This window comes from Methylobacterium sp. 37f, assembly GCF_023093475.1.
Classification (GTDB): Bacteria; Pseudomonadota; Alphaproteobacteria; order Rhizobiales; family Beijerinckiaceae; genus Methylobacterium.
Window position 1 is genome coordinate 1 of the sequence record NZ_JAGHKN010000029.1, and the last position, 55,232, is coordinate 55,232.

Genomic DNA, 55,232 nt, shown 5'->3' on the forward strand with positions numbered 1-55,232 from the left:
GAAATAGGGGGCGCCCGGCCCATCCTCCCATCCCTGGATCATCGGATCAGAGGAAAATGCGCGCCTTTAATCCTTTGAGCACGGGTTGTTAACGAAGCGGTAACCATACCGGGCATCAATGGTCTGGTAAGGAATCGCGAGAGCCCGTGACTGACACAAGCCCTCCCCGCAGACCCGTTCAGCTTCGTGGCCGTGCCTTCAAGTCCTTGGTGCTGGCTCCGGAAACTCCGCTTCCGGATTGGTTCGCCGATCTGGACGAGGCGCTGAAACGCTCGCCGACGCTGTTCGACGGGCGCGCCCTGATCCTCGACGTGGCGGCTCTGGAGCCCGCCGCGTCGGACCTCGACACCCTGCTGGCCGAACTCGGCAGCCGGCAGATCCGCATCCTCGGCATCGAGGGAACGCAGGTCTCCCTCCTCGGACCGGGGCGCCCGCCGCTGCTGGTCCAGGGGCGGCCCCTGAGCTCGATCGAGGTTCCGGTTCAGGCCGAGCCGGAGGTGCCCGAGGCACCCCCGGAGCCGGCCACGACCTCCCTCACCATCGAGGGCTCGGTCCGGTCCGGGCAATCCATCGTCCACCCCACCGGCGACGTCACCGTGATGGGGTCGGTCTCTTCCGGCGCGGAGATCCTCGCCGGCGGCTCCATCCATGTCTACGGCGCGCTGCGCGGCCGGGCCATCGCCGGTGCCGCCCGCAACCCCCGCGCCCGCATCTGCTGCCGCAAGTTCGAGCCCGAGCTTCTCGGCATCGACCGCCTCGTCCGCACGGCCGAGGAGATGGGCAACCACCTGCGCGGCAAGCCCGTGCAAATCTGGCTCGATGGCGGCGCCATCAAATTCGCATCCTTGGATTGAGGGAGACAGCTCATATGGCCAAAGTTCTGGTCGTGACATCAGGCAAGGGCGGCGTCGGCAAGACGACGACGACGGCGGCCCTCGGCGCGGCGCTCGCGCAGGCCGGCAAGAGCGTGGCGGTGGTCGATTTCGACGTCGGCCTGCGCAACCTCGATCTCGTGATGGGCGCCGAGCGCCGGGTCGTCTACGACCTCATCAACGTGGTCAACGGCGACGCCAAGCTCAACCAGGCGCTCATCCGCGACAAGCGGCTGGAGAAGCTTCACCTCCTCCCCGCCTCGCAGACCCGCGACAAGGATGCGCTCACCGACGAGGGCGTCGCCCGCGTCATGGACGAGCTGCGCGAAAAGTTCGACTGGGTGATCTGCGACTCCCCGGCCGGCATCGAGCGCGGCGCCACGCTGGCCATGCGCCACGCCGACGTCGCCGTGGTGGTGACCAACCCCGAGGTCTCCTCGGTGCGCGATTCCGACCGGATCATCGGCCTGCTCGACTCCAAGACCCTCAAGGCCGAGCGCGGCGAGACCATGGAGAAGCATCTGATCCTCACCCGCTACGACCCTGCCCGGGCCGATCGCGGCGACATGCTCAAGATCGAGGACGTGCTCGAGATCCTCTCGATCCCGCTGCTGGCCATCATCCCGGAGAGCATGGAAGTGCTGCGCGCCTCCAATGTCGGCTGCCCGGTGACCCTGAACAACCCGCTCTGCGCCCCGGCCCGCGCCTACACCGACGCCGTGCGCCGCCTCAACGGCGATGCGGTCCCGATGTCGGTCCCCACCGACAAGAAGTCCTTCCTCGACAAACTCTTCACCCGGAGGGCAGCATGAGCCTCCTCAACATGTTCAACCGGCGCGGCTCGGCGCCGGTCGCCCGCGACCGCCTGCAACTCATCCTCGCCCATGAACGGGCGGGGGTCGGCGGCTCCGATCTCGTGATGGTGCTGCGCGAGGAAATCCTCGCGGTCATCGCCAAGCACGTCGAGGTCAACAGCGACAAGGTCCAGATCCGCCTCGACCGCGGCCAGGACATGTCGACCCTCGACATCGACATCGAGCTGCCGCTCACGGCCGTCGCCAAGGCCGGTCCCGCAAAGGTCAAGGCGGCGAAACTCGCCGCCGCATGACCCTCTACGCAAGCATCCCGGCCGGCACAGCCGTCAGGCCCCGATGAACAACCCGGCGAGCGTCGCGCTCGTCAGGTTGGACAGGGTGCCGGCCAGGATCGCGCGCAGGCCGAAGCGGGCGATTTCCGCTCTGCGCTCCGGCGCGAGGCTGGCCAGGCTCGCGAGCTGGATCGCCACCGAGGTCAGGTTGGCGAAGCCGCACAGCGCGAAGCACAGGATCGCGGCCGTGCGCGGATCGAGGGTGCCGCCCTTGAGCACCGGCGAGAGCTGCGCGTAGGCCAGGAACTCGTTGAAGGCGATCTTCTGACCCAGCGCCCCGCCGACGAGGCCGGCTTGATCCCACGGCACGCCCATCAACCAGGCCAGCGGCGCGAACACCGCGCCGAGAAGGCCCTCGAGGCTCAAGGCGGGATAGCCGAGCAGGCCCCCCGTCCAGCCCATGAAGCCGTTCAGCAGGGCGATCAGCCCCGTGAACGCGATCAGCATCGCCCCCACCGAGACCGCCACGGCCAGCCCCTTCTGGGTGCCGTCGGCCGCCGCCTCGATCACGTTGACCGCCCGCGTCTCGCCGAAGGTCACCCGCGTGGTCGTCACCCGCGTGGGCTCCGTCGTCGGAACCAGGATCTTGGCGTAGAGCAGGCCCCCCGGGATCGCCATGACGCTCGCCGCCAGCAGATAGTCCATCGGAACGCCGAGGGCCGCGTAGCCGGCCAGGATCGTGCCCGCCGTGGAGGCGGCCCCGCTCGACATCACGGCGAACAGCTCGGCCGAGGTCAGCGCCATCAGGAACGGCCGCAGCGCGATGGCGATCTCGCTCTGGCCGATGGCGATGGTGATCACCGCCGAGAAGGTCTCGATCGGCGAGGTTCCGATCAGCCGCCGCAGCACGGCGCCGATCCCGCGCGCGGCCGCCTGCATCACCCCGAAATGATAGAGCACCGCGATCAGCGCCGAGACGTAGAGGATCTGCGGCAGGATGCGCAGGGCGAGGATGAAGCCGCTGCCACCGAACAGCTCGAACATCCGCGGTTCGACGAGGCCGCCGAACAGGAAGGCGGTGCCCCGGTCGCCGTAATTCAGAACGGTCTGGACGAAGCCCGCCGCCGCCGCGAGGCCGGCCCGGCCGGCCGGCACGAACAGCACCAGCGCGCCGAGCGCCACCTGCAGCGCCAGGGCCGACAGCACCACCCGGGGCGAGATCGCCCGGCGGTTGGTGGAGAACAGCACCGCGACGGCGAGCAGCAGAGCCAGGCTCGCGCCCGCGTGAAAAAGCTTCTCGACCATGCCGCCCCGCTGTTTTGACGGCGCAGAGCAAGCCCGATGCCGCGGCGTTTGTCGCGGGCGAAGTCGGGGCATCCACCGAGAGCTGATCGCGGGGCGATCGGATGCCGTCGCCCCTTCGTCTCTGGACGCAGAGCGTGTTGCGCTCGTCCTCGTGGAGCGAGGCTCGCAGTCCGGTCCCGGCGATGGATTCCGCTGCGGAAAATAACGGTGGTCGTCGTTCAATCCGGACGAGGCCGCGCACGCTTCTTCGGCTTGGCCTTTTCGAGGCGCTCGATAACTGCCTTTGTCGATGCCGACGCCAGCAACGTTTGCCAGTCGTCGGGAGGGTTGCCTTTGGCGAGCATTCCCTTGAACACAAGATACGCGTCGGTCTTCGAGCCGTAGGTCCGCAACGTGTTCTCATCGTTCACCCAGGCATAAATGACGACCTTTGCCTTGCTGTCATAACGGAAGAACAGGCGGAATCGGCCGTTGCCGAACTTGGCCCGAAACCAATGCTTTCGGGACCGCCCGAGTGTGTCGCCCTGGCGATATTCCTGCCGTGTCGGATCGGACGGAATCGTCTCGAAGATCAATTTGGCGATCATGGCGAGGAGCTTCGCCTGCGCCGTGGCCTGATAGCCTTTCGGATCGGCCGCCTTGGCTGCTTCGACAGCCGCCGTCGCCCTCTCGAGCTGATCGAGGAACAGTGGATGGGCGAAGATCGTCCAGCCATCGGTCATCAGGGCTCAGAGCGTCACGGCTCCGTCGATATCTTCATTGAGATCGACGTTCATCCCGTCCGTGAGCGCCGTCATGCGTTCCGCGAGGCCAGCGGGGAAAGCCGCGATGTTCGCCGGGTTGCGGACCATGTCCTGCGCGAGGAACGCCAGGAATCCCTCGATCACCGGGTCCGTCTCCTCCTCCGCCTTGAGCAGGCTCACGCGACCGAACTCGTCGACGACGTAGGCGATCTCACCGCCATAGCTCACGCCAAGTGCCCGACGCACGGCCTTGGGTACCGTCGTCTGACCCTTCGTGGTGATCTTGCTCCGCTCGCGAACCAGGATCGCCATCATAGCCTCCACCGTTTGTAAGGAAAATTCCTTACTTCGCGGATGGGTAACTGGCAAGAGGCGAAGTTCGCTGACGGTTCAGGATCGCGCTTTGCGATCGGGCGCCGAGCGTCCAGATTCGCTCGTGAGGCGTGACGGTGTCCGATGATCCTGGACCATCGGCGGGGGGTGGAACGCCCCAGATCTCAAGGCATCCCTGAAGAACGGGTTGTCATGACAGTGTCGCCCGCGCCTGCGATCCAGCCGCGACCGGCGGCGGTTTGCCGGCAACGGGGCTGCCCGCGATGCCGCGCCTTCTCACCGACGTCACCGACCTGCCGTGCCTGCTCTTCGCCATGGTGTTCGACGCCGAGGGCTGCGGGCGGCTTCTGGAGACCGGCGGCGGCCTGCCCGAGCCCGTCGCCGACGGCTTCCTCTGGCTGCATCTCGACCTTGTCGATGCGCGCCTCGACGAGCTGATCGCCGCCGGGCGCTTCGGGCCTCCGGCGCTCGCCGCTGCCACCTTCGCCCGCGACGGTCACCAGCGCGTGGTCATCGAAGGCAGCGATCTCGGCCTCGTGATCGCGGACCGGGAGCGCGAATTCGGCGGCCGCACCGCGGACGAGCCGGCCGGGCGTCTGCATTGCGTCCTGGGCGAACGCCTGCTGGTCAGCGGGCGCCGGCATGCCACCGCCGCCGCCGAGGCCGCCCGCGATGCGGTGCTGGCCGGGCGCTGCGTTCCGGCTCCGGCGGGGCTGCTGGAGCTGTTCGTCACCAGCGTCGCCGCCGCCCTCGATGCCTGCGCCCGGCGCTTCTCCGACGACCTCGATGCCATCGAGGACCGGATGCTCGACGAGGACCAGCCCGACGACCCGAAACCGCTGGCGCCGATCCGCCGGCAGGCCGTGCGCCAGCATCGCCAGCTCGCGGGCCTCAGCGCGGTGTTCCACCGCCTCGAATCCGAGACCGAGGAGGCCGACGACGCCCTGCCGGTGGCGGTGGTGAGCATGGCCGCCCGCGTGGTCCAGCGGCTCGATTCGCTCCACCGCGACATGCTGGTCCTGTCCGAACGCAGCCGCCTGCTGCAGGACGAGATCGCCGGCCGCACGGCCGCCGAGACCAACCGCCAGCTCTTCACCCTGTCGATCCTCACCGCCTTGTTCCTGCCGCCGACCCTGGTGACGGGCGTGTTCGGCATGAACACCAAGGGGCTGTTCCTCGGCGATTTCGAGAACGGCTCGCTCGTCGCCCTGGTCCTCTGCGGCCTCGCGGCGCTGGCCGTCTACGGCATGATCCGCCGCCTCGGGCTCGTCAAACGGCGTGCCGGATCGTAAGCCGGCTTTCTGTCGCACGGCCCGGAGCCTGAAAACACCGCCGCCGCCGCAGGATCGTCATCGAAGCGTCACGTCCCGTCGCGAACGGTGCGCCAACAGCCTTCTGGAGCCTTTCCCCGCATGGACTTCTTTCGCCGCTTCACCGTCCTGATGTGCGCGCCGAACTTCGATCCGGACGACCTCGAGGGTGTGCGCGTCCAGCAGATCATCGGTTCGGTCGAAAAGCTCGGCTTCGAGGTGGTACGGGCGCGCCGCGTCGAGGACGCGGCCATCGCGGTCCAGACCGATTCGGCCATCGGCTGCATGGTGGTGGATTGGGGCAAGCGCGGCCTCGACGGCAAGGCGGCCGCCCTCATCAACCTCATGCGCAAGCGCGGGCTGGAAATGCCCATCGTGATCATGGTCCGCCGCAAGCGCCTGGAGGACATTCCGGTCGAGGTGCTGGACTTCATCGACGGCTACATCTTCCTCGCCGAGGAAACCCCGGACTACATCGCCCGCGGCCTGGTGAGCCGGGTCAAGCAATATGCCGAGACCCTGAAGACGCCGTTCTTCGGCGCGCTGGTCGACTACGCCGAGCAGGGCAACCAGCTCTGGACCTGCCCCGGCCACAACGGCGGCATCTTCTACAACCGCTCGCCGATCGGGCGCATCTTCGTCGAGCATCTCGGCGAGGCGGTGTTTCGCGACGACCTCGACAACTCGGTGCTCGATCTCGGCGACCTCCTCGTCCACGAGGGGCCGGCCCTGAAGGCGCAGAAGGAGGCGGCCGTCATCTTCGGGGCCGAGAAGACCTACTTCGTCCTCAACGGCACCTCGGCCTCCAACAAGATCGTGCTCTCGGCCCTGGTGGCGGAGGGCGACCTCGTGCTGTTCGACCGCAACAACCACAAGGCCGCGCATCACGGCGCCCTGTTCCTCGGCGGCGCGATCCCGGTCTTCCTGGAGACCGACCGCAACGCCTACGGGCTGATCGGCCCGATGTACCACGAAGCCCTTGACGAGACGCGCATCCGCGAAAAGATCCGCGACAACCCGCTGATCACCGACCCGGAGGCCTGGCGACGCGAGCGGCCGTTCCGCGTGGCCGTGGTCGAGCAATGCACCTACGACGGCACGATCTACAACGCGCAGATGATCCTCGATAAGATCGGGCATCTCTGCGACTACATCCTCTTCGACGAGGCCTGGGCGGGCTTCATGAAGTTCCACCCGCTCTTCGCCGGACGCTTCGCCATGGGCCTGAAGGGCCTCGACGAGACCTCGCCCGGCATCATCGCCACCCAGTCGACCCACAAGCAGCTGGCGAGCTTCTCCCAGGCCTCGCAGATCCACACCAAGGACAGCCACATCCGCGGCCAGACCCGGCGGATCGAACACCGGCGCTTCAACGAGACCTTCCTGGTCCACGCCTCGACCTCGCCGTTCTATCCCCTGTTCGCCTCCCTCGATGTCGGCGCGCAGATGATGAAGGGCCGCTCCGGCGTCGTCCTGTGGGACGATACCATCCGGCTCGGCATCGAGTGGCGCAAGAAGGTGCGCGCTATCCGCCGCGAGTTCGAGGAGAAGGAGGGCGATCCGCTCAAGCGCTGGTTCTTCGACCCCTTCGTGCCGGACACGGTCAAGGGACCGGACGGCCGGGTGCCGTGGGAAAGCCTCTCGACGGACGAGCTCGCCAGCAACGTGAAATATTGGGAGCTGACGCCGGGCGCCGACTGGCACGGCTTCACCCACGTGGCGCCCGACTACGCCATGACCGACCCCAACAAGCTCACCGTGCTGACGCCGGGCTTCAACCGGCACACCGGGGAATATGCCGAGCATGGGGTTCCGGCGCCGATCGTTGCCCAGTACCTGCGGGAAAACCGCATCGTGCCGGAAAAGAACGACCTCAACTCGCTGCTCTTCCTGCTGACGCCGGGCGTCGAATCCTCCAAGGCCGGCACGCTGATCTCGGGGCTGGTCGCCTTCAAGCGCCTGCACGACGACAACGTGCCCCTCGAGGAGGCGATGCCCGAGTTCGTGCGGCGGCGGCCCAACCGCTACAAGGGCGTGCGCCTGCGCGACCTCTGCGCCGACTTCCACGCCTTCCACCGCGAGCACGGCACCAGCACGCTCCAGCGCAAGCAGTTCGAGCCGGGCCACCTGCCCGAGATGGTGATGACGCCGAAGGAGGCGGTCCAGCAGCTCACCCGCAACAACGTCGATTACGTTCCGATCGCGGAGGCGGAGGGTCGTGTGGCGACGACCTTGCTTCTGGTCTACCCGCCGGGCATCGGCACGGTGCTGCCGGGCGAGCGATTGGACGAGCGGGCCAAACCCATGCTGGACTACTTCAAGATGTTCGAGCGCTCCGCGAACCTGTTCCCGGGCTTCGAGGCCGAGATCCAGGGCGTGTTCCGCGACGTCGATCCGGATGGGACGATCCGGTTCCACACCTACGTCATGCGAGAGCCCCGCGTCATGCGCGAGAGCCGCTGATGGCGGGCGCGGCCGAGAGTGATCCCGACCTCGTCATCCGGCCCTCGTCGGATGCCGACGTGCCCGACATGGTGGACATCTACGCCCATCACATCCGGCGCGGCGTCGGCGATGTCGGGGATTTCGAGGCGGACCCGCTCCACCCGGACGACCTGAAGAAGCGCCGGAAGGCCATGCGCAAGAAGCGCCTGCCGCACCTCGTGGCCGACCGCGACGGGATCGTGGCCGGCTACGCCTACGCGGTTCCGTTCCGCAAGCGCCCGGCCTACCGCTACACCCTGAAGCACTCGATCTATGTCCACCACGAGCACCTGAACGCCGGGATCGGCCGGCGCCTGCTGCCGGCGCTGATCGAGGCCTGCGCGGCGGGTGGATACCGCCAGATGATCGGCTACATCGACGCGCAGAACGAGGCGTCCCTGCGCCTCCACGAGGCCTGCGGCTTCGTCCGCGTCGGGCTGCTGCCGGCGGTGGGCTACAAGTACGGGCGCTGGAGCGACAGCGTCATGGTCCAGTGCGCGCTCGGCACGGGGTCTTCCGACCAGCCCGGCACCTGGACGCGCCCGGTGGAAGCCGTCGTCGCCGAGCACGACTGGATCGGCAAGTAGGGGGCGGATGCGGACGCGCCGAGGCGCGTCGCAGGTTCGCCGCCCCGGCCTATTGCTGCGTCCGGTTGATCAGCGCCTGAAGCGCCCGGGCGACCGCCTCGCTGACGTTCTTGCGGTACTTGCGGTGGACGAGCTGACCGTTGTGATAGATGTCGTGCTCGACATAGAGCTTCTCGCCGTCCCAGCGGACGATGTTGTCGGTCTCGGTGGTCTCCTCGACGCCGAGATCCTCGCGAAAGGTAACGCCCCCGGCTTGCGCAAACATGGCTCGTCCCTGGTGATCGAAGCGGCTTTCCGGCTTCCTGGGCTGGCATTGTAGGCAGGCGCCGCGCGGTGCGCTACCCGAAACGGGTTTCAGCGCACCGTGACCTGATCCTTGATCCGCTCGTACACCGCGCGGCTGAGGACGCGCTTCGACAGCAACTCGCCGACGGAGGCATAGGGGCGCTTCTGCGCGATCGCGCGTCCGATCATGCCGCCGCCCCTGAGGGCGTTCAGCTCCGAGACGCTGCCCGTATTGAGGTCGATCACCGCCACGCCGCGCGGTCCCGCCGTTTCGGCGGCGTTGTCGATGGCCTGCTCGCCGGTGATCGGCGACGCCGGGCGGGCAGCGTCCCCGTTGCTGCGGCCGGGCGAGGGTGAGGCGGGCGGCGAGGAAGGCGGAAAGGCAGGCATCCGCGCGTCGGCGGTTGGAGTGGGAGCCGGGGCGGCCATCGGCGCCGTGGTCGGGGCTGGTGGTGATGGCGCGGCGGGCAAGGGCGATGCCTGCGGCGCGGGGGCCGGCACGACAGGGCTTACCGGCCGCGTCACCGCCGGCGGGACCACCGCCTGGGTTCCGGCCTTCCCGACGGAGGGCGGAGGAGTCACGGTCCGCGTCTCGGCCGAAGACTCGGTCGCTGTTTCGGTCGCGCCGTCCCCATGCGGCCGGAGAAACTGGATGATCCCGGCAAGGACAGCCGCCACCACGATCAGGATGCCGACCCGCAGGATCGCTGAACCGCTGAGCATCGTGGGCGGCCTCGCCTTGGTGAACATTCGGTGACGACTACCATAGGGCGCAAAGCCACGTCTCGCCGTCGAACCCTCTGTCCTCAAGAGCTTAGGGCCTCCGGCTGCGACACGGACGCGGCCTGGACGCGACGCGAACGGGATCGACGGGGGCACTGGTCCCGGTCATGGTCCCGCTCGATGCTCGAACGTCTTGCCCTTCCCTCCGCGTGGACCGCGCGCCTCGGCGCCCTGCGCCACGTGCCGGCCCTGTTCCGCCTGGTCTACGCCGCCAGTCCCCGCCTGCTCATGGCGAGCCTCGGCCTTCGCCTCGCGCGGGCGAGCCTGCCCGTCGCCATGCTCTACCTTGCCAAGCTCATCCTCGACGCGATCGTGGCCGAGCATGCCCGGCCCCACCCGGGCGGCCTCGGCCCGGAAGCCTGGCTGGCCGATCCGGCCCTCCGGCACCTCGCCCTTCTGGTAGCGGCGGAGTTCGGGCTCGCCATCCTGGCCGACCTCCTGGGGCGGGCCAGCACCCTCGTCGACGGGCTGGTGGCCGACCTCTACGGCAATGCCGCGACCCTGAAGCTGATGCGCCACGCCGCCGATCTCGACCTCGAGCAGTTCGAGGACAGCACGCAGCAGGACCAGCTGGAGCGGGCGCGCCGTCAGGTCACGGGCCGCTCGAACCTTCTGTTCCAGCTCTTCGGCCAGGGCCAGGATCTCATCACCCTGGTGGCCTTCGCCCTCGGCCTCGTGGCCTTCGCGCCCTGGCTGATCCTGCTGCTCGTGGTTGCCCTGGTGCCGGCCTTCCTCAACGAGACCTACTTCAACCGCGAGGGCTACCGCCTGGCCTGGACGCGCACGCCGGAGCGGCGCGAGATCGACTACCTGCGCTTCCTCGGGGCCAGCGTCGAATCCGCCAAGGAGGTGAAGCTGTTCGGCCTGAACGGCTACATCGCCGAGCGCTACCGGGGACTCGCCACCAAGCTCGTGGCCGACAACCGCGCCCTGGCCCTGCGCCGGGCCGGCTGGGGCGGGGCCTTCGCCGCCCTGGGGACGCTGGCCTACTATCTCGCCTACGCCACCATCGTCTGGCGCACGGCGGCGGGACAGTTCTCGATCGGCGATCTCGCCTTCCTGGCCGGCTCGTTTCAGCGCCTGCGCAGCCTGATCGAGGGCCTGCTGCTGGGCTTCTCGCAGATCGCCGCGCAGGCGCAGTACCTCGACGACCTGTTCTCGTTCTTCGGGGTGGTGCCGGCGATCCGCTCGCCCGCGATCCCCGCGCCCCTGCCGCGCCCGATCCGGAGCGGGATCGTCTTCGAGGCGGTCGGCTTCCGCTATCCCGGCACCGAAACCTGGGCGGTGCGCAACCTGAGCTTCCATCTCGCGGCCGGCGAGGTGCTGGCCCTGGTGGGCGAGAACGGCGCCGGCAAGACCACCATCGTGAAGCTGCTCACCCGGCTCTACGACCCGACGGAAGGCCGCGTGCTCCTCGACGGCCTGCCCCTCTCCGCCTACGATCTCGACGACCTGCGCAGCCGGATCGGGGTCATCTTCCAGGACTTCGTGCGCTTCAGCTTCACCGCCCGCGAGAACGTCGCGGTGGGCCGCATCGATGCGCGCGATGATGACGAGCGGGTCACCCGGGCCGCCGGCCGCAGCCTGGCCGACGGGGTCATCGGGCGGCTGCCGCTCCAGTACGACCAGCCCCTGGGCAAGCGCTTCGCCGAGGGCGTCGACCTCTCGGGAGGCGAGTGGCAGAAGATCGCCATCGCCCGCGCCTACATGCGTGAGGCCGAGATCCTGATCCTCGACGAGCCCACGGCCGCCCTCGATGCCAGGGCCGAGTTCGAGGTGTTCCAGCGCTTTCGCGAACTGAGCCACGGGCGCACGGCGGTGCTGATCTCGCACCGCTTCTCCACCGTCCGCATGGCCGACCGCATCCTCGTCCTCAATGGCGGAACGGTCATCGAATCGGGAAGCCACGCCGAGCTACAGGCCCTCGGCGGCCGCTATGCCGAATTGTTCGAGCTCCAGGCGGCCGGCTACCGCTGAAGCGATGTGACCGGCGTGCGGACATTCGGCCACCCGCCCGCCGGCCGCGGGGGCGAACGGGTGGGCAAACTCTGAACGCCTGGGACCGTCTGCCGCCGGCCCCGTGCAGACGGTCGGACGGTCTGCTTTCAGACTTGATGAAACGGCGCCGTATGACCGAACGAGGGGAAAAATCCGGCGCCATTGAGGGTAATAAGGTTCGCGGTGAAGGGCTGGAGTCCCCAAGGCACTCCTCCCGCACCTTCGGTGCGGGGTCGGAACGTCAGATGTCGCTCACGCGCCGCCGAGGCTCGCCAGATAGGCCGGTGCGAGGGAGAGGCCGAGGGGTTGCGGGGCGCGGGGCGGCGGGCTGCGCACGCATTCGCTGAAATATGCGATCGTGTCGAAGATCGCGGCTTCGGTGAAGGGCTTCGGGATGGCGCCGGCCGCACCCTCGAAATGATCCGGGATGTGCTGGGCGTTGGCCGTGACGAAGATCAGGACCATCGCGTCTTCGCTGCGCAGGGCCCGGACGATGTCGATGCCGGACGAACCGCCCCGCAACTGGAGATCGACGAAGACGAGGTCCGGCCGCGTCTCCCGGGCGACCCGGATCGCCTCGTCGGAGGTCGCGGCGGTGCCGACCACGATGTGGCCGGCATCTTCCACGAGAAACTCCAGCTGCATCAGGATGAGCGCTTCGTCTTCCGCGATCAGGACCCGCAGGGGCTCGCTCACGTGCTGTCCTTTGCGCCCGGCGTTTCGCGGGGCAGGCGGATCTCGATCAGGGTCCCGGGATGGCCCGGCTGCCAGGTCAGGCTGGCATTCAACTGGCGCGCCAGGCTCTCCACCAGGCGCTTCCCGAAGGAGCGCGCCCCCACGACGTCCGGGGGCATGCCGATGCCGTCATCGACGATCCGGATGCCGAAGAAGCGACCGTCGGGATGGACTCGGATCGAGAGGCGACCCGGCCGGTCGCCCGGGAAGGCATGCTTGAGCGCATTGGTGATGAGTTCGTTCATCATCAGGGCGACGGGCGGCGCCTTCTCGACCGGAACCTCCACGGGCTCCAGGTCCAGGTGCAGGGTGATGCCGGCATGGCCCGAGCCGCGCACGAGGTCCGTGGCGAGTTCCCGGGTGAATTCCGCGACGTCGAAGCGCTCCACGTCGCGCGACTGGTACAGGCGCTTGTGCACCGTGCCCAACGCCTCGACGCGCGTGAGCATCGACTTCATCGCGTCGCGGGCCGTCGGATCGGTGATACTGCGGGTCTGCATGGTGAGGAGTGAGGCCACCATCTGCAGGTTGTTCTTCACCCGGTGGTCGACCTCGTGGACCAGCATGGTCTTGGCCGCCAGGGCATCGGACAGTTCCCGCGTCCGCCGCGCGACCTCGCGCTCGAAATGCTCCTTCTCGTTCTGCGTCCGCATCTGCGCGTCTACCCGGTCGGTGACGTCGAGCTGCGAGGCGAAGAAGAAATGCAGGTCCCCGCCTTCGGTGATCACCGGGCTCATGTACAGCGCGTTCCAGAACGGGCTGCCGTCCTTGCGGTAGTTCAGGATGTCGATGGCGATGTCGCGCCGGGCATCGACCGCGGCCCGGATCTGCCCGATGGCGTTCGGGTCGGTGTCCTGTCCCTGCAGGAAACGGCAGTTCTGCCCCATGATCTCGGAGCGCTCATAGCCCGAGAGACGCAGGAAGGCGTCGTTGACGAAGACGATCGGGTTGTCGTCGAGGCGCGGGTTGGTGACGATCATCGCCATACGGGTGGCACGGATCGCGGCGGCGAAGGGATCGCCCTTGCCGCCCTCGACCCTGAGGTCGCTCGTGAGGTGCCACGCGTCGTCTCGTTCCATCGTCTCTCGCCTCGTCCTCGTCCCGCTGACCCGTGGGGCCTTCCCGCCCGCGCCGACCTCGTCACGACCGTCGACGGCATGCGGGCGACACGGCTGACCCGCGCGGGGCGATCAGTCGGCGTGGGCAGGCTTCACGATGGTAATAGGGACGTCGGATCACCACGGCGGCGGACAACCGCTGCCGTACGGTGCTCCAACGGCTTCGCCCCTTGGAAGTTCATTTGACATCCCCGCGCGCCGGGATCGCGGTTTTCCGCACGCGCGCGTGGCGAATGTCGGCGGACGCGCTCGGATTGCTGCGCGAATGCCACACCCCGCATCTGTCGCGAGGCTTGGCCGCAAGACGACAACTGCCAAGCTGCTTTTCCCGTGCTAGGATTACCCCGGGGTTGGGCCTCCGGAATTCTGGCAGTGGACATCTCGAACATGCGTCGTCTCCGATGGGCTCGGGCGGGCTTTGCCCTGCTCCTGGCCGGACAGCTCGCAGCCTGTGGCTCCACGCCGCGCATTCCCTATACGGCCGATGAGGCCGCCGCCGCCGTGCTGCCGGGGCTCGATCCGAATGTCCGCGCCTACGCGGATGCCTCGGAAAAGACCTTCACCGAGATGTCGGCGCGGCCCGAGAACAGCCGGGTTCCGTTCGCGTACCTGGCGCTCTCGGGCGGCGGCGGCGACGGGGCCTACGGGGCCGGCCTGCTGAACGGCTGGACCGAATCCGGCAAGCGTCCCGAGTTCTCCCTGGTCTCCGGCGTCTCCACGGGCGCGCTGATCGCGCCCTTCGCGTTCGTCGGGCCGGAATACGACGCCATTCTGAAGGACATCTACACCAGCGGCATCGCCTCGACCCTGGTGCAGTCGCCGAGCTTCGCCAACGTGCTGTTCGGCTCCGGCCTGTTCGGGGACGGGCGCCTGCGCGACCTCGTGCGCCGCTACGTCACGCCGGACCTGCTCACGGCCATCGCCGCGCAGCACGCCAAGGGCCGGCGCCTCCTCGTGGTGACGACGAATCTCGACGCCCAGCGCGCCGTGATCTGGAACATGGGCGCCATCGCGGCCAGCGGCGGACCGGCCGCCCTCGACCTGTTCACGGACGTGCTCACCGCCTCGGCCAGCATCCCGGCGGTGTTCCCACCCCAGCTCATCGACGTCCAGGCGGCGCAGCGCACCTTCCAGGAGATGCATGTCGACGGCTCGGTGGTGACGCCGGTGTTCACCCTGCCGCAATCGTTCCTGCTGCGCGATGCCCGCTTCAAGGCGGGCGCCAAGTCGGACATCTACGTCATCATCAACGGGCGCCTGGAGCCGGAATTCGATCTCGCTCAGAACAACACGCTCTCCATCGTCGAGCGTTCGTTCACCACCGCCAGCCGCGCCCGCAGCCGCGCCACCCTGGCCTCGACCTACGCCTTCACCCGCGGCAACGGCATCGGCTTCAACCTCGCCTATATCGATGAATCGGCGCCCAACACCTCGACGGCGCGCGGCTTCGACACCGGCTACATGCGCAGCCTGTACGAGACCGGGTACCAGACCGGCCGCACCGGGACCTTCTGGCGCAAGACCGTGCCGGTCGCGCCCCTGGTGAAGGCGTCGGTGGTCGCGGCCCAGTAATGCGCGTCGCACGAGGGGGTCGGATGCGTGCCGCCCCCCTCGCGCTCCATGGTGCGCTGCGATAGAGCGAAGGCATCGCGTCAGGGTTCATTCGGTGCCCGCGCCCCCGGCGAGCCCCCCCCGCAATGATCCAGATCGAAGACCTCACCTTCAGCGCCTGGGGCCGACGCTTCTTCGACCGTGCCAGCGTGGCGGTGCCGCCCGGCTCGAAGGTCGGGCTCGTCGGTCGCAACGGCGTCGGCAAATCGACCCTGTTCAAGATCATCCTGGGCGAGCTGCAGCCCGACGGCGGCGCCATCCTGCTGCCGAAGACCGCCCGCGTCGCCTCCGTCGACCAGGAACACCCCGCGACCCCGGTCAGTCTGATCGACACGATCCTGGCGGCCGACGTGGAGCGCGATGCGCTGAACACCGAACTCGAGACCGCCGAGCCGGAACGCCTGGGCGAGATCTATGCCCGCCTCATCGAGATCGATGCCGACCGGGCCCCGGCCCGGGCCGGCGAGATCCTGGCCGGCCTCGGCTTCTCGGTGGAGGACCTGACCCGTCCGATGGCGGAGTTCTCCGGCGGCTGGCGCATGCGCGTGGCCCTCGCTGCGGCGCTGTTCGCCGAGCCGGACATGCTGCTCCTCGACGAACCGACCAACTACCTCGATCTCGAGGGCGCCCTCTGGCTGGAAGCCCGGCTCAAGCGCTATCCGCACTCGGCCCTGATCATCAGCCACGACCGCGAGCTGCTCAACAATTCGGTCGATGCGATCCTGCACGTGGCCGGAGGCAAGCTCGAACTCTACACCGGCGGCTACGACGATTTCGAGAAGCGCCGGGCCGAGAAGGCCCGTCTCCAGGCCTCGACCAAGCAGAAGCAGGAAGCCGAGCGCGCCCATCTGCAGAGCTTCATCGACCGCTTCAAGGCCAAGGCCTCGAAGGCCGCGCAGGCGCAGTCCCGCGTCAAGCGCCTCGCCAAGCTGGAGCCGATCGCCACCACCATCGAGGAGCACGTGGCGCCGTTCCACCTGCCTTCGCCGAAGCGCCCCCTGGCGCCGCCGCTGATGCACCTGACCGACGCCACCATCGGGTATGGCGACGATGCGCCGGTCCTGCGCGACCTCAACCTGACCCTCGACGTCGACGACCGCATCGGGCTGCTCGGGGTCAACGGCGCCGGCAAGTCGACCTTCGCCAAGATGGCGGCGGGCGCGCTCCAGGTGCGGGACGGGCGGATGGTGCGGGAAGGGCGGGTGCAGGTCGGCTGGTTCCACCAGCACCGGATCGAGGCCCTCGACCCGAAGGACACCCCGCTCGCCATCATCCGGCGCGAGCGTCCCGACGACAGCGAATCGGGGAGGCGCGCCAAGCTCGCGAGCTTCGGGCTCGGGTTCGACAAGCAGGAGACGACAGTGGACGCGCTCTCGGGAGGAGAGCGGGCGCGCCTGCTCCTCAACCTCGTGGCCATGCAGGCGCCGCACCTGCTCATTCTGGACGAGCCGACCAACCACCTCGATATCGACAGCCGGAGGGCGCTCCTCGACGCGCTGAACGATTACGGCGGGGCGGTCATCCTCATCACCCACGATCGCTCGCTGATGGAGCTGGTGGCGGATCGCCTGTGGCTGGCGGCCGACAACACGGTCAAGCCGTTTGCCGGGGACATGGACGATTACGCGAAATTCGTGCTCGACCGGACCCGTGCCGGTCAGCGCGCGCCCGGGCAGGGCCGCGAAAAGTCGGGTCGCGACAAGAAGTCCAAGCGCCGGGCGGCCTGAGCCGCCCGGCTTGCAGGCTTCACTTCCGGAGGATCTTGGTCACGAGGCGGCCGAGGGGTGTGCCGGAATCGTAGTTGCGGTCGTCGCGGACCACGGGACGGTCCTCGTTGCCGAGGAGCTTGGTGACGATGCGTCCGATCAGGCTCATGGTGTGACCCTCTTGCGATGTGGGGCGCCGGGCAGGAACGGCGCAGCTTGACCATCAACACGCAGGGGCCGGCGGACGTTCCCTCCGGGCCGCCAGCCCGTATCCGGCCTGTCATACAACCGTGATCTAAGCCCCTCGGTTTCCACGGCAGGGTCTGGGGTCGGGCATGGACAGCGCGCAGCGGGCAGCGGAGGTCGAGGCGATCCGCCGCGAGGTGGCGGACGATTTCGACGAGGAACTCGAACTCGAGATGGAGGACGAGCGCCTGGAGCGACTGGCCGACGAACTCGGGCAGCCAGCCCGTCCGCCCGGCCTCGACCGCAAGGTCTACTTCCGCGAGCTGTTCCGGCTGCAGCACGAGCTGGTGCGGCTGCAGGACTGGGTCCAGGCCCACAAGCTGCGCGTCGTCGTGATCTTCGAGGGCCGCGATTCCGCCGGCAAGGGCGGCGTCATCAAGCGCATCACCCAGCGGTTGAACCCGCGCGTCTGCCGGGTCGCGGCGCTGCCCGCCCCGAGCGAGCGCGAGCGCACGCAATGGTACTTCCAGCGCTACGTCTCGCACCTGCCGGCCGCCGGCGAGATCGTGCTGTTCGACCGCTCCTGGTACAACCGCGCCGGCGTCGAGCGCGTGATGGGCTTCTGCTCCCCCGACGAGGTGGAGGAGTTCTTCCGCTCGGTGCCCGAATTCGAGCGCATGCTGACCCGCTCGGGGATCGTGGTGCTGAAATACTGGTTCTCGATCACCGACGAGGAGCAGGAATTCCGCTTCAACATGCGCATCCACGATCCGCTGAAGCAGTGGAAGCTGTCCCCAATGGACGTGCAGTCCCGCCGCCGGTGGGAGGATTACACCAAGGCCAAGGAGGACATGCTGGCCCGGACCCACATCCCGGAAGCGCCGTGGTGGGTGGTCGAGGCCGTCGACAAGAAGCGCGCCCGTCTCAACTGCATCAGCCACCTCCTGGCGCAGATTCCCTACGGCGACGTCGAGCATCCGCCCGTGCACCTGCCGGATCGCGAGCGCCACGAGGACTACATCCGCCACCCGGTTCCGGCCGCGATGTTCGTGCCGCCCGTGTTCTGAGGACGCTGATTCGAAGCCGGCCGCTTGCACGGACCGAGTGCTCCGGGCGAGAGGGTGTGGGACGCTTCCACGCCTCTCGCCCGCCAGTCCTCCGTCCAGCCCCCGTCCAGGTATCCGGCATGACCAGCACCGACGAACTCCTCTTCACGGCCGAGGGCGGCATCGCCCGCCTGACGCTGAACCGGCCGCAGGCGCGCAATGCCCTCACCTTCGGCATGTACCAGGGGCTGATCGATCACTGCGCCCGGATCGAGGCCGATACCGGCATCAAGGCGCTGATCATCACGGGCGCGGGGGCCAAGGCCTTCGCGGCGGGCACCGACATCGCCCAGTTCCGGAGCTTCGAGACCGCCCAGGACGCGATCGACTACGAGCGCTTCATGGACCGGGTGATGGGCGCGCTGGAGCGGCTGGCGGTGCCGACCATCGCGGCGATCGCCGGCGCCTGCACCGGCGGCGGCGCAGCCATCGCCGCCGCCTGCGACCTGCGCATCGCCACCCGCGACGCCAAGCTCGGCTTTCCCATCGCCCGCACCCTCGGCAATTGCCTCTCGCTCGGCAACCTGCGCCGGCTCTCGGCCCTGATCGGCCCGGCCCGGGTCAAGGACATGATCTTCACCGCCCGCCTCGTCGGCGCCGAGGAGGCGCTGGCCATCGGGCTCGTCGGTGAAGTGGTGGCCGATGCCGACGCGCTGGCGGCGCGGTCCACGGACCTCGCGACCCTGATGGCCGGCCACGCGCCGCTCACCCTGCGGGCGACCAAGGAGGGCCTGCGGCGCCTCCAGGGCGAGGATGCGACGGGGGCCGAGCGTCCCGGCGACGACCTCATCCGCCTCTGCTACACCAGCGCCGATTTTCGCGAGGGCATGGAGGCCTTCCTGGCCAAGCGGCCGCCGAACTGGACCGGCCGGTAGGAACGGCGATCGCAGCCGATCCGCGCCCGTGCCCAACGGACCGTTCAGATGTCTCGCCCCAGATCGACCCCGGGAGGATCGGAAGGCTTGCCTGGCTGCGGTCGACCAAATCGCGACAGGCAATCACGTCTCAACAGGCGACCATCGATGGCCGCAAGGCCGCAGCCGATGAGGGCCATGCCGAGGTAGTGCCGGAGATCCAGGCGCTCGCCCAGCACCAGGGTGCCGAGCAGGATGGCCGAGACCGGAATCAGGAACGTGACGAGCAGCAGGTTCGTCGCTCCCGCCGTCGCCAGGATGCGGAAATAGAGCACGTAGGCCAGGGCGGTGGACAGGGTGGCGATGCCCAGCACGGCCCCCCAGACCGGCAGACCCGGCATCGCCAGCGTCCACGGCCGATCCACCACGAGGGCGATGGGGAGCATCAGGAGCGTCGATGCCGTGACCTGCCCTGCCGCCGTTGCGACCGGCGGGACGCCCATCCGCTTGAAGCGGCGCCCGAAGACGCCCGCCACCGCGTAGGAGAGGGCTGCGGCCAGAACCGCGATCTGCGCCAGGACGTTCGTCCCGAGAGCGGTCAGCAGGGCAGGCCCGATCATGACGGCAACCCCGCCCAGGCCGACGAGAACGCCCGCGAGCCGGTTGCCCGTCATCCGTTCGTCCGAGGTCGACAGGTGGGCCACCGCAACGGCGAAGAGCGGCGTCGTCGCATTCAGGATGGCGGCAAGCCCGGAGGCGATGTGTGTCTGTCCCCAGACGATCAGGCAGAACGGCAGGACGTTGTTCAAGAGCCCCATGCCGGCGAACGCTGTCCAGACCGCGCGCGTGCGGGGCAGGCGCGATCCCGTGAGCGGCAGGGCGAGGTTGAGGACGAGGGCCGCCACGCCGACCCGAAGGACGACGAGGGTGAAGGGCGGCAGCGCCTGGAGCGCGATACCGGTGAAGAAGAACGATCCCCCCCAGAGCACCGACAGGGCGAGCAGCATCGCCCACTCGGGCGCGGACAGGGTGTGAGGGACGGAGCGGGGCACGGCGGAGGTCCTTCCGACTTGATCCTGCTCCCGCCTACGACGCGCCGCGCCGGCACGCCTCCCGTTCCTTGCTCCGCAATCCAGAAGAGGCGCGCGTGCGATCGATGCCCGTTATCCGTGTGGAACAGGCCCGAACGGCCCGCCCCGCTGCGCCGCGGCTATTCCAGGCCCGCCACCTTGATCGCGTCGCCCTCGAGCCGGACCTGGGCCGGCAGGCCGCGCTGGACCGGGCCGAGATCATCGGCCGTGCGATACAGGCCGTCGATGGCGATGAGTTCCGGTTCGAACTTGCGGCAGGTGATGCGGGCGTCCGGGTTGCCCGCCGCCCCGGCGATCGCCCGACCGCGCAGGGCGCCGTAGACGTGGAGCGAGCCGCCGGCGATCACCTCGGCGCCCGAGGCCACCGAGCCCATCACGGTGATGTCGCCCTCCAGGTGCAGGATGGTCTGGCCGGAGCGCACCGGGGCATCGAGGATGAGCGAGCGGAACGGCGCCGGCGCCGACGGCATCACCGGCGCGTCCGCCTCGGCGTCCGGCGTCGCCTCCGGGGTGGGAACCGCGTCGACCGGACGCCCCCCGGCCGGGGGCGGCGGCAGGCCGGCGCCGAGCTGGCCCGGATCGGCTCCCTCGATGCCCATCACGGCGACGTCGCGGGCGGCGAGATCGGCCACCAGGGCGACGAGGGTTTCCCGTTCGAGCCCGAGTCCGGCCACGTCGAGGATGACCGGGCGCCCGACGAAGAAGGCGGGCGAGCGCCGGGCCAGCGCGTCGAGTTCGGCAAGCCACTCGGAGACGGGCAGCACCGGGGCGAGCACCAGGGCCATGAAGGAACGGCCGCGAAAGCGGATCGGGGGACGTGTTGAGCTTGCGGTCACGATCGGGTGTCTTGTTCTCGGGCGGTGTTCGCGGAAAGCGGGCGCTGATCGCCACCTTATCCTAACCCGCGTTCCGGGGGCACAGGGCGCGACCTGCGGTCCGTCAACACGATTTCCGACGCCGTTCCATCCCGGGCCTTTGAGGATGTCGCGCCTCTTGCAGCGTTTGAATGTCGAATTGGAATGATTCCATAACATAGCGTTTGCAGGCTCAAGACGAGGATCGCTATAGCGGAGCAAATCCTCGCGACATCCGGGGGTCGGCCGGCAGGTTTGGCACGGCCGGGACTGCCGCTCTTGCCTGATCTTGCGGGTGTGCCCCGCGCGCGTCTCGAAGGTGCTGCCCGTGGTTGATGGTTCCGCTTCCCTGGACAGGGTCTGCGCGCGACAAGGCTGGCGCTACCGCGCAGCCGTGGCCGGGCGCGTGGTGCTCGCAGCCTTCGGCGGCTACGCCCTGGCGGCGCTCGCCACCGCGTTCCTGTCGCTGACCCTGCCGATGGTGCGCTCGGAGGCGGTGGCCACCGCCACACTGCTCAGCTTCGCCATCCTGGCCGGTGCCGTCATCTGGGTCTTCGCCGCCCGCACCCTGCTGCGCGCCGCGATCGGACTCGGAATTCCCATGGCGCTCGTCGGCGTGGGCCTGTGGGTCGCCCTCGGTCTCGTCGCGGCGGGGCCGCCCGCATGAGGCCGGGGTTCCGCCAATCCATGGCCTGGCTCCACACCTGGGCCGGCCTCGTCACCGGATGGGTGATGTTCGCGGTCTTCGTGACCGGCACCGCCACCTATTACCGTGCCGACATCTCGCTGTGGATGCGGCCGGAACTGCGCGCCGGACCCTCCGACCCCATCCCCGCCGCCGAACGCGGGATCGCCTACCTGAAGACGCATGCCCCGAAGGCCATGGCTTGGTATGTCTCGGTGCCGCAGCCCGACCGTCCGGTGATCGGCGTCTACTGGATGGACAGCCTGGAGGCGCCCCTTGGCCAGGCCCTGCTCGATCGGGAGACGGGAACCCCCACCCGGGCGCGGGACACCCAGGGCGGCGACTTCTTCTACCGCTTCCACTACGAACTCCAGATGATGCCGACGCTCGGCCGCTGGATCGTCGGCGGGGCGGCCATGATCCTGCTCGTCGCGCTGATCTCCGGCATCGTCACGCATCGGCGCATTTTCGCCGACTTCTTCACCTTCCGACGGGACAAGTCGGCCCAGCGCGGCTGGCTCGACGCCCACAACGTCACCGGCGTGCTCGCCCTGCCGTTCCACCTGATGATCACCTATACGGGCATCGTCACGCTGGGCTTGATGTACATGCCCTGGGGGGTGACGGCCGCCTACAAGGGCGACGACCTGCACTTCTTCGTGGAATCCGCCCAGAGCACGACCTGGCGCCCGGCCGCCGGCCGTCCGGCCGAGGCCCTGCCGTTGGCGCCGCTGCTGGCCCGCGCCCAGGGCGAGGTGTCCGAGCCCCTCGAGATGGTCATCGTCAACAACCCGGGCGACGCCGGCGCCACGGTGGTCGCGGTGTTCGAGGAGCCGCACGGGCTGGCCCACCAGCATCCGCAGATCGCCTTTGATGCCGTTTCCGGCGCCGTGGTCGAGCGGGTGGGCACGATGAAGCCGGCCGCGCACGTCTTCACCAGCTTCATGGGCCTGCACGAGGCGCATTTCGCCAGCCCCGTCCTGCGGGCGCTGTTCTTCCTCTGCGGCCTGATGGGCGCGGCCACCATCGCCACCGGTCTCGTCCTGTGGAGCGTCGCCCGCATGCCGAAGGCCGGCGAGGCGCCCCGGTTCGGCCTGCGCCTCGTGCGCGGCCTCAACATCGGCACGATCCTGGGCCTGCCCATCGGGATGGCGGCGTTCTTCCTCGCCAACCGGCTGCTGCCCGTCGACCTCGCCCACCGGGCGACCTGGGAGGGCGGCGTGTTCTTCGGCGCCTGGGCGCTCGCCGCCCTGGTGCCCCTGGCCCGGCCGCACCGACGGGCCTGGGTCGAGATGGGCCTGTCCGCCGGGCTCCTCTTCGGCGCCGTGCCCATCGTCGGTGCCCTGACCACGGATCGTGGCTTCGACTTCCTGGCCTTCGATGCCGCGATGCTGGGGCTCGGCCTCGTCCTGGCGCTCGGGGCCCGGGCGGTCTCCCTCTACGAAGGTCGTCGCGCGGCCGCCCGAGCGGCCCGCCCCGCCGGCGGTCTGGCGCCCAAAGGTCTCGTCAAAGCATGACTCCGCTCTCCATCGCCCTGAACCTCGCCCTGAGCTTCGCCGGCCTCGCTGCGCTGTGCCTGTCGATGGACCGGCACCATCGGGCCATTGCCGGACGGGGCCAGAGCCGGACGCGCGCGCGGGGCCTGCGCCTCGCCGGATGGGCGGTGATCGCGGTGTCCTTCGCGGCCGCCATCCTGACCTCCGACTGGAATTTCGGACCCGTGCAGTGGATCGGCTCCCTCACCGGCGCGGCCCTTCTGGTGGTCGCGCTGGTGTCCTACCGGCCCGCCTGGATTCGCCCGGCCGCCCTGCTCGCCCTGCCGCTGGCCCTGGCGGCGGTGCTCCTCGCCTGATCGCCCCGGCCTCGCTATCCTGACGCGATCCGTCGCCGCGCAGGAGAGCCGATGCCCCCCGATCCCGCTCTCAGCCCCGCGCTCGACCCAGATTTGGCCGCCCGCATCGCCGAGGCCGTCGCCGCCGGGTTTCCCGAGCAGGTCGCCCACACCCAGGCCCTGGTGCGGTTCGAATCGACGCGCGGGGCCGAGCACGCGATCCAGGATTTCGTGTTCCGCGCCTTCCGCGACCGCGGCTACGCCATCGATCGCTTCGCCATGGACGCGGCGGCGCTCGCCGCCCATCCGGGCGGGGGCGCGCTGTCGGAGACGCATTCCCGGGCGCCCCTGGTGGTCGGCATCCATCGGCCGCGGGCCGAGACCGGGCGCTCGCTGATCCTCCAGGCCCATGTCGACGTGGTGCCGCCGGGGCCGGCCGATCTGTGGACCCACCCGCCCTTCGAGCCGGTCATCGATGGCGACTGGATGTACGGGCGCGGCGCCGCCGACATGAAGGCGGGCCATGCCGCCAACCTGTTCGCCCTCGACGCTCTGGCGCGGCTCGGGCTGCAGCCGGCCGCCACCGTGACCCTGCAATCCGTGGTGGAGGAGGAAGCCACCGGCAACGGCGCCCTGATGACCCATCTGCGCGGCTACCGCGCCGATGCGGTCCTGATCCCGGAGCCCGAGGACGAGAAACTCGTGCGCGCCAATGTCGGCGTGCTGTGGTTCACCGTCGAGGTGCGCGGCCGCCCGGTCCATGTCCGCGAGATGGGGGCCGGGGCCAACGCCATCGACGCCACCTATCGGGTGATCGGCGCCCTGCGGGCCCTGGAGGCGCGCTGGAACGCCGAGAAGGCGGGCCATCCCCACTTCGCCGACCAGCCCGACGCCATCAACCTCAATGTCGGCCGGATCGAGGGCGGCGACTGGGCCTCGTCGGTGCCGGCCTGGTGCCGGATCGACTGCCGCATCGCCCTGTATCCCGGGCTCTCGGCGGCGGAGGCCGCTCGCGCGGTGGAGCAGGCGGTGGCCGATTTCGCCCGCGACGACGCCTTCCTGTCGAACACCCCGCCCCGGATCGCCTTCAACGGCTTCTTCGCCGAGGGCTACGCCCTGGCGGAGGGCTCCGAGGCGGAGGCGGTGCTGGGGCGGGCGCACCGGGCCGCGACCGGCCGGGACCTCGAGAGCTTCATGTCGCCGAGCTATCTCGATACCCGCGTCTACGCGCTCTACGACCGGGTGCCCGCACTCTGCTACGGCCCGATCAGTCAGAACATCCACGGCTTCGACGAGCGCGTGAGCCTCGCCTCGGTCCAGCGGATCACTACCGCGATGGCGCTGTTCATCGCCGAATGGTGCGGGACGGAGCGCCGGTCCGCGCCCTGACCCGAGCCGCATCCGCGAAAACGTGACGCAACGCGATGTGGATGGCACCCGGTCGCCGCCTTGCCGAAAGGCCCCGGCGCGCTACCCCTAAGGCCCGTGACACATCAGCGTTTTTCCCCACCCGCCGCGCCGTCCGGCGCCCATCGCCGCGCGTCGGCGCCTCTGTTGGCCGGCCTGATGGCGGCGCTGGGCATCTCCGGGGCGGCGGCGCAGACCACCGATACCAGCTGCTACGTCACCGGCGGCGGCACCCTGGAGATCTGCCGGGGCGGCGAGGCCGAGGGCGTGTTCTTCACCCCTCGCGCCTGTGAATCGGCCGGCAGCGTCCAGCTCGTCCGGACGACGCCCGCCACCGGGCCGCTCCAGGCCGTCTACCAGGCCGAGACGCCGTTGGCCGCCCCGAAATCCAGGCGCGGCGAGACGGAGGCCTGCGCGCCGCGGCGCGCCGCCGAGGCCCTGGACGGCGGCTCGATCCGCTCCGGCGCCATGCCGGAGCAGCTCGCCACCGCGATGCCGCCGACGCAGGCCCGCCTGTGGGAGATGGCCCGCACGGTCGCGCGCAGCCAGGAGCGGCGTCGCCGCGGCGGCCGGGGCCGGGCGGAAGCGCCCCCCGCGCCGGTGCCGACGGAGGAGGGCATCGCCGCCCGCCATCCGATGACCGTGGCCGGACGCGCCTGGGGCGGGGATGCCTACAGCTACGTGTTCTTCCTCGCGGCCGTGCCCACCGAATCTGGCCAGCGGCACGCGCTGCTCCAGGCCCGCACCCTGGACTTCATCCGCTTCGACATCCGCAGCCGCAGCCTGGACGGCATCGCCTGGACGCCGTTCGGCGAGGGGCGGGCGGAAGGGCGAGCGCAGGAGCGAGCAGAGGGCCGGTCACGGCGTGGCCGCCGCAGTCGCGCGCAGGCTGCTGCCGATGCGCCGGGCCCCAGCGCCGTCCTCGACGAGACCGGCGCCCCCGTCCTCGGCAACTGCGCCGGTCAGGGCCTCGACCGCACCGACCTCGTCGGCGCCATCAGCGTGGTCGATCAGGTCTATCACTACTACTACACCGACGTGCTGCCCTCCGATTGCGGGGCGCCGATGGCCAGCCGGCGGATGGGCCTCTACCTGCGCACCAGCCGCGATCTCACCGCCGACCGCGTGTGGTCGGCGCCCCGCACCATCGCGGAGCCGCTGCCGGCCCAGAGCCTGATGCGGGTGGCCAAGGCCCGGGACATGGACCGCTGGGTGGTGGCCTACCGCTGCAACCGTCCCGCCAACACCATGGACGGACCCGTCGCCGATATCTGCGTGCAGTACAGCGCCGACCTCGCCCCGGGGTCCCTGGCCGGACTGACCTGGTTCTCGGAACCGCAGGCGATCATGCGCTCCACCGCCTATCTCGGCCTGCGCTCGGGCGGCGACGGCTCGGGCCGGTTCGGCCGCAGCCAGCATTTCTGGATGACCGACCGCTACGGCAATCTCGCGACCCCGACGAGTTATCAGGCCAAGGCCGGGTTCCTGACGTGGCTCGACCGGGTGGCGCCGGGGCCGGGCGGCGCGAACGGTTCCAGCGTCTTCGGCCGCCCGGTCTACTGGGCGACGTGGTCGGTGCGGCCCGTGGCGGCGAAGTAGCGGCTGAGGGACCCGGGCGCATCCGGTCGAGCGGGGCGTCAGGATGGGCTGAGGCCCTGACCGCGCGGCGCGGTCCGGGGCTTGCTGGTCCGTCGGGCCGCCCCGCTCCTTCGCCCGGGAGACCACCCCATGTCCGCGACCCCGAGACCCGATCCCGCGCCGCGCCAACCGGCCCGGGCCGCCATCGCGGCCTTCGTCGGCACCACCATCGAGTGGTACGACTTCTTCATCTACGGCACCGCCGCCGCCCTGGTGTTCGGGCCGCTGTTCTTCGCCGAGGCGACGCCTTTCGTGGCGACCCTGGCGGCCTTCGGCACCTTCGCGGTCGGCTTCTTCGCCCGGCCCCTCGGCGGACTGATCTTCGGGCATGTCGGCGACCGGCTCGGGCGCAAGAAGGCCCTGGTGGTCACCCTGGTGATGATGGGGCTGGCCACCACCGGCATCGGCCTGCTGCCGACCTATGCCAGCATCGGGATCTGGGCGCCCATCGCCCTCGTGGGCCTGCGCATCCTCCAGGGGATCGCGGTCGGCGGCGAGTGGGGCGGGGCGGTGCTGCTGGCCGCCGAGCACGCGCCGAAGGGGCGCGCGACCTTCTTCGCGTCGTTCGCCCAACTCGGCAGCCCGGCCGGGCAGATCCTGTCGCTGCTGGCCTTCCGCCTGGCCGGTCTCATGGATTCGGAGCGCTTCCTGGCCTGGGGCTGGCGCCTGCCGTTCCTGGTCAGCGTGGTCCTGCTCCTCGTCGGCCTGTTCATCCGCCTGGGCGTCGGCGAATCACCGGATTTCGAGGCGGATCGCAGCCGGGCCGCCCCGGCGCCGGCGCCGATTCGCGAGGTTCTGGCCACCAGCCTGACGCCGCTGGCCCTGGCGGCCGGCGCCAACACCTTCGCGATCGGCTCGGTCTACCTCTTCAACACCTTCATGATCACCTACACGACCCAGTATCTGGGCCTGCCCCGGGCCACGATCCTCGACGCGCTGCTGGTGGCGGCCTGCGTCCAGTTCGTGATGACGCCGGTGGGCGCGCGGATCGCGGAGCTGATTCGCAACGAGCGCCTGTTCCTCCAGGGCACCCTGATCTGGGCGATGCTGGCGCCCTATCCGCTCTTCCTCCTGGTCGACATGGGCTCTGTGCCGGCCCTGACCCTCGGCCTCGCCCTCAACGTGCTCGGCAGCGCCACCTTCTACGCGGTCATTGCCGGCTACGTGGCCGGCGCCTTCCCCACGCGGGTGCGCTACACCGCGATCTCCGTGGCCTATCAGGTGTGCGGCGCCCTTGCGGGCGGGCTCACGCCGATCGTCGGCACCCTCCTGGCCGAACGCTTCCAGGGCCATTGGTGGCCCATCGCCGCCTTCGGCACCACCCTCGCGGCGATCTCGTTCGTGTGCGTCACGGCGCTCGGCCGCTACCGGGGGCGAACCGCCGGCACGGCGCCATCCGACCTCGGAGCGGCGATGCCGTAGCCCACGAACATCCGGCCCGCCGCATCGTCTCCCGCCGCATGGGCGAAGGCCAGGGCGAGGGGGCGGCGTCGGGCGAGGAACTGATGAAACAGCCGATGCACGAAGAGCACGGCATCGGCTCCCTCGGGGGAGCCGTTCGGAGCGATGTAGGCCGCGACGCCGCCTTTGAGGAAGGCGGAACCGAACGCGGCCGTGCCCGTCTCGCAGGCGGTGCTCACGACGACTTTGCCGGGCAGGGTGATATGCTCCGCCAGGGTCACCGGAGAAAGACGGCCCCGCGTAAGGCAGCGGGTGTCGATCTCCGGCCCGTACTCTCCGAGGATGAAGCCTTCGTCATCGCCGTGGCCGCTGAGCACGAGATGGTCCGCAGGTGACCCGCCAGCTCCGAGAACGAGAAGGACATCCGCAGGGGTGCCAGGAAGGTGGAGCAGCACCGAGGCGCCCAGGCTCTCCAGCAATGCGCGGAGGAGCAGCGCCTCCCCGGAATCGCCGATCGCCACGATGGAGACCAAGGGCCTGGAAATATGGAAGGTCTGATCGATCATCGCGTTCTCCGAGCTCGGTCATTGAACGTCCGCAACCGGAGGATGTCACGCTGCCTCATCGCGCGTGTCCGCTGCACAGGGCCGGGAGGCATGCAGGACGGCCCCCTTGCCCCGGAGGCCCACACCTTATATTGCGACGCGATAGCTCGATCCCGTGACCCGGCGTAGCCGGCCGCCTCCTGCGGCCCGTCGCGTGACGGGCTCTTCTCGCTTCGGATACCCCATGAAGCTTCGTAATATCGCCATCATCGCCCACGTCGACCACGGCAAGACGACGCTCGTCGACAAGCTGCTGTCGCAATCCGGATCGTTCCGCGAGAACCAGCGCGTCGAGGAACGCGCCATGGACTCGAACGATCTCGAGAAGGAGCGTGGCATCACCATCCTGGCCAAGGCGACCTCGGTCGTCTGGAAGGACACCCGCGTCAACGTCGTCGACACCCCCGGCCACGCCGATTTCGGCGGCGAGGTGGAGCGCATCCTCTCGATGGTGGACGGCGTGATCGTGCTCGTCGACGCCGCCGAAGGCCCGATGCCCCAGACCAAGTTCGTGGTCGGCAAGGCCCTCAAGATCGGCCTGAAGCCGATCGTGGCGATCAACAAGGTCGACCGTCCGGACGCCCGCATCACCGAGGTGGTGAACGAGGTGTTCGACCTGTTCGCGGCGCTCGACGCCACCGACGATCAGCTCGACTTCCCGATCCTCTACGGGTCCGGCCGCGCCGGCTGGATGGCGACGGCGCCCGACGGCGACCAGACCGAGGGACTCGCCCCGCTGTTCGACCTCGTGCTCGCGCACGTGCCCCAGGCCAAGGTCGAGGAGGGTCCGTTCCGGATGCTCGGCACCCTGCTGGAAGCCAACCCGTTCCTCGGCCGCATCATCACCGGCCGCATCGCGTCCGGCACCGTCAAGCCGAACCAGGCCATCAAGGTCATGGACCGCACCGGCAAGCTGGTGGAGACCGGTCGCGTCTCGAAGATCCTGGCCTTCCGCGGCCTGGAGCGCGCGCCCATCGACGTGGGTGAGGCTGGCGACATCGTCTCCATCGCGGGCCTCGTGAAGGGCACCGTGGCCGACACCTTCTGCGACCCGCAGGTCGAGACCCCGATCCAGGCCCAGCCGATCGATCCGCCCACCGTCACCATGTCGTTCATCGTCAACGATTCGCCGCTGGCCGGCACCGAGGGCGACAAGGTCACGAGCCGCATGATCCGCGACCGCCTGTTCAAGGAGGCCGAGGGCAACGTCACGCTCAAGATCGAGGAGGCGGCCGACAAGGATTCGTTCTTCGTCTCGGGCCGCGGCGAACTCCAGCTCGCCATCCTGATCGAGACCATGCGCCGCGAAGGCTTCGAGATCGCCGTCTCGCGTCCCCGCGTGGTGCTCTCGAAGGATGAGAACGACAACGTCCTCGAGCCCGTCGAAGAGGTCGTGGTCGACGTCGACGAGGAGTATTCCGGCGTCGTCGTGCAGAAGATGTCCGAGCGCAAGGCCGAGATGATCGAGATGAAGCCGTCGGGCGGCTCGCGCCTGCGCCTCGTCTTCCATGCGCCCACCCGCGGCCTCATCGGCTACCAGGGTGAGCTCATGACCGACACCCGCGGCACCGCGATCATGAACCGCCTGTTCAAGGCCTACGAGCCCTACAAGGGCGAGATGCCCGGCCGCCGCAACGGCGTGCTGATCTCGAACGACAAGGGCGAGGCCGTGGCCTACGCCATGTGGAACCTGGAAGATCGCGGCCCGATGATGATCGAGCCCGGCGCCAAGGTCTATCAGGGCATGATCATCGGCGAGCACAACCGCGAGAACGACCTCGAGGTGAACGTGCTCAAGGGCAAGAAGCTCACCAACATCCGCACCACCTCGAAGGACGAGGCCGTGCGCCTCACCCCTCCGATCCGCATGACCCTGGAGCGCTCGCTCGCCTGGATCCAGGACGACGAGCTGATGGAAGTCACGCCGAAGTCGATCCGCCTGCGCAAGACCTACCTCGACCCCAACGAGCGCAAGCGCTTCGAGCGCTCGGGCGGCGTCGCGTAAGCGACCCCAGTCCCAACCCAATTGTGCGACGGGAGGCCGGGCGAAAGCCCGGCCTTTTTCGTTGTGCCACGATCTCAGGGCGTCCCGGCCCCCCTGATCGACGGGGTCCCGACCTGCGACGATGACCGTGACGCCGGCTCAACTCTCCTTCGCCCGTTCCCGAAGCAGGTACTTCTGCACCTTGCCCGTCGACGTCTTCGGCAACTCGCCGAAGACGATGTGGCGGGGGAGCTTGTAGCCGGCCAGCCGGTCGCGGCACCAGGCGATGAGGGCGTCGGCCTCCACGGTGGCGTCGGGCTTCAGCTCGACGAAGGCCATCGGGGTCTCGCCCCATTTCGCGTCCGGCCGGGCCACCACGGCGGCGGCGGAGACGGCGGGGTGGCGGAACAGGGCGTCCTCGACCTCGATGGACGAGATGTTCTCGCCGCCCGAGATGATGATGTCCTTCGAACGGTCCTTGAGCTGGATGTAGCCGTCCGGGTGCTTGACCCCGAGATCGCCGGAGCGGAACCAGCCGCCCGCGAAGGCCGCCGCGGTGGCCTTCGGGTTCTTCAGGTAGCCGCGCATCACCACGTTGCCGCGAAACATCGCCTCGCCCATCGTCACGCCGTCGGCCGGCACCGATTCGCAGGTTTCGGGATCGCGGATATCGAAGGCCTCGAGCACCGGGTAGCGCACGCCCTGGCGCGCCATCTTCTCCGCACGCGCCTCGGCGTCCAGGGCGTCCCAATCCCGGTGCCAGGCATTCACCACCGCCGGACCGTAGGTCTCGGTGAGGCCGTACAGGTGGGTGACGTCGAAGCCGGCCGCGCCCATGGCACCGAGGACCGCCTGGGGCGGGGGCGCGGCCGCGGTCAGGAAGGCGACCCGCCGGGGCAGGGGGCGGCGCTCGGCCTCGGAGGCGTTGAGGAGGAGCTGCATCACGATCGGCGCCCCGCAGAGATGCGTTACCCCGTGCTCGGCCAATGCCGCGTAGAGCGCGCCGGCCCGCACCTGCCGCAGGCACACATGGGTGCCGGCGACCACCGACAGCGTCCAGGGGAAGCACCAGCCGTTGCAGTGGAACATCGGCAGGGTCCAGAGATAGACCGGGTGCTGGCCGAGACTGCCCGTGATCACATTGCCGAGGCTGAGAAGCGCGGCCCCGCGATGGTGGTAGACCACGCCCTTCGGATTTCCGGTGGTGCCCGAGGTGTAGTTGAGCGAGATCGCGTCCCACTCGTCACCCGGCATCGCCCAGTCCCAGGCCGGGTCGCCCTCTTCCAGGAGCGTTTCGTAGCCGAGGCTGCCGACCGTTTCGTCACCCTCGGTGTATACCAGGTCGTCAACATCGATCACCAGTGGCCTCACCCGGGCCTGGGCCAGGGCCGCGGCCACGACCTTGGCGAACTCCCGATCGGCGATCAGCACCTTGGCCTCGCCGTGGTCGAGACAGAACGCGAGCCCGGCGGCATCGAGGCGGGTGTTCAGGGTGTTGAGGACGGCGCCCGTCATCGGCACCCCGTAATGGACCTCGATCATCTCCGGCGTATTCGCCAGAATCACCGCGACGGTGTCGCCGCGCCCGATGCCACGCGCCGCGAGCGCCGACCCGAGTCGGCGGCATCGCCTGTATAGCTCGGAATAATTGCGCCGCAGGGGACCATGAATGACGGCAATGTGGTCTGGAAAGACGCGCGCCGCCCGGTCGAGGTAGCTCAGCGGGGTCAGCGGCTGGTAATTCGCCGGGTTCCGGTCGAGGTCCCGGTCATAGATCGATGGCGCGGCCCTGTCGGCCGTCGTCGAGGCATTCATCGGCGGATCTCCCTGATCCGCAGAGTATCGCGTCGCTCCGATCTCACAAGGAGACAGGAGGCTCGGTGGAAGTCGATCGTTCGCTGCGGTGCCGGTTGCGAACGCGCATGACGGGCACCGCACGGGGCTCTGCCGGTTCGGCCGGCAACCGGATACGCAGATGCTCGATGCAAATCGCCGGATCACTGTCGCTACACTAAACTTCAAGCCGGCGTTGACTGGCGCCTTCGTCCGGACTCTCCCTGATGTGCTTGCCGGATCGGAGAGTGTCTGGAGCCGTGGCGCGGGAGCGTTCCCCGTCAGCCGCTGCCGGGGTCCGTCTCGCCATCCGGCTGGTTGCCGCCCTTCGGCCCTTGCCCCGGCTTGCCGTCCGTCTTTTCGTTCGGATCCATCACCGCGTCGGGCGCGGTGTTGGCGGGCTTGCCCTTCGCCGGGGCATCGTCCTTCGGCCGATCCGTTTCGTTCTGCGCCGTCATCGCATCACTCTCTAGAACTCGTTTCGGAACCGGTGCCGCCGGGCTGGCGTCGATCCGACTGACCATCCGACGAACCACCGACCGGAGCAGGGTTGCGACCCTTCGGCGTCCCGGTCCAGGCGGCGTTGCGGCGCGTATCCGTCTCGCCACCGGAGCCCTGTTGTGTGATGGAGGCCTGCGCAGCGGATTGCCGGCCCCCTGCCACGGCAGGTTCGCCGGGTTTGCCGACATCGACGTCCGGCTTGCGGGTGCCGACGATGGGAATTTGGTCGTTCGGCATCGCTACTCTCCCGCATCCTTGCCGTTGGGCGCGGTTGCGCGATCGATCGCTTCCTTCGCGGCGCCGGACGGTGCGGACCCTGCGTTCTGCGCGGCGTCGCCGATCTGCTTGAGGTTGGCGGAGGGCGTCTCGGCCGCCGTCTGGTCCGAAGCATCCGATCTGGGCGTGCCGGAGGCGATGCGGGCAGTCTCGGCTTCACCCATCGGGTTGCCCTTCAGGTCACCCTGGGTCCGAGAGGGGAGGCCGAGATCGCGGGCGTTATCCTGTCCCAGGTCCTGGCCATTGCGATCGGCGTAGGCGTCGAAATCCTTCAGCGAGGGTCGCTCGCGCGGCTCGTCGGTCATGGTGTCCTCCTGATCTTGGAGGCTCAACCCGTCGCGGCCCACGAGGTTGCCTCGTGGGCGGAGGCACATCCGCACAGACGGACGAGGTGGGTCCGGCCGTGTTCTGCCGGACCCGATCGCTGATCAGAGACCGTCGAACAGCGCCGACGAGATGTAACGCTCCGCGAAGGAGCAGGCGACGGTGACGATGCGCTTGCCGCGGAAGTCGGGACGGGCGGCAAGCTTCAGGGCCGCAGCCACGTTGCCGCCGGTGGAGATGCCACCGGGAATGCCTTCGAGACGTGACAGCTGACGCGAGGTATCGAATGCTTCCTGGTTCGAGACCGTGATGACTTCGTCGATGATCGACTTGTCGAGGTTGTCCGGGATGAACCCGGCGCCGATGCCCTGGATCTTGTGCGGGCCGGGCTGGCCGCCGGAGATGACCGGCGAGTCGGTGGGCTCTACGGCCACGATCTTCAGGCCGTGCAGGCGCGGTTTCAGCACCGAACCGACACCCGTGATGGTGCCGCCAGTGCCGACACCGGCCACGAAGGCGTCGAGATGGCCCTGGGTGTCGTTCCAGATCTCTTCGGCCGTGGTTTTGCGGTGGATCTCAGGGTTGGCGGGGTTGGAAAACTGCTGGGGCATGATCGCGCCCGGGATCTCGTTGAGGAGCTCCTCGGCCTTGGCGATGGCGCCCTTCATGCCCTGCGGGCCGGGGGTCAGCGCGAGTTCGGCTCCGAGGAACGCCAGCATCTTGCGGCGCTCCAGAGACATGGTCTCGGGCATCACCAGGATGAGACGGTAGCCGCGGGCGGCCGCCACGAATGCCAGGGCGATGCCGGTGTTTCCCGAGGTCGGCTCCACCAGGGTGCCACCGGGCTTCAGCTTCCCAGAGGCTTCCAGGGCGTCGATCATGTTGACGCCGATGCGATCCTTGACGCTCGCGATGGGGTTGAAGAACTCGAGCTTGAGCAGGATCTCGGCGTCAACCCCGTGCTCCTTGGTGATGCGGTTAAGGCGCACCAGGGGCGTGTTGCCGATGGTCTCGGTGATCGAGCCGAAGATGTGGCCGTGGCCCGGCATGCGGGTGGAAGCGGGGCTCTGGGACGCGGCCATAGATCTCTCCTGAACAGCATGTGGGTGGCGCGCAGGCGGCCGGCACAAGGACGCGCCGGATCTCGCATGGGACGACCTCAGAGCCGGGAGATATCGTGTCGTTTCCGTGGAAGCAATCGGCAAAGTCCGGAGGACAAAGACAATCCTTCTCTAATACCAACCTTATTGGAGCATGGTAGGATTTCTCTACTGTTCCAAGCTCAAGCCGGAGAACTTAGTTCTTCGGACCAGAGCAGGCTGCAGAGAGGCTCCGGGGATCAGTGGATCAGCAGGGCCGCGCAAACGATCATCACCGTGGCGAGTGCGGGGCTCGCCCCCGCGATCATCGCGGCACCCGCATGGACGCTCTGGGGCCAGGCGTACCGGGTTTCCTCCCGGAGGCCGGGCCGAAGGCCATTGCTGCCGGTCGTCCATGACAGCCTCGTGCTCATCACATGCTCCCCATCCGCCAAGAGACTCGGCGATGGGGTAAGAAGGCGCAGGGCGTCTTGAACGCGGCGTAAATCCGCGGTCGCGACCGCGGATCGTCGTCAACGGAGCCTTAAAGCCCGCGTTTCAGAGAGCCCGGTCGAAACGCAACTCGCCCTTCTGGCTCTTGATCACCAGTTGCGACCCGACCAGATCCCATTGCCCTGCGGTACGGAGCGCAATGAAGAAATCCTGCTCGCTGGCACCCAGACCCTTGTCGCAGGGCTTCTTGGTCAGTGCGAGCGGACCGACGGCAAGGTGCTGTTCCCTGAGCGGGAACGCGGTTGCCGCGAAGGTGTTGCAGCCGCCGTAGCCGCGGGCTCGATACTGCTTGTCGATCATGAAGCTCGGACGGTCGTTGCCGCCGAAGGGCTTTCCGTTCAGGCTGACCGCCGTCCAAGTCGCGTCGAGCGGAAAAATCTTTTCCTGCGGTTTGGCGGCCGGAACGTACTGCTTCTTCTCCGGCTTCTCGCGAGCGTCGCGGCCGAATCCCGTGACGTTGTTGCCCATCTGCGCGTTCGCCGCCGTGGACATGATCCCGGCCACGATGGCGCCGGCGACCACGGCGATTGGGATTGCTCTCATCGTCTGGCTCCCTTTCAAGCGCGCTTCGCGTCGCGTCGAACGTTGCAACCGCGCCGGTCCCGATCCGGGCTCGCCGCGGCATCGCGCGCGCAACCGTCTAGCAGGACGTGCGCTGCGGCCAATCCGATAAGATTCCAGCACAAATATGGTCAAGTCCACGTGAGCCTGGATTCGGCTCGATCTTGGTTCGATCCCCCACAAACCAACACGCCGACAATTTTTCCATGCTCGCCATTTCTCATTGAACGATCGCCCCATGCTGCCGTTGTCCGGCGGAGTGTCACGATGTGGGAGTTTGCGCGGTGGTGGGATCGGACGAGGGTATCCCGAGCGGATTGCAGGCCGAGGCCTCCGGCCCGAATACCATGACGCCGGCTCAGTCACGCGCCGCACGCGCGCTCCTCAACTGGTCGGAATCGGATCTTGCCGGCAAACTCGGGCTCGGTGAGGATTTCGTTCGCAATTTCGAATCGGGTGGGCGTGAGGCGCCATCCGGTCAGATCGAAGCGATGCGCAGCGTCTTCATGACCCAAGGGATCCTATTCAGCCAGGACGGAGGCTCCGATGGCGTCTGTCTCAGCGAGCAGGGTCGTGGCGAGGGCACACGGGTGGATGCTCTCAACACTGAAAACGACCGCTAGACACTGCTCCGTTAAATCCTATCGGGCGGAGGCAAGAGCTTTCAGGTCGCACGTCGCGTCCGCCGCCTGTTCGGGACTCAAACGGAGACCAAGGCCGAGGATGCGCCGGGCCGCCATGTGATCGGCGGCTCTGTCCACCGTCTCGACGCCGGTGAGATCTCCCGCCCTGAACCGGAACACCGACAATCCCGTTGCCGACGGACGCAGCACGCTGACATCGTCCGGCCGTGTCAGACCTGCGATCTGGAGCTTATGCGGCCCTTGATCGCTCCAGAACCACGGTACCGCGGCATAGGATGTCGGGCGCCCGGTCAGGCGTGCCGCCAGACAGCGAGCCTGATCCACGGCGTTTTGGACCGATTCAATCCGGACGGGTTGCCCCGCCGCGAACCGACTTGGCACGCACGCACAATCTCCCACCGCCGAAATCCCCGGATCGGATGTCGCCAGAACCGCGTCGGTGTGAATACCGTCGCCAACGGCAAGACCAGCGGCCTCGGCCAGATCCTCGTTGGGAATGACGCCGATGCCGACCAGGACAAGATCGGCTGCGATCGAGGAGCGATCGGCCAGTTGAACCTCGGCCACGCGACCATCCTTGCCCTCGAGCGCCGAAACCCCGGCACCGAAGGCTAAGCGTATCCCGGCTCGGGTGTGCGCGTTCGTGAAGAAGCGAGCTGTCTCGGGCGAGACGGCCCGGGCCATCGGCCGGTCCGCCGCCTCGATGACGGTCACGGGAATGCCGGAGCCGGCACAGATGCCGGCGAATTCCAGGCCGATGAAGCCCGCACCGATGATCGCGATGGCGTTTGCTCTGTCACGGGCCGCCCTGAGAGCGTCTGCATCGGCGAGGGTCCGCAGTTGATGGACGCCCGCCAGATTTGCCCCTGGGACCGGTAGCGATCGATTGCGGGCGCCAGTGGCCAGCACAAGATGGTCGTAGGCCAGCGCGCTTCCATCGCTGAGCGCCACGCGTCGTTTCCCGCGGTCGATTGCCGTCGCGGTCACGCCCGACCGGTGGGTGATCCTGTGTTCGACGAAATAGGATGGCGGCCGCAGGCAGAGGCCGGCCGCATCGGTCTTCCCAGCCAAATAAGCCTTCGACAGGGGGGGGCGCTGATAGGGCAGGCCCTCGTCGCCCAACAGGGTGATGGGATCGGCAAAGCCCACCTCGCGCAGGGAGGCCGCGACCTGGAAGCCGGCCTGACCGGCGCCGACGATGACGACACCGGCCGTGCTCATGCCTCGAACTCCGCGGTGACCGACGACGGGTTCTGCGAAAGCCGGAGTTGGGGCAGCCAACGGCCACCGTCCTTGGCGACGTAATCCCAGAACGCCGCGGCAGCTGGGCCCAGAACCTTGTCGGCCCTGCGTACCGCGTACCAGTCGCGTCGGATCGGCAAGCCCTCCACGTTGAGGACGGCGAGGCGCCCGCTGTCCAGTTCGGCTGCCACCGTGTGGGCAGAGATGAGGGCGATGCCGAGTCCTGCCATCACAGCCTGCTTGATCGTCTCGTTCGAACCGGAATCGATCCCCAGGCGGGCACGCTTGATCATGACGCCTGCCATGAACTCCTCGAACACCGTGCGGGTGCCAGAACCTTCCTCGCGGACGAGAAAGGATTCCTGAGCGAGATCCGCCCGCGTCAGGCCCGCGCGACCGACGAAGGGGTGGTGCGGTCCTGCGATGATCACGATCGGGTGTGGCCCGAAGATTTCCGCTTCAATGGCGAAATCGCGCGGCGGACGGCCCATGATGGCAAAATCGATCTCGTAGTTGCGCAGAGCCTCGACCATGGCGCCGCGGTTGCCGACCGTGAGATTGATCTCCACCGCCGGGTGCAGGCCGACGAAGCCGGCGATCACCCCCGGAGCGAAGTACTTGGCCGTGGAAACCACCCCCATGGCCACGCGTCCGCCGCTGCCCCCCTTCAGAGTCTCCAGGCGGTCTGCGCAGGTTTCGAGCACGGTGTTGATGCTGTTGATCGCCCACAGCATCTCGCGCCCGGCATCGGTCGGTTTCAAGCCTGTGGGTGTCCGGTCGAACAGCATCAGGCCGGCTTCCTCCTCCAACTGGCGGATGCGCGCGTAGAGGGCGGCCGAGGTCACGTTGAGCTCCTGCGCGGCACGCGTCATGGTGCCGAGGCGGGCGACCGCGGCGACGGCCTGGAGCTGTTTGAGGGAAAGGTTGCGCATCAGGCGGTTTTAGTTTTTTTGGAATCGCTCGCAAGTTTTTTCAGAATTCTTTCGGTGATACGATGTGGGCCGTGAGGGGGCCGAAGCTTTCGAAGCCCTGGTGTCGCTGGCCGCTCTCGTGCCAAGGGGCAGGATGCGACGGTGAACGGTCGGTGAGCGAAAGCGGAGTCTTCCGCTTCGAAGCTGTCGGCCGGGACCTCCCTGTCAGGAATGAAGAAGGACGGACGTTCATGTCGACGGTGTCTCTGGAGTTCGGATCCACTCTCGCGGATTGCCTCGCGACAATGGTAACGGCCGATGCGCAACTCGCCGATGCGGCGGCCGTGGTCGCCGCCTGTGCCGAAGCCGCCGTCGATGTCAGCGAGGTGATCGGCCGGGGCATGCTCGGCGGAGCCGATCTCGCCGCCACCGGCGAGCACAACAGCGACGGCGACGTCCAGAAAGCGCTCGATGTCCTGGCCCACGAGCGATTCACCGAGGCTCTGCGCGGTGCGCCGGTCGCTGTGGTGGCTTCGGAAGAGGCCGAGGGCATGATGCAACTCACCGCCGGCGCACCGCTCGCGGTGGCGATCGACCCGCTCGACGGCTCATCCAACATCGGCGTGAATATGGCGGTGGGGTCGATCTTCGGCATCCGTCCCGCTGTGGCCGGAGACGCGGATTCGATCTCCTCCTTCACCACCCCCGGCACTGCGCAGATCGCAGCAGGGTTCGTGACCTATGGGCCGGCGACATCCCTGGTCGTCACGCTCGGCCACGGCACGCAGATCTACACGCTCGACCGCGCCGAACGCACCTTCCGCCTGACGCACCCGCGCCTGGACGTCGTTACTTCGGCGAAGGAATACGCGATCAACGCCTCGAATGCCCGGCACTGGGACGGACCTGTGAAGGCCTATGTCGAGGATTGCCTGCGCGGTTCGGACGGTCCCCTGGACAAGGACTTCAACATGCGCTGGCTAGGCTCGCTGGTCGCCGATGCTCAGCGCGTGCTCCTGCGCGGTGGCGTCTTCCTGTATCCGGGCGACAACCGGAAGGGCTACGCCCAGGGGCGCCTGCGTCTCCTCTACGAGGCCGCCCCCATTGCGATGCTGATGGAGCAGGCCGGTGCCGGTGCGATCGATGGCGAGCGCCGCATCCTCGATATCAGCGCCACCGGCATTCACGAGCGCGTGCCGCTGATCTTCGGTTCGCTCGACGAGGTCGCGTGCGTCGCGAAGTACTACGACGGTCGCAACGCCGCTGCCGGCCGCTCGCCCCTGTTCGGGCAGCGCGGCCTGATGCGCAGCTAGCGCACCGGCGCGGGTCAGCACGAACAACGATGTCTGCGCGTCACCCCATCATCTCGGTCACCGGCTCCTCGGGGGCGGGGACCACCTCGGTCCGCAACACTTTCGAGCAGATTTTTCGCCGCGAGGATGTGAGCGCGGTCTATATCGAGGGCGACGCATTCCACGCCTATGATCGTGACACGATGCGACGGATGATGGCCGAGGAGCCCAACCTCAGCCACTTCGCGCCGCGAGCCAACCTGCTGCCCGAACTTGAGGAGGTGTTCCGCACCTACAGCGAGTCAGGTCGTGGGCGAACGCGCCACTATGCGCATGACGGAGCGGACGCGGCGCAGTACGGCACCGAGATCGGGACCTTCACGGCCTGGGAGGAGTTCCCCACGGGCTCCGACCTGCTGTTTTACGAGGGGCTGCACGGCTGCGTTGTCGACGACAATGTCGACATGGCCCGCTACGCGGACCTCAAGATCGGCGTCGTGCCGGTGATCAATCTCGAATGGATTCAGAAATTGCACCGGGACCGCTCGTTCCGGGGGTATTCCACCGAGGCCGTAACCGACGTCATCCTGCGTCGCATGCCGGATTACGTGCAGACCATCTGCCCGCAATTCACCTGGACTGACATCAACTTCCAGCGCGTCCCCATGGTGGATACCTCGAATCCGTTCATCGCCCGGTGGATTCCCACCGCCGACGAATCGATGGTGGTGATCCGCTTCAAGGACCCCAAGGGGATCGACTTCTCCTACCTGATCTCGATGATCCAGGGCTCGTTCATGAGCCGCGCCAATTCGATCGTCATCCCGGGCGGCAAGCTCGATCTTGCCATGCAGCTCATTCTGACGCCGATCATCATGCAACTCGTCGAGCGCAAGCGCCGGATGGCATAAGGCTCCGGTGATGCGCAGCAGAGGACCCCATTCATGAACGGCCCGATCATCTCGCCCTCAATTCTCTCGGCGGATTTCGCCAAGCTCGGCGAGGAGGTGCGCGCGGTGTCCGAGGCGGGTGCCGACTGGATCCACCTCGACGTGATGGACGGACACTTCGTGCCCAATATCACCTTCGGTCCGGCTGTGATCAAGGCGCTACGACCGCACTCGGCCAAGCACTTCGACGTGCACCTGATGATCGCCCCCGCCGACCCCTACCTCGCGGCTTTCGCGGAAGCCGGCGCCGACACGATCTCGATCCATGTCGAGGCCGGCCCACACAGTCACCGCTCGCTCCAGGCGATCCGCGATCTCGGAAAGCGGGCCGGAATCGCCCTCAATCCGGGTACGCCGGCCTCTGCGATCGAGCCGATTCTCGATCTCGTCGACCTCGTCCTGGTGATGACAGTGAATCCCGGATTTGGTGGCCAGAGCTTCATTCCCTCGACGCTGGAGACCATCCGCCGAATTCGCACGATGACCGCCGGGCGGGATATCGACATCGAAGTCGATGGCGGCATCAGCCCCGAAACGGTGGCGCTTGCAGCGCGTGCCGGCGCCAACGCCTTCGTGGCGGGCAACGCCGTGTTCAAGGGCGGTGCGGCGGGCTACGCGGAGCGCATTGCCGCGATCCGTGCCGGTGCCGCGTCTGCGGGAGTCGGCCCCCTCGCATGCTGAGGGCACTCATCTTCGACGTCGACGGGACGCTGGCGGAAACAGAGGATCTGCATCGGCAGGCCTTCAACGGCGCCTTCGCGGATATGGGCCTGCCGTGGTCGTGGTCACCGGCCCGCTATGCCGATCTTCTCACGGTAATGGGAGGCAAGGAGCGCCTGCGTCACTACGTCGAGACCGAGCATGGCGATGAGGTCGATGCCTTGCGCTCGCGCATGGGGGAGATCCATGACCGCAAGACCCGTCGCTACGGAGACCTCGTGAAGGGTGGCAACCTCGCGCTGCGCCCAGGCGTCGGCCGACTGATCGCCGAGGCGCGGGCCGCGGGCATCAAACTCGCGGTGGCGAGTACGACGAGCCGCCCCAACGTCGACACGCTGCTGCGGATCAACTTCCCCGCGGGCGATGTGCCCTTCGACGTGATCGCCTGCGGCGACGAGGCGGCCCGCAAGAAACCGGCCCCCGACGTGTTCGACCTAGCCCTCCGGCGACTGAACGTCACTCCTTCGGAAGCCGTGGCCTTCGAGGATTCCGCTGCCGGCATCCGCTCGGCCCTCGATGCAGGCCTGCCGGTGATCGCCACCCGCAGCCGCTACACCGAGAGTCACCGCCTCGACGGCGCGTTCTCCGCGGTCTCGGATCTCGGCGAGCCCGGCGCGCCGCACCGACACCTCTTCGGACACGCGTGGCCGGGTGGCATCGTCAGTTTGAGTGCCCTGCGCGCCTGGCACGCCCACGTCGCTTCCTGAGTGCGCGCAACGTCAGACTTTCGGGCGCCCTCCACGTGAGCGCCCGCGCGTTCCGATCTGTCCGATGGGTTCGCCCTCGGCACGCTTCGGGAACAGGATTGCACCGGCAACCACCCCGAGGATTCCCGCGATCCCCAGCTTAAGCCAGCGCGGCGTCATCTCAGGCTGGGTTCGCGCGTCCGCAAGGAGCGTCTCGGAGCGTTCTCGATGGATGGCATCGTGCGTCATTCCAACAGGATAGCGTCCGCGAAGCGGAATGCCACCGCGCCGATGCCAGGGTTGCCCACGGTGCGCCGCAGCGTTGTCATCGGTGCGGCGGGCGGCCTATAAGCCGGCCAAATCCGTTCGTCCGGCATCGCGGGCGTGCCGCCCCGGCAGATGGCCCTCGCGATCCGCCCTCGTTCTTCCAGTCTAGGGTCACGTCATGGCCGGCCATTCCCAGTTCAAGAACATCATGCACCGCAAGGGCCGCGTCGACGCGGTCCGCTCGAAGCTGTTCGGCAAGCTCGCCCGCGAAATCACGGTGGCCGCTAAGCTCGGGCTGCCCGATCCGGCGATGAATGCCCGCCTCCGTGCCGCCATCATCGCCGCCCGCGCCGAGAACGTGCCCAAGGACAACATCGAGCGCGCGATCAAGAAGGCGCAGGGTGCCGATGCGGAGAGCTATGACGAGATCCGCTACGAGGGCTACGGTCCAGGTGGTGCCGCGCTCATCGTTGAGGCGCAGACCGACAATCGCAACCGCACCGCTTCGGACGTGCGCTCGGCCTTCACCAAGTCCGGTGGCAGCCTCGCCGAGACGGGCGCCGTCTCCTTCATGTTCGATCATGTCGGCGTCGTCGAATTCGACGCCAAGGTTGCGGATGCCGATACCGTGCTGGAAGCCGCCATCGAGGCCGGCGCGGACGATGTGCGCTCGGACGAGAGCGGTCATGAGATCATCTGCGCTCAGGACGCCTATGGCGAAGTCTCGAAGGCGCTGGAGGCGCGCTTCGGCGAGCCGCGCCGGACTGCCCTGGTGTGGAAGGCCCAGAACACCATCGAGGTCGATGACGAGACCGGCGAGAAGCTGATCCGCCTCGTCGAGGTGATCGAGGACCAGGACGACGTCCAAAACGTCTTTGTCAATTTCGCGCTCTCGGACGCGCTGATGGAGAAGCTTCAGGGCTGAATGCTCTGGAACCGGTTGCTTGAGCCGGCCTTCAGAATGTCGCGGTCACGTTTGATCTCGTCATCGAGAATGCCGGCCTCATGCGCGCGTTTAAAGGCCGAAGCAAGAACTCTGGCGGCGATCACGCCAATCTCTCGCAAGAGCGTTTCGACGCTGATCTGACGTGGGGCTGACGCGTCCGCATATCCGAACGCCATGGCCGTTGGCATAACGCTCCGTTCACGGTATGTCCCTAACGCTCGGATCGGCGCGAAGTCCGCGCCTGGAGCCGACCCGTCCATGATTGTGTTCGCATGACGCTTCCCGTCCGCATCCTCGGCATCGACCCGGGCCTGCGGCGCACCGGTTGGGGCGTCGTGACGGCCACGGGTACGAAGCTCGCCTATGTCGATTGCGGTGTCGTCACCTCTGACGGAGATTTGCCGCTCGCCTTGCGCCTGCGTGAACTCTACGAGGGCATCACTCGCATCGTGGAGTCGTTTCGGCCCGATGAGGTCTCCGTCGAGGAGACCTTCGTCAATAAGGACGCGCAGGCGACGCTCAAGCTCGGCCATGCCCGGGCCATGGCCCTTCTGGTGCCAGCTCTGGCCGGAACGCCGGTGTTCGAATACTCGGCCAATCTCATCAAGAAGACGGTCTCCGGCTCGGGGCATGCCGAGAAGGCGCAAATCCAGGCCATGGTGAAGTTCCTGCTGCCGCTGGCGCAGTTCAAGGTCGCCGACGCAGCGGATGCACTTGCCATCGCCATCACCCACAACAGCCATCGGGGAGGGCATGCCCTGAAGCGCCAGCACGCTCCCGTCGCCGGGGCGAGCAGCCTCGCGGCGGCCCGGATTGCGGCCGCCCTGGCGCGCAGCTGAGGCGGTGCATGGCCCCAACTTGTGCGTCAAGGCCATGCACCTATCCCGGCTAGGCGGTTCGCACCTTCGAAGCATCCCAACGGCTTGGGTGGAGATCGAGCGAAATGGCTGATCCTGGAGTGACGCGTCCGACGCTACCGATAGCGGACACGTTTCGAAATGCATTGATCGTCGCGCCTCCGTCCATGCGCAGTCTCGGCCCTGCCACAACCTTCGCGTTCCTCGTCGTTCTTGCCAAGGAAGCGGCGCACACGCTGATGGCTGATGCGGCCGCAACCGTCCGCTTCCACGAAGACATTTTCCTGGTCGATGGGATCTGTACGATTCTACTCGCCCCCTACTGGATGGCGATGTTCCGGACGATCATCGGAGTCGATGGTTCTGTGCAGGCGATCGTCACTGGGCGAGCCGGCCCCTTCCAGGACTTCCTCGCTCTCGAACTGTTCTGGCTTCTGGTCAGTGGTGTATTGGATCGGGTGCTATCGACCGACACTTTCGGATCAGCCCGGGTGATCCCCGGCCTCTCGGCGTGGATCGCCATCCTGATCCTGCAGATCTGGACCAGCATGCTTGCGCCTGCCCTGGCAGCCGGCGCTCCCGATGCGAACCTGCGCGCGGTGATCGCGATGACCCGTGGGTCGGCGGGACGGATTGGCCTGATCCTCGTCGCAGCCATTCTGCCCCTGGGCTTCATCGACCGCATGCTTCACGGGCCCGAGCGGGCTGGCGCGGATCTCTCCCCGTTCGTTTTGGCGATTCGGATTCTTGCTTCCGCCTTGCTCGAAATGGCGATGCTGGTGCTGGTGACGGCTCTGCTCGCCGAGATCTATCGCTGGCTGCGGGCGCCCGGGCGTGGGGTCACTCTACAGCCTTGAATTCACCCTCGAGACGCAGGGAAACTTCGTCGCCGATCATCGGCAGGTAGGCGCTGATGCCGAAATCGGAGCGCTTGATGACAGCCCGTCCGTCGAACCCCACGGTATAGGCCTTGCTCACCGGATTGGTCCCGGCCTGATTGAAGGTCGCGTCGAACCCGAACGGCTTGGTCACGCCCTTCAGGGTCAGGTCGCCGTTGATCCGCGCCGTGGTCGGGCTGGTCGGTTCGATGCTTGTGGCCGTAAAGGTCGCCCTCGGAAACTTCGCGGTATCGAAGAAGTTGGGGGACTTCAGGTTCTGATTGAGGTGGTCGTTGAGGCCACTGATGCTGTCCGTACCGATGGTGACCGTGAGACTGGATTTTCCGGGTTCCTTCGGGTCAAGCACCGCCTGAGCGCTCACATCCGTGATCGACCCGTAATAGGTCGAGAATCCGAGGTGGCTCACCGACCAAGTGATCTTGCCGTGTGCGGGATCGAGGACATAGGAGCCCCGACGCACCTGAGTTGGATCGCTGGAGGGCGCTGCCGAAGGCACAGGGGCAGTCGCCGGTGTCTCGACGGCCGCGACCGCGCCGGCGGTGAGCAGGAATCCGAAGGCGAGGAACAGCGCGGTTTGGCGCATCGGGTCGGTCATCCGTGTGTCTGGGGTCAAGCGCCTTTGATTTCACGAACCTCGCGCGGCCTCAAGACATGCGAGGCCGGGGAGGGAACAGTCGCGTGTCGTTGGCGCGACGCGGCACATGGCGCTCCGGTGTGCCGCCTTGTAGGCATTCCGGCGGCAGGAGAATGGTTGAGGCGATGATTGGCAAGCTGAAGGGGGTGATTGATTCCTACGGCGAGGACTTTGTGATCCTCGACGTCCAGGGGGTGGGGTACGTGGTTCACTGCTCCGCCCGGACGCTCCAGCGCCTGCCTGGAATCGGCGAGGCGGCAGATTTGGCGATCGAGACTCACGTCCGCGAGGACATGATCCGGCTTTACGGCTTCCGCTCGGATGCCGAGCGCGAGTGGTTCCGCCTACTCCAGACCGTACAGGGTGTGGGGAGCAAGGTCGCTCTTGGGTTGCTCTCGGTGCTCGAGCCGTCGGCCCTGGCCTCGGCTATCGCCATGGGGGACAAGGGGGCGGTCGCGCGTGCACCCGGTGTCGGTCCGCGTCTGGCCGCCCGCCTTGTGGCGGAACTCAAGGACAAGGCCCCCGCCTTCGCAGCAATCGATCCTGCGGTGATCGCGCTATCGGGTGCGGTCGAGAATCGCACTGCGCCACAACCCGTCACGGATGCCATCTCGGCCTTGGTCAATCTCGGCTACGCTCCTGTTCAGGCGTCCTCTGCCATTGCCGAGGCGTTGAAGCAGGCCGGCGAGAGCGCAGAGGCGAAGACGCTGATCCGGCTGGGCCTGCGCGAACTCGCTCGCTGAGGTGGACATCATCTTGCGCGCGAGACGATTGCGTCCTTGACTTCGCCATCATCCGTTGCCAGATCGGACGCGAAGACCTAACCTGCTGATAGCAAAGCAGTTTTCAATAATTCTAATCTGGCGGCCAATTCGATGCATGGGTTCGGTTTTCGCGCTCAAGCATCACTGTCGCTCATCCTTCGACGGAGCAATCGGGGTCTTCCTACCCGATGGCCTCACCCAGCGGCACGAGCCACGCACGAGTTACGGTCCCAATGATCGTCTGTTCCTGCAACGTCCTGTCCGACCGCGCTGTGCGCGCCTGCCTGCATCGTGGCCCAGATTGTCCGCGTACGCCGGCCCAGGTTCAGGCCTGCCTAGGGTGCAGCCCGAAATGCGGGCGCTGCGCCCGGACCATCCGCGGCATTCTACAAAATGCCCTCGATGAGGCGACGCATGCGTGTATGGCGACTTGCGCGAGCTCCTGTAGTTTGGTCAAGGTCCAAACTGCGGAGGAGGGGATCGCCGCCTGAGCGCCCATTCCGGGTGCTGAAGCTCCCCTCCAGCTTAACGTGCTTCGAGGGAGATTGGGCGGATGAAGGGTGATGCGAAGGTCGTCGAGTACCTTAATCGAGGACTGCGCAGCGAGCTAACGGCGGTTAGCCAGTATTGGCTCCATTTCCGCATGCTCAATGATTGGGGCTACATCGATCTCGCCAAGTTCTGGCGCAAGGAATCCATCGAAGAAATGAACCATGCGGATCGGTTCGTCGATCGCATTCTGTTCCTCGACGGCTTCCCGAACCTCCAGGAACTTGATCCCCTGCGGATCGGCCAGAACGTCCAGGAGATCATCGAGTGCGACCTCGCTGCCGAAAATGAGGCACGCGCCCTGTACCTTGAAGCTGCCAAATATTGTGATTCGATCAACGATCGCGTCTCGAAGCGCCTGTTCGAGGATTTGGCCGAAGACGAGGAAGGCCATATCGACTTCCTCGAGACGCAGCTGGAGCTAATCTCGCAGATCGGCTTGCCGCTCTACGCGCAGAAGCATATCGGCGGCCTGGAGCCGATCGCTCCGGAAGCCGAGTAAAGTCGGAACGCCTCGGGCGCCGGGCTTCAAGCGCGGCGCTCGCCCGGTGAAGACGCCGTGGCAGATCCCACGCAGCCGGAGCGTAACCCGAGCCGCTGGGAGGTCCAGAATGGTTTCGAGGCCTTCAGGCACAGGAAAGCGGCTCCAACTCGCCTCTGACCGGACGTCGATTTCGACATACGGTTGGTCCCGTGTTGCCGGTACGTAGAGCTTGAGGGACGGCAATCGCGATTAAACCTGCCACGCGTCGATATGGTCCCGAGCTTCCATCCCGGGTCGGAGAACCTCGAATAGGCCGCTGAGGCTATCCGCCGATGTCACTCTCGGCGCGACGCGCCATTCATACCCACCGATCGACTCCCAGCGTTCGTTGCCGGGCTTGTCGCCGAGAAGGTCCTCAAAGTTATCAAGGGCCGCCCCTTCGTACGCGTGCAACGCACTGCTGACGGCGCCGCGCTCCGCTCCGGGTGGCCGAGCCCTTTCCGAGCCGTTGCGGAGGTCCTGTTCCACGACGCAATGTAGCGCGCGCGGCGCCTTTATGCGACATCGGCCACCAGAACAGATGATGGACGCGGGCGCCGCTGCCCACTACCGAGAGTCCGTGTGAGCAAACCTCCGAGACCCGCCTCGAAGGCGTCGGCGCCAAAATCGCCGACCCTGCACCCGCTGCCCGAGTCGCTGCTCACGCCCGAGCGGCGCGAGGATGACCTGGAGCAATCGATCCGCCCGTTGAGCCTGTCCGAGTTCATCGGACAGCGGGCGGCGCGTGCCAACATGAGCATCTTCATCGAGTCGGCCAAGAAGACTGGTTCCGCGCTCGATCACGTCCTGTTCGTTGGCCCGCCCGGCCTCGGCAAGACGACGCTGGCGCAGATCGTGGCGCGTGAGCTCGGGGTGAACTTCCGATCGACCTCCGGTCCCGTCATCGCCAAGGCGGGTGATCTGGCGGCGCAGCTCACCAACCTCGAAGAGCGCGACGTACTCTTCATCGATGAGATTCACCGTCTTAATCCGGCGGTGGAAGAAATCCTCTATCCAGCGATGGAGGATTATCAGCTCGACCTCATCATCGGCGAAGGACCGGCTGCGCGCTCGGTGAAAATCGAGCTGCCTAAGTTCACTCTGGTCGGCGCAACGACCCGTGCTGGCCTGCTGACCACGCCCTTGCGCGACCGCTTCGGCATTCCAATCCGCCTGGAATTCTACGACGTCGATGAACTCGAACTGATCGTGAGCCGCGGCGCCCGGGTGCTGGGCCTCGGCATGTCGGCCGAGGGGGCCAACGAGATCGCCAAGCGTGCGCGAGGCACGCCCCGTATCGCTGGGCGGCTCCTGCGCCGAGTGCGCGACTTCGCCATCGTGGCCGATGCCCCCACGGTGACGCGTGCTATCGCCGACCGGGCGCTTCAACTCCTCGACGTCGATCCGGTGGGTCTCGACGTCATGGACCGCAAGTACCTGACGATGATCGCACAATCTTTCAACGGTGGACCCGTAGGGATCGAGACCATCGCTGCCGCGCTGTCCGAACCGCGCGATGCCATCGAGGACATCATCGAACCGTTCCTGATCCAAAAGGGCTTCGTTCAGCGGACGCCGCGCGGGCGGATGCTCACTCCCCATGCCTTCCGGCATATGGGATTTCCCGAGCCCCGACGCGAATCGCGCGGGCAGTTCGGCCTGTTCAGTGCGGACGATCCGGACGCCTGAACCGACCCATCAGGCCGCGTCGCGTTGCGGCTTCGCGTCGACCCGGGCTTCGTGAAAGCTCGATATTGCGGATGGCGGGTTCGCGAGAAAGCTCGTCAGGTCTGCGAGCGGAAGGGGACGGCTGAACAGGAAGCCCTGCACTTCATCGCAGCCCTCGGCTTCTAAAATGGCGGCCTGCTCCAGCGTTTCGACACCTTCGGCCACAACACCCATGTTGCAGGCCTTACCTAGACCCACCATCGCCCGGACGATGGCGATGCTGCCTGCTTCCCGCCCCAGAGTCCGGACAAAGCTCTGATCGATTTTGAGCTTGTCGAAGGGAAAGCGCCGCAGGTAGCTGACGCTGGAATAACCGGTGCCGAAATCGTCCATGGCGATCCGCAGACCGAGGGCTTGGAGTCGATGGAGGGTCCTCAGGGTCTCGGCATTGTCCTGGAGCAGCACGGATTCCGTAATCTCGAGTTCCAGGCGGCTTGCGGGAAGCCCGGAACGCATCAGCGCTTGGGCTACGTCATTGACGAGGTCGCCCCGGACGAACTGCACGGACGAGAGATTGACCGCGACTTTAAGAGCATCCGGCCAATCGACCGCATCGTGGCAAGCCTGAGCCAGCACCCAGGCCCCGATGGGCCGGATCAATCCGGTCTCCTCCGCCAGCGGAATGAACGTCGCGGGGCTGATCAGACCGTGCTCGGGATGGCGCCAGCGCAGCAGGGCCTCGAAGCCGTTGAGGGTGCGAGTCCGCACCGCGACGAGGGGTTGATAATGCAACTCGAACTGGCCAGCAGCCAAGGCGCGGCGTAGCTCAGCTCCGAGACGATGACGTCGCTGGATCGCCGTATCCATATCGTCTGCAAAGAAACGCCAGGTTCCGCGACCCGCTGCCTTGGCTTGATACAGGGCCACGTCGGCACGGCGCAGAATGGTATCGCTGTCGGTGTCGGCCTCCGCATCCACGACCGCAATGCCGATACTTGTCCCGACCACGATCTCCTGGTCCTGAAGCGTGAACGGGATCTGGAGCATGGCGCCGATGCGCGCTGCGAGATCAGCCGCATCCGCGGGATCGGCGATCCCGGATTGGACGATAGCGAACTCGTCGCCGCCCAGACGGGCGACGAAGTCCGTCGCCCGCAGGCAGTCCTGCAGGCGCTGTGCAGCTTGGCGTAAGAGGGCATCGCCGGCCGGGTGGCCGAGCGTGTCGTTCACCATCTTGAAGCCGTCGAGGTCGAGATACAGGGCAGCCGTGAGCGATCCGGAGATCCGTCGATCGAGGACGGTCTCCAAATGTTCGCGCAGGAAGGCACGGTTCGGAAGGCCGGTGAGCGTATCGTGACGCGCCATCCGAAGGATCTGCGCCTCACTCTGGCGCCGATCGGTGATATCTTCATGCGTGCATTGCCAGCCATCACGGTTGGGAACGTGCTTGATGGCGATGGCTCGCCCATCCGCGAGATCCCAGGTGAAGGCTGCCGGCATTTCCCAAGCACGCTCCCTGTTCGGCCAGGGCGGGCCTCGATCGCCGTTGCACGCGACAAGATAGGCCCGGATCGAGGCAAGTGTCGTTCCGGGCCGGCGCAGGTCCGACGGCACAGCGTAAAGTTCGATGTAACGCGCATTCATGACGACGAGCCTGTCGTCCGAGTCGAACAGGCAAACGCCCTGCGCCATGTTGTCCAGTGCGATCCCGAAGCGAGCATACTGATGACGGAGGTCGCGTTCGCTCCGGGCTTGCTCCTCAGCGCGCAGTAGCATCTCCTGTCCGCGGGCCTGACGGAAACCAAGCACCAGAAGGCCGACGAGGCCGAGATCGAGCAAGCCTGCCGACAGGCCGAGCACCATAGCGTGACGGTGCCAGGGTGCGAGCGCCGCCGCTGTAGTCCGGCTGACGCTCAGGATCGCAGGGTAATTCGACAGAGTTCTGGTCGCGACGAAACGGTCCTGTGCATCGATAGGGCTGACGGTTCGAGTGACACCGCCGGCCCGATTCTGCGCGGCGATCAGGGCGGCACCGGTCGTCGAATAGCCGCGCCCGATCGCACCCTCCCAATGCGGATGGCGGACCAGAAGAACCCCGTCTGTCCGGAACATGGAGATGACATAGTCGGGTTGTGGCGCGATCTGGCTGTAAAGGCCGGTGAAGTAATGCAACTCTACGGCCCCGAGTACGAGACCTAGGAAGTTGCCATCTGGGGCGGAGATCTTGCGGGCGATATAGAGCGTCCAGGTTCCGTTGCCGCGATTCTGGACCGGTTCACTGATGAAGCGCTGGAGCGCAGGATCTGATGCCAGCGCTTGGAAGTAGTCCCGGTCGGAGATATTGACGTCGGGGATCGGCCAGAACCGCGTGAAGTTGCGCAGCCTCCCGGTATGGTCGACCACTGTCACAGCATTGACCTGGGGCAGGGCCGCCGTTCGAGCCCGGAGGGATTCGTGCATGGCGCGCGTCGTGAGATGGACGTCGAATGCCGCCGGCGTCGTGATCTCGGCCGCTCGGACCTCGTCGATGACTGCCTCCTGCACCAATTCGATCGCCTGGAGGGCGCGGTCGGCCTGATCTGCCAGGACGGTCGTCAAGCTGATGAGGTTCTGCTCCGTGTCGGAGACAGCACGGTCGTGAAGGTCCATAACGAACAAGACTGCGCTCGCCGCAATGACGAGTCCGAGCAAGGCACCTGCCAGTGTCGGTAAGACAAAGGATTTGGAGAGAAGGTTTTTTGTCACATTGATCAGGTGAGAAAATCGTATGCGAGCCTTAGCCAAAAGCATGACACCATCCTGAGCACCATCATCATGGCTTGCTCACTGATGCAGCAACGCTCAAGTCAGCTTCGTAAATGAGCCAAGAGCTCTGCGCACAGGCGCTTCTCCTGCGACCAGTGAGGAAACGGGTTAATTTTTCCTATGAGACCTCCCGACCTGCGCGCGGCGGTGCTTGGGATGGTTTGCACGCGCTGGTTTTAATCGGCCGAGCATTGAAGTGGATCTTCGTTGCTCGAGATCGCGAATCTGTTAGAGCCGCCAGCCACTAAGCGATCCAAACGGTCCGCCTCCCTCAAAGCGGCGTGGACGATCCCTTTGACTGCTGCCGCAAAACGCGGCGAGGACGCAATCCACGCCGTACCCCATCACGAATTCGGGAGCCTCACCGTTGACCCTCGGGAATCCTGGCGAACACACCCTGCAAGTGCGCGTCTACTATGAAGACACGGACTTTTCCGGCTTCGTCTACCATGCGAGCTACCTCCGTTTCATGGAGCGGGGGCGCACAGAACTTCTGCGTAGTCTCGCCGGTGATCAGTCCGATCTGCATCGAGATGCGGAAGGTGTGCATTTCGTGGTTCGACGGATGGTGATTGATTATGCCAAGCCCGCGCGGATGGACGACATCTTGATGGTCGGGACCTGGACGACCGCGATGAAGGGCGCGTCAATGCACCTCGCCCAAGAGGTTCGGCGCGGGGACGAGGGACTGGTGAAGGCGGAGGTCGTCGTCGCTTGCGTTCGCGACGGTCGGGCAGTCCGCCTGCCCGACAGTTTGCGCCTGAGACTCGCGCCGGACCAAAGCGGTGATCACCTGCAGTCAAGCCGCTGAACGATGGACTGATCTCCCGGACCTCGCCGGGATGAGGGCGACCTTCACCTCTGGGGACGGCAAGGGAATGTTAACCCTGACGCATGCTTAACTGATCCGAGAGCGGGCGTGTGCGACGCACAAGGCCGCCCCATACTTTCGACAGATTCGCGAGCCATTGAGCCTTGAAATCGCACAAGGTTCTGATTGAGGCGCGTGAGTCGACCGCCGAATCCGTGACGCCTGCGCGCGGGGTTTTTCGAGGATCATGTCATGAACCCAGCCGATGCCATGCAGGCGATGCCGGCCCCAGACATGACGCTGCTCGGCCTGTTCCTTCAGGCGCATTTCGTCGTGAAGGTCGTGATGCTCGGGCTGATCGGCGCATCGATCTGGTGCTGGTCGATCATCGTTGACAAGACGCTGCTGTTTCGTCGGACCAAGGCTGAGATGGACGCCTTCGAGGAGGCATTCTGGTCCGGGCGGTCGCTCGAGGAACTCTACCGCTCGTTCAACGATCGTCCGGCCGTCGGGCAAGGCGCTTTGTTCGTGGCCGCCATGCGGGAGTGGAAACGCTCCTTCGAGGGTTCTGGACGTCAGATCCAGAGCTTGTCTCAGCGGATCGACAAGGTGCTCGATGTAACGATCCAGCGCGAAGTCGAGCGCCTTGAGTCCCGCTTGCTCTTTCTCGCCTCGATCGGTTCGGCAGGCCCCTATATCGGTTTGTTCGGGACGGTCTGGGGCATCATGACGGCCTTCACGTCGATCGCGGCCTCGAAGAACACCTCTCTGGCAGTCGTGGCGCCTGGCATTGCCGAGGCGCTGTTCGCAACGGCAATCGGCCTCTTTGCTGCCATTCCGGCCGTGCTCGCCTACAACAAATTGCAGGCGACGGTAGCCAAGAATCAGTCGCGCCTCGAGGGTTTCGCCGACGAGTTCTCCGCCATCCTCTCGCGGCAGATCGACGAGCGCCTCTCGCTCGTCGCCTGATCCCACACCGATAGCCGAGGAACGAACATGGGCATGGCCCACGGAGCAGCGCAGGGCGGGGGCGGACGGCGTCGGCGGGGACGCCGACACGCTGCCATCAACGAGATCAACATGACGCCGTTCATCGACGTCGTGCTGGTGCTGCTCATCGTCTTCATGGTTGCGGCACCGATGATGACGGTGGGGGTGCCTCTCGACCTCCCGCAATCAAAGGCGAGCCCACTCAATTCCGACACCAAGCCGGTGACGTTGTCGATTCGTCAGTCCGGTCAGGTGTTCCTGGACGGGAGCGAACTCTCCGACGATACCATCGTGCCGAAGCTCACCGAAACGTCGAAGTCCGGCTTCGACGAGCGGGTCTTCGTCCGCGGCGACAAGCGGGTGGATTACGGCCGGGTGGCGCAGGTGATGGCGATCGTAACCGGGGGCGGCTTCAAGAAGGTCGCCCTTGTCACTGAGCCAGATCAGAAGTAGCGGGCGCGGGACGGTGCGGATTCCCTTCAAGCGCAGTGAACCGGGTGTCTGGGTCTCGGCCGCGACGCACGTCGGCTTGCTGACGGTCGCCCTGCTGTCGGTGGCAGCCCCGGCGCTGCCAGATGCGCAAGAGGGTGTCCCCGTTGAAGTGATGACCGAGCAGCAATACTCGGAACTCACGAAGGGCGAACGCAATGCCGACGCGCCGCAGCCGAACGCCAAGCCTCGGGCCGACCGCGTTGCCGACAAGTTCGAGGAGCGCGAGCCCGAGAACGCCAAGGTCGATGCTCCTGCCCCGCCGAAACGACCGGCCGACATGAAGGTGGCGAGCGCCGAGGAGATGCCGCTGCGCTCCAGCGAACCCGATCCGCAGGAAGCGAAGGCCGAAGCAGCCAAGGCCGAAGCAGCTAAGGCGGAAGCGACGGAAAAGACCGCGAAGGCTGAAGCCGCGAAAGCCGCTGCCGCCGCTGAAGCCAAGGCCGCTGCTGCCGCCGAGGCGAAGGCCGTGGCCGCTGCCGAGGCCAAAGCCGCAGCGGCCGAAGCGAAGACCGCCGCTGCGAAGGCAAAGGCTGAAGCCATCAAGCGCGAGCAACTTGCCGAACTGATCGAGAAGCAGGAGGCCGAGGCAGAGGCGAAGGCCGAAGCCGCCGCCAAGGCCGAGGCTGCGAAGGCCGAGGCAAGGACGGAGGCAGCCCGGAAAGCCAAGGCTGAAGCCAAGGCGAAGGCCGACGCGGAGGCGAAGGCCGAGAAGGAAGCCGAGGCCAAGGCCAAGGCTGCCGCGGAGGCGAAAGCCAAGGCCGAGGCCGAGCGCCAGAAGGAACTTGCCGAAGCCAAAGCGGAGGCGGAAGCCGAGGCGAAAGCTGAGGCTGCCGCGAAAGCCAAGGCGGATGCCGCCGCCAAGGCGAAGGCCAAGGCGATGGCCGATGCCAAGGCGA

General features: G+C 67.2%; 57 protein-coding genes (1 of these 57 running past the window's edge). 34 read left to right on the forward strand and 23 right to left on the reverse strand.

Annotated features, from left to right (window positions below):
• Positions 1-146: 146 nt before the first annotated feature.
• From minC (J7U37_RS17680) to minE, 3 genes are read left to right on the forward strand one after another with little or no spacing between them, the layout of a single operon-like run.
• Positions 147-854 (forward strand): septum site-determining protein MinC, encoded by a 708-nt coding sequence (gene minC / locus J7U37_RS17680; protein WP_056483589.1) that lies wholly within the window; start codon positions 147-149, stop codon positions 852-854.
• Between the two features lie 14 nt (positions 855-868).
• Positions 869-1,684: a septum site-determining protein MinD gene (minD, locus tag J7U37_RS17685; protein WP_056178720.1), complete on the forward strand. Its 816-nt coding sequence runs from the start codon at positions 869-871 to the stop codon at positions 1,682-1,684.
• A complete protein-coding gene (minE, locus tag J7U37_RS17690) occupies positions 1,681-1,980 on the forward strand; it encodes a cell division topological specificity factor MinE (protein WP_056212040.1) in 300 nt (99 codons plus the stop codon). Before minD ends, minE begins: the two co-directional genes overlap by 4 nt.
• 33 nt (positions 1,981-2,013) lie before the next feature.
• On the opposite strand, the gene J7U37_RS17695 is transcribed toward minE, so the two are convergent.
• The 3 genes from J7U37_RS17695 to J7U37_RS17705 form a co-directional block, all read right to left on the reverse strand.
• On the reverse strand, positions 2,014-3,264 hold the full coding sequence (locus tag J7U37_RS17695) for a nucleoside transporter C-terminal domain-containing protein (protein WP_056178726.1): 1,251 nt from the start codon (positions 3,262-3,264) through the stop codon (positions 2,014-2,016).
• 218 nt (positions 3,265-3,482) lie between these two features.
• A complete protein-coding gene (locus J7U37_RS17700; RefSeq protein ID WP_247636538.1) occupies positions 3,483-3,986 on the reverse strand; it encodes a type II toxin-antitoxin system YhaV family toxin in 504 nt (167 codons plus the stop codon).
• A 6-nt stretch (positions 3,987-3,992) separates the two neighbouring features.
• A complete protein-coding gene (locus J7U37_RS17705; protein ID WP_056179931.1) occupies positions 3,993-4,319 on the reverse strand; it encodes a type II toxin-antitoxin system PrlF family antitoxin in 327 nt (108 codons plus the stop codon).
• Positions 4,320-4,603: 284 nt separating this feature from the next.
• On the opposite strand from J7U37_RS17705, the gene J7U37_RS17710 reads away from it, so the two are divergent.
• From J7U37_RS17710 to J7U37_RS17720, 3 genes are all read left to right on the forward strand, one after another.
• Positions 4,604-5,632, forward strand: coding sequence for a CorA family divalent cation transporter (locus J7U37_RS17710; protein ID WP_056178731.1), 1,029 nt, complete (start codon positions 4,604-4,606; stop codon positions 5,630-5,632).
• A 120-nt stretch (positions 5,633-5,752) separates the two neighbouring features.
• Positions 5,753-8,113, forward strand: coding sequence for an Orn/Lys/Arg decarboxylase N-terminal domain-containing protein (locus tag J7U37_RS17715; protein ID WP_056178734.1), 2,361 nt, complete (start codon positions 5,753-5,755; stop codon positions 8,111-8,113).
• A complete protein-coding gene (locus J7U37_RS17720; protein WP_056483602.1) occupies positions 8,113-8,721 on the forward strand; it encodes a GNAT family N-acetyltransferase in 609 nt (202 codons plus the stop codon). Before J7U37_RS17715 ends, J7U37_RS17720 begins: the two co-directional genes overlap by 1 nt.
• Positions 8,722-8,770: 49 nt before the next feature.
• On the opposite strand, the gene J7U37_RS17725 is transcribed toward J7U37_RS17720, so the two are convergent.
• Together J7U37_RS17725 and J7U37_RS17730 are read right to left on the reverse strand one after the other, a co-directional pair.
• Positions 8,771-8,986, reverse strand: coding sequence for a hypothetical protein (locus tag J7U37_RS17725; RefSeq protein ID WP_056178740.1), 216 nt, complete (start codon positions 8,984-8,986; stop codon positions 8,771-8,773).
• 89 nt (positions 8,987-9,075) lie between these two features.
• Entirely contained in the window at positions 9,076-9,729 is a 654-nt protein-coding gene (locus J7U37_RS17730) for a helix-hairpin-helix domain-containing protein (protein WP_247636539.1), read from the reverse strand.
• 180 nt (positions 9,730-9,909) lie between these two features.
• Here J7U37_RS17730 and J7U37_RS17735 point away from each other — a divergent pair, with 180 nt between their 5' ends.
• Complete coding sequence (locus J7U37_RS17735) at positions 9,910-11,766, forward strand: ABC transporter ATP-binding protein (RefSeq protein ID WP_247636540.1); 1,857 nt, start codon at positions 9,910-9,912, stop codon at positions 11,764-11,766.
• Between the two features lie 273 nt (positions 11,767-12,039).
• Here the strand turns inward: J7U37_RS17735 and J7U37_RS17740 are convergent, their stop codons facing one another.
• Together J7U37_RS17740 and J7U37_RS17745 are read right to left on the reverse strand one after the other, a co-directional pair.
• Entirely contained in the window at positions 12,040-12,483 is a 444-nt protein-coding gene (locus tag J7U37_RS17740) for a response regulator (RefSeq protein ID WP_056178747.1), read from the reverse strand.
• A complete protein-coding gene (locus J7U37_RS17745; RefSeq protein WP_056178750.1) occupies positions 12,480-13,601 on the reverse strand; it encodes a histidine kinase dimerization/phosphoacceptor domain -containing protein in 1,122 nt (373 codons plus the stop codon). The genes J7U37_RS17740 and J7U37_RS17745 overlap by 4 nt, the downstream gene beginning before the upstream one ends.
• Before the next feature lie 426 nt (positions 13,602-14,027).
• Between J7U37_RS17745 and J7U37_RS17750 the strand changes: the two genes are divergently transcribed.
• Both J7U37_RS17750 and J7U37_RS17755 read left to right on the forward strand, forming a co-directional pair.
• Positions 14,028-15,212 (forward strand): patatin-like phospholipase family protein, encoded by a 1,185-nt coding sequence (locus J7U37_RS17750; RefSeq protein ID WP_056179936.1) that lies wholly within the window; start codon positions 14,028-14,030, stop codon positions 15,210-15,212.
• Positions 15,213-15,337: 125 nt separating this feature from the next.
• Complete coding sequence (locus J7U37_RS17755; RefSeq protein ID WP_247636541.1) at positions 15,338-16,978, forward strand: ABC-F family ATP-binding cassette domain-containing protein; 1,641 nt, start codon at positions 15,338-15,340, stop codon at positions 16,976-16,978.
• 19 nt (positions 16,979-16,997) lie between these two features.
• Here the strand turns inward: J7U37_RS17755 and J7U37_RS17760 are convergent, their stop codons facing one another.
• Positions 16,998-17,126: a hypothetical protein gene (locus J7U37_RS17760; protein WP_055945825.1), complete on the reverse strand. Its 129-nt coding sequence runs from the start codon at positions 17,124-17,126 to the stop codon at positions 16,998-17,000.
• Positions 17,127-17,292: 166 nt separating this feature from the next.
• On the opposite strand from J7U37_RS17760, the gene ppk2 reads away from it, so the two are divergent.
• Together ppk2 and J7U37_RS17770 are read left to right on the forward strand one after the other, a co-directional pair.
• Positions 17,293-18,210, forward strand: coding sequence for a polyphosphate kinase 2 (ppk2, locus tag J7U37_RS17765; RefSeq protein WP_056178756.1), 918 nt, complete (start codon positions 17,293-17,295; stop codon positions 18,208-18,210).
• A gap of 119 nt (positions 18,211-18,329) precedes the next feature.
• The gene (locus J7U37_RS17770) at positions 18,330-19,124 is read left to right on the forward strand and encodes an enoyl-CoA hydratase (protein WP_056483614.1); all 795 of its coding nucleotides are present in this window, start codon (positions 18,330-18,332) and stop codon (positions 19,122-19,124) included.
• 44 nt (positions 19,125-19,168) lie between these two features.
• Here J7U37_RS17770 and J7U37_RS17775 read toward each other — a convergent pair whose 3' ends face one another.
• Complete coding sequence (locus tag J7U37_RS17775) at positions 19,169-20,155, reverse strand: DMT family transporter (RefSeq protein ID WP_247636542.1); 987 nt, start codon at positions 20,153-20,155, stop codon at positions 19,169-19,171.
• 158 nt (positions 20,156-20,313) lie between these two features.
• Positions 20,314-20,979, reverse strand: a complete 666-nt coding sequence (minC, locus tag J7U37_RS17780) for a septum site-determining protein MinC (protein WP_056178765.1) — start codon at positions 20,977-20,979, stop codon at positions 20,314-20,316.
• A gap of 397 nt (positions 20,980-21,376) precedes the next feature.
• On the opposite strand from minC (J7U37_RS17780), the gene J7U37_RS17785 reads away from it, so the two are divergent.
• The 6 genes from J7U37_RS17785 (at position 21,377) to J7U37_RS17810 (ending at position 28,031) form a co-directional block, all read left to right on the forward strand.
• The gene (locus J7U37_RS17785) at positions 21,377-21,715 is read left to right on the forward strand and encodes an iron transporter (protein ID WP_247636543.1); all 339 of its coding nucleotides are present in this window, start codon (positions 21,377-21,379) and stop codon (positions 21,713-21,715) included.
• On the forward strand, positions 21,712-23,250 hold the full coding sequence (locus tag J7U37_RS17790) for a PepSY-associated TM helix domain-containing protein (RefSeq protein ID WP_247636544.1): 1,539 nt from the start codon (positions 21,712-21,714) through the stop codon (positions 23,248-23,250). Before J7U37_RS17785 ends, J7U37_RS17790 begins: the two co-directional genes overlap by 4 nt.
• Positions 23,247-23,585: a DUF3325 domain-containing protein gene (locus tag J7U37_RS17795; RefSeq protein ID WP_056178768.1), complete on the forward strand. Its 339-nt coding sequence runs from the start codon at positions 23,247-23,249 to the stop codon at positions 23,583-23,585. Before J7U37_RS17790 ends, J7U37_RS17795 begins: the two co-directional genes overlap by 4 nt.
• Positions 23,586-23,636: 51 nt before the next feature.
• On the forward strand, positions 23,637-24,953 hold the full coding sequence (locus tag J7U37_RS17800) for an ArgE/DapE family deacylase (RefSeq protein WP_247636545.1): 1,317 nt from the start codon (positions 23,637-23,639) through the stop codon (positions 24,951-24,953).
• Between the two features lie 165 nt (positions 24,954-25,118).
• Positions 25,119-26,570 carry a hypothetical protein gene (locus J7U37_RS17805; protein WP_247636546.1) on the forward strand — a complete coding sequence of 484 codons (1,452 nt, stop codon included), beginning with the start codon at positions 25,119-25,121 and terminating at the stop codon, positions 26,568-26,570.
• Between the two features lie 129 nt (positions 26,571-26,699).
• Positions 26,700-28,031, forward strand: a complete 1,332-nt coding sequence (locus J7U37_RS17810; RefSeq protein WP_247636547.1) for an MFS transporter — start codon at positions 26,700-26,702, stop codon at positions 28,029-28,031.
• On the opposite strand, the gene J7U37_RS17815 is transcribed toward J7U37_RS17810, so the two are convergent.
• Positions 27,974-28,576, reverse strand: coding sequence for a hypothetical protein (locus tag J7U37_RS17815; protein WP_247636548.1), 603 nt, complete (start codon positions 28,574-28,576; stop codon positions 27,974-27,976). The genes J7U37_RS17810 and J7U37_RS17815 overlap by 58 nt on opposite strands.
• Positions 28,577-28,799: 223 nt before the next feature.
• Here J7U37_RS17815 and typA point away from each other — a divergent pair, with 223 nt between their 5' ends.
• Positions 28,800-30,620: a translational GTPase TypA gene (typA, locus tag J7U37_RS17820; RefSeq protein ID WP_056178778.1), complete on the forward strand. Its 1,821-nt coding sequence runs from the start codon at positions 28,800-28,802 to the stop codon at positions 30,618-30,620.
• A gap of 138 nt (positions 30,621-30,758) precedes the next feature.
• Here typA and J7U37_RS17825 read toward each other — a convergent pair whose 3' ends face one another.
• From J7U37_RS17825 to J7U37_RS17855, 7 genes are all read right to left on the reverse strand, one after another.
• Complete coding sequence (locus tag J7U37_RS17825) at positions 30,759-32,414, reverse strand: acyl-CoA synthetase (protein WP_247636549.1); 1,656 nt, start codon at positions 32,412-32,414, stop codon at positions 30,759-30,761.
• A 299-nt stretch (positions 32,415-32,713) separates the two neighbouring features.
• On the reverse strand, positions 32,714-32,890 hold the full coding sequence (locus J7U37_RS17830) for a hypothetical protein (RefSeq protein ID WP_200935858.1): 177 nt from the start codon (positions 32,888-32,890) through the stop codon (positions 32,714-32,716).
• Between the two features lie 4 nt (positions 32,891-32,894).
• The gene (locus tag J7U37_RS17835; protein WP_082503911.1) at positions 32,895-33,170 is read right to left on the reverse strand and encodes a hypothetical protein; all 276 of its coding nucleotides are present in this window, start codon (positions 33,168-33,170) and stop codon (positions 32,895-32,897) included.
• A gap of 2 nt (positions 33,171-33,172) precedes the next feature.
• Positions 33,173-33,514: a hypothetical protein gene (locus J7U37_RS17840; RefSeq protein ID WP_247636550.1), complete on the reverse strand. Its 342-nt coding sequence runs from the start codon at positions 33,512-33,514 to the stop codon at positions 33,173-33,175.
• 123 nt (positions 33,515-33,637) lie between these two features.
• Positions 33,638-34,615 carry a cysteine synthase A gene (cysK, locus tag J7U37_RS17845; protein WP_282103947.1) on the reverse strand — a complete coding sequence of 326 codons (978 nt, stop codon included), beginning with the start codon at positions 34,613-34,615 and terminating at the stop codon, positions 33,638-33,640.
• 257 nt (positions 34,616-34,872) lie between these two features.
• A complete protein-coding gene (locus J7U37_RS17850; RefSeq protein WP_247636551.1) occupies positions 34,873-35,046 on the reverse strand; it encodes a hypothetical protein in 174 nt (57 codons plus the stop codon).
• A gap of 124 nt (positions 35,047-35,170) precedes the next feature.
• Positions 35,171-35,668: an META domain-containing protein gene (locus J7U37_RS17855; protein WP_056178791.1), complete on the reverse strand. Its 498-nt coding sequence runs from the start codon at positions 35,666-35,668 to the stop codon at positions 35,171-35,173.
• Between the two features lie 335 nt (positions 35,669-36,003).
• Between J7U37_RS17855 and J7U37_RS17860 the strand changes: the two genes are divergently transcribed.
• Positions 36,004-36,309, forward strand: a complete 306-nt coding sequence (locus J7U37_RS17860; RefSeq protein WP_247636552.1) for an XRE family transcriptional regulator — start codon at positions 36,004-36,006, stop codon at positions 36,307-36,309.
• Positions 36,310-36,327: 18 nt separating this feature from the next.
• Here J7U37_RS17860 and J7U37_RS17865 read toward each other — a convergent pair whose 3' ends face one another.
• Together J7U37_RS17865 and J7U37_RS17870 are read right to left on the reverse strand one after the other, a co-directional pair.
• Entirely contained in the window at positions 36,328-37,551 is a 1,224-nt protein-coding gene (locus J7U37_RS17865) for an FAD-dependent oxidoreductase (protein WP_247636553.1), read from the reverse strand.
• Positions 37,548-38,504, reverse strand: a complete 957-nt coding sequence (locus tag J7U37_RS17870; protein ID WP_056178801.1) for a LysR family transcriptional regulator — start codon at positions 38,502-38,504, stop codon at positions 37,548-37,550. The genes J7U37_RS17865 and J7U37_RS17870 overlap by 4 nt, the downstream gene beginning before the upstream one ends.
• A gap of 230 nt (positions 38,505-38,734) precedes the next feature.
• On the opposite strand from J7U37_RS17870, the gene J7U37_RS17875 reads away from it, so the two are divergent.
• From J7U37_RS17875 to J7U37_RS17895, 5 genes are all read left to right on the forward strand, one after another.
• Entirely contained in the window at positions 38,735-39,796 is a 1,062-nt protein-coding gene (locus J7U37_RS17875) for a class 1 fructose-bisphosphatase (protein WP_247636554.1), read from the forward strand.
• A gap of 29 nt (positions 39,797-39,825) precedes the next feature.
• Positions 39,826-40,686: a phosphoribulokinase gene (locus J7U37_RS17880; RefSeq protein ID WP_056178804.1), complete on the forward strand. Its 861-nt coding sequence runs from the start codon at positions 39,826-39,828 to the stop codon at positions 40,684-40,686.
• A gap of 33 nt (positions 40,687-40,719) precedes the next feature.
• Entirely contained in the window at positions 40,720-41,406 is a 687-nt protein-coding gene (gene rpe, locus J7U37_RS17885) for a ribulose-phosphate 3-epimerase (RefSeq protein WP_056178807.1), read from the forward strand.
• Positions 41,400-42,152 (forward strand): HAD-IA family hydrolase, encoded by a 753-nt coding sequence (locus J7U37_RS17890; protein ID WP_247636555.1) that lies wholly within the window; start codon positions 41,400-41,402, stop codon positions 42,150-42,152. Before rpe ends, J7U37_RS17890 begins: the two co-directional genes overlap by 7 nt.
• Positions 42,153-42,576: 424 nt before the next feature.
• On the forward strand, positions 42,577-43,323 hold the full coding sequence (locus J7U37_RS17895; protein WP_247636556.1) for a YebC/PmpR family DNA-binding transcriptional regulator: 747 nt from the start codon (positions 42,577-42,579) through the stop codon (positions 43,321-43,323).
• On the opposite strand, the gene J7U37_RS17900 is transcribed toward J7U37_RS17895, so the two are convergent.
• A complete protein-coding gene (locus J7U37_RS17900) occupies positions 43,314-43,532 on the reverse strand; it encodes a hypothetical protein (RefSeq protein ID WP_247636557.1) in 219 nt (72 codons plus the stop codon). The genes J7U37_RS17895 and J7U37_RS17900 overlap by 10 nt on opposite strands.
• Before the next feature lie 84 nt (positions 43,533-43,616).
• Here J7U37_RS17900 and ruvC point away from each other — a divergent pair, with 84 nt between their 5' ends.
• A complete protein-coding gene (ruvC, locus tag J7U37_RS17905; RefSeq protein WP_247636558.1) occupies positions 43,617-44,183 on the forward strand; it encodes a crossover junction endodeoxyribonuclease RuvC in 567 nt (188 codons plus the stop codon).
• A gap of 104 nt (positions 44,184-44,287) precedes the next feature.
• Entirely contained in the window at positions 44,288-45,058 is a 771-nt protein-coding gene (locus J7U37_RS17910; RefSeq protein WP_247636559.1) for a hypothetical protein, read from the forward strand.
• Here the strand turns inward: J7U37_RS17910 and J7U37_RS17915 are convergent.
• Positions 45,042-45,683: a YceI family protein gene (locus J7U37_RS17915; RefSeq protein ID WP_247636560.1), complete on the reverse strand. Its 642-nt coding sequence runs from the start codon at positions 45,681-45,683 to the stop codon at positions 45,042-45,044. The genes J7U37_RS17910 and J7U37_RS17915 overlap by 17 nt on opposite strands.
• Before the next feature lie 176 nt (positions 45,684-45,859).
• Here J7U37_RS17915 and ruvA point away from each other — a divergent pair, with 176 nt between their 5' ends.
• The 4 genes from ruvA to ruvB all read left to right on the forward strand — a co-directional run bounded on the left by ruvA (position 45,860) and on the right by ruvB (position 49,259).
• Positions 45,860-46,477 carry a Holliday junction branch migration protein RuvA gene (gene ruvA, locus J7U37_RS17920; protein ID WP_056178824.1) on the forward strand — a complete coding sequence of 206 codons (618 nt, stop codon included), beginning with the start codon at positions 45,860-45,862 and terminating at the stop codon, positions 46,475-46,477.
• A 254-nt stretch (positions 46,478-46,731) separates the two neighbouring features.
• A complete protein-coding gene (locus J7U37_RS17925) occupies positions 46,732-46,989 on the forward strand; it encodes a (2Fe-2S)-binding protein (protein ID WP_247636561.1) in 258 nt (85 codons plus the stop codon).
• Between the two features lie 62 nt (positions 46,990-47,051).
• Positions 47,052-47,549 (forward strand): bacterioferritin, encoded by a 498-nt coding sequence (gene bfr, locus J7U37_RS17930; RefSeq protein ID WP_056178826.1) that lies wholly within the window; start codon positions 47,052-47,054, stop codon positions 47,547-47,549.
• 657 nt (positions 47,550-48,206) lie between these two features.
• Positions 48,207-49,259 carry a Holliday junction branch migration DNA helicase RuvB gene (gene ruvB, locus J7U37_RS17935; protein ID WP_282103961.1) on the forward strand — a complete coding sequence of 351 codons (1,053 nt, stop codon included), beginning with the start codon at positions 48,207-48,209 and terminating at the stop codon, positions 49,257-49,259.
• A gap of 9 nt (positions 49,260-49,268) precedes the next feature.
• On the opposite strand, the gene J7U37_RS17940 is transcribed toward ruvB, so the two are convergent.
• Positions 49,269-52,028 (reverse strand): EAL domain-containing protein, encoded by a 2,760-nt coding sequence (locus J7U37_RS17940; protein WP_247636563.1) that lies wholly within the window; start codon positions 52,026-52,028, stop codon positions 49,269-49,271.
• A 382-nt stretch (positions 52,029-52,410) separates the two neighbouring features.
• On the opposite strand from J7U37_RS17940, the gene ybgC reads away from it, so the two are divergent.
• From ybgC to tolA, 4 genes are all read left to right on the forward strand, one after another.
• Complete coding sequence (ybgC, locus tag J7U37_RS17945) at positions 52,411-52,854, forward strand: tol-pal system-associated acyl-CoA thioesterase (RefSeq protein WP_247636564.1); 444 nt, start codon at positions 52,411-52,413, stop codon at positions 52,852-52,854.
• Positions 52,855-53,106: 252 nt separating this feature from the next.
• Entirely contained in the window at positions 53,107-53,823 is a 717-nt protein-coding gene (gene tolQ, locus J7U37_RS17950) for a protein TolQ (protein ID WP_056178834.1), read from the forward strand.
• Between the two features lie 27 nt (positions 53,824-53,850).
• Complete coding sequence (locus tag J7U37_RS17955; protein ID WP_247636565.1) at positions 53,851-54,297, forward strand: biopolymer transporter ExbD; 447 nt, start codon at positions 53,851-53,853, stop codon at positions 54,295-54,297.
• 13 nt (positions 54,298-54,310) lie between these two features.
• Positions 54,311-55,232 carry the 5' portion of a cell envelope integrity protein TolA gene (gene tolA / locus J7U37_RS17960; protein WP_247636566.1) on the forward strand. 485 nt of this gene lie beyond the right edge of the window, so only the first 922 of its 1,407 coding nucleotides appear in the window; the start codon lies at positions 54,311-54,313; its stop codon lies off the right edge, out of view.

Coding starts and splice junctions, on each gene's coding strand:
- minD (WP_056178720.1), top strand. CDS start 869: ATGGCCAAAGTTCTGGTCGTGACATCAGGCAAGGGCGGCGTCGGCAAG.
- minE (WP_056212040.1), top strand. CDS start 1,681: ATGAGCCTCCTCAACATGTTCAACCGGCGCGGCTCGGCGCCGGTCGCC.
- J7U37_RS17695 (WP_056178726.1), bottom strand. CDS start 3,264: ATGGTCGAGAAGCTTTTTCACGCGGGCGCGAGCCTGGCTCTGCTGCTC.
- J7U37_RS17700 (WP_247636538.1), bottom strand. CDS start 3,986: ATGACCGATGGCTGGACGATCTTCGCCCATCCACTGTTCCTCGATCAG.
- J7U37_RS17705 (WP_056179931.1), bottom strand. CDS start 4,319: ATGGCGATCCTGGTTCGCGAGCGGAGCAAGATCACCACGAAGGGTCAG.
- J7U37_RS17710 (WP_056178731.1), top strand. CDS start 4,604: ATGCCGCGCCTTCTCACCGACGTCACCGACCTGCCGTGCCTGCTCTTC.
- J7U37_RS17715 (WP_056178734.1), top strand. CDS start 5,753: ATGGACTTCTTTCGCCGCTTCACCGTCCTGATGTGCGCGCCGAACTTC.
- J7U37_RS17720 (WP_056483602.1), top strand. CDS start 8,113: ATGGCGGGCGCGGCCGAGAGTGATCCCGACCTCGTCATCCGGCCCTCG.
- J7U37_RS17725 (WP_056178740.1), bottom strand. CDS start 8,986: ATGTTTGCGCAAGCCGGGGGCGTTACCTTTCGCGAGGATCTCGGCGTC.
- J7U37_RS17730 (WP_247636539.1), bottom strand. CDS start 9,729: ATGCTCAGCGGTTCAGCGATCCTGCGGGTCGGCATCCTGATCGTGGTG.
- J7U37_RS17735 (WP_247636540.1), top strand. CDS start 9,910: ATGCTCGAACGTCTTGCCCTTCCCTCCGCGTGGACCGCGCGCCTCGGC.
- J7U37_RS17745 (WP_056178750.1), bottom strand. CDS start 13,601: ATGGAACGAGACGACGCGTGGCACCTCACGAGCGACCTCAGGGTCGAG.
- J7U37_RS17750 (WP_056179936.1), top strand. CDS start 14,028: ATGCGTCGTCTCCGATGGGCTCGGGCGGGCTTTGCCCTGCTCCTGGCC.
- J7U37_RS17755 (WP_247636541.1), top strand. CDS start 15,338: ATGATCCAGATCGAAGACCTCACCTTCAGCGCCTGGGGCCGACGCTTC.
- J7U37_RS17760 (WP_055945825.1), bottom strand. CDS start 17,126: ATGAGCCTGATCGGACGCATCGTCACCAAGCTCCTCGGCAACGAGGAC.
- ppk2 (WP_056178756.1), top strand. CDS start 17,293: ATGGACAGCGCGCAGCGGGCAGCGGAGGTCGAGGCGATCCGCCGCGAG.
- J7U37_RS17770 (WP_056483614.1), top strand. CDS start 18,330: ATGACCAGCACCGACGAACTCCTCTTCACGGCCGAGGGCGGCATCGCC.
- minC (WP_056178765.1), bottom strand. CDS start 20,979: ATGGCCCTGGTGCTCGCCCCGGTGCTGCCCGTCTCCGAGTGGCTTGCC.
- J7U37_RS17790 (WP_247636544.1), top strand. CDS start 21,712: ATGAGGCCGGGGTTCCGCCAATCCATGGCCTGGCTCCACACCTGGGCC.
- J7U37_RS17795 (WP_056178768.1), top strand. CDS start 23,247: ATGACTCCGCTCTCCATCGCCCTGAACCTCGCCCTGAGCTTCGCCGGC.
- J7U37_RS17800 (WP_247636545.1), top strand. CDS start 23,637: ATGCCCCCCGATCCCGCTCTCAGCCCCGCGCTCGACCCAGATTTGGCC.
- J7U37_RS17810 (WP_247636547.1), top strand. CDS start 26,700: ATGTCCGCGACCCCGAGACCCGATCCCGCGCCGCGCCAACCGGCCCGG.
- J7U37_RS17815 (WP_247636548.1), bottom strand. CDS start 28,576: ATGATCGATCAGACCTTCCATATTTCCAGGCCCTTGGTCTCCATCGTG.
- typA (WP_056178778.1), top strand. CDS start 28,800: ATGAAGCTTCGTAATATCGCCATCATCGCCCACGTCGACCACGGCAAG.
- J7U37_RS17825 (WP_247636549.1), bottom strand. CDS start 32,414: ATGAATGCCTCGACGACGGCCGACAGGGCCGCGCCATCGATCTATGAC.
- J7U37_RS17830 (WP_200935858.1), bottom strand. CDS start 32,890: ATGACGGCGCAGAACGAAACGGATCGGCCGAAGGACGATGCCCCGGCG.
- J7U37_RS17835 (WP_082503911.1), bottom strand. CDS start 33,170: ATGCCGAACGACCAAATTCCCATCGTCGGCACCCGCAAGCCGGACGTC.
- J7U37_RS17840 (WP_247636550.1), bottom strand. CDS start 33,514: ATGACCGACGAGCCGCGCGAGCGACCCTCGCTGAAGGATTTCGACGCC.
- cysK (WP_282103947.1), bottom strand. CDS start 34,615: ATGGCCGCGTCCCAGAGCCCCGCTTCCACCCGCATGCCGGGCCACGGC.
- J7U37_RS17850 (WP_247636551.1), bottom strand. CDS start 35,046: ATGAGCACGAGGCTGTCATGGACGACCGGCAGCAATGGCCTTCGGCCC.
- J7U37_RS17855 (WP_056178791.1), bottom strand. CDS start 35,668: ATGAGAGCAATCCCAATCGCCGTGGTCGCCGGCGCCATCGTGGCCGGG.
- J7U37_RS17865 (WP_247636553.1), bottom strand. CDS start 37,551: ATGAGCACGGCCGGTGTCGTCATCGTCGGCGCCGGTCAGGCCGGCTTC.
- J7U37_RS17870 (WP_056178801.1), bottom strand. CDS start 38,504: ATGCGCAACCTTTCCCTCAAACAGCTCCAGGCCGTCGCCGCGGTCGCC.
- J7U37_RS17875 (WP_247636554.1), top strand. CDS start 38,735: ATGTCGACGGTGTCTCTGGAGTTCGGATCCACTCTCGCGGATTGCCTC.
- J7U37_RS17880 (WP_056178804.1), top strand. CDS start 39,826: ATGTCTGCGCGTCACCCCATCATCTCGGTCACCGGCTCCTCGGGGGCG.
- rpe (WP_056178807.1), top strand. CDS start 40,720: ATGAACGGCCCGATCATCTCGCCCTCAATTCTCTCGGCGGATTTCGCC.
- J7U37_RS17890 (WP_247636555.1), top strand. CDS start 41,400: ATGCTGAGGGCACTCATCTTCGACGTCGACGGGACGCTGGCGGAAACA.
- J7U37_RS17895 (WP_247636556.1), top strand. CDS start 42,577: ATGGCCGGCCATTCCCAGTTCAAGAACATCATGCACCGCAAGGGCCGC.
- J7U37_RS17900 (WP_247636557.1), bottom strand. CDS start 43,532: ATGCCAACGGCCATGGCGTTCGGATATGCGGACGCGTCAGCCCCACGT.
- ruvC (WP_247636558.1), top strand. CDS start 43,617: ATGACGCTTCCCGTCCGCATCCTCGGCATCGACCCGGGCCTGCGGCGC.
- J7U37_RS17910 (WP_247636559.1), top strand. CDS start 44,288: ATGGCTGATCCTGGAGTGACGCGTCCGACGCTACCGATAGCGGACACG.
- J7U37_RS17915 (WP_247636560.1), bottom strand. CDS start 45,683: ATGCGCCAAACCGCGCTGTTCCTCGCCTTCGGATTCCTGCTCACCGCC.
- ruvA (WP_056178824.1), top strand. CDS start 45,860: ATGATTGGCAAGCTGAAGGGGGTGATTGATTCCTACGGCGAGGACTTT.
- J7U37_RS17925 (WP_247636561.1), top strand. CDS start 46,732: ATGATCGTCTGTTCCTGCAACGTCCTGTCCGACCGCGCTGTGCGCGCC.
- bfr (WP_056178826.1), top strand. CDS start 47,052: ATGAAGGGTGATGCGAAGGTCGTCGAGTACCTTAATCGAGGACTGCGC.
- J7U37_RS17940 (WP_247636563.1), bottom strand. CDS start 52,028: ATGCTTTTGGCTAAGGCTCGCATACGATTTTCTCACCTGATCAATGTG.
- tolQ (WP_056178834.1), top strand. CDS start 53,107: ATGAACCCAGCCGATGCCATGCAGGCGATGCCGGCCCCAGACATGACG.
- J7U37_RS17955 (WP_247636565.1), top strand. CDS start 53,851: ATGGGCATGGCCCACGGAGCAGCGCAGGGCGGGGGCGGACGGCGTCGG.